Source organism: Rhodopila sp. (assembly GCF_035548235.1).
GTDB lineage: Bacteria > Pseudomonadota > Alphaproteobacteria > Acetobacterales > Acetobacteraceae > Rhodopila.
In genome coordinates this window covers 1-54,411 of sequence record NZ_DASZTJ010000075.1, presented here as the reverse complement: position 1 = coordinate 54,411, position 54,411 = coordinate 1, and the positions used below count along the sequence as shown (strand labels likewise).

Annotated in this window: 52 protein-coding genes; 32 read left to right on the top strand and 20 right to left on the bottom strand. The window is 67.7% G+C overall.

Annotation, left to right across the window (positions count from 1 at the left end):
• From VHB27_RS06295 to VHB27_RS06285, 3 genes are all read right to left on the bottom strand, one after another.
• On the bottom strand, nt 1–1,436 hold a 1,436-nt coding region (locus VHB27_RS06295), incomplete at its 3' end, for a hypothetical protein (protein WP_325598332.1).
• Nucleotides 1,420–2,424, bottom strand: a complete 1,005-nt coding sequence (galE, locus tag VHB27_RS06290; RefSeq protein WP_325598330.1) for a UDP-glucose 4-epimerase GalE — start codon at nt 2,422–2,424, stop codon at nt 1,420–1,422. The genes galE and VHB27_RS06295, both read right to left, overlap by 17 nt.
• A gap of 5 nt (nt 2,425–2,429) precedes the next feature.
• Nucleotides 2,430–4,625 carry a GumC family protein gene (locus tag VHB27_RS06285; RefSeq protein ID WP_325598328.1) on the bottom strand — a complete coding sequence of 732 codons (2,196 nt, stop codon included), beginning with the start codon at nt 4,623–4,625 and terminating at the stop codon, nt 2,430–2,432.
• A 328-nt stretch (nt 4,626–4,953) separates the two neighbouring features.
• Here VHB27_RS06285 and VHB27_RS06280 point away from each other — a divergent pair, with 328 nt between their 5' ends.
• Complete coding sequence (locus VHB27_RS06280; RefSeq protein WP_325598326.1) at nt 4,954–5,505, top strand: polysaccharide biosynthesis/export family protein; 552 nt, start codon at nt 4,954–4,956, stop codon at nt 5,503–5,505.
• 92 nt (nt 5,506–5,597) lie between these two features.
• Entirely contained in the window at nt 5,598–6,347 is a 750-nt protein-coding gene (locus VHB27_RS06275) for a penicillin-insensitive murein endopeptidase (RefSeq protein WP_325598324.1), read from the top strand.
• A gap of 176 nt (nt 6,348–6,523) precedes the next feature.
• Here VHB27_RS06275 and VHB27_RS06270 read toward each other — a convergent pair whose 3' ends face one another.
• A complete protein-coding gene (locus VHB27_RS06270) occupies nt 6,524–7,165 on the bottom strand; it encodes a glutathione S-transferase family protein (RefSeq protein ID WP_325598322.1) in 642 nt (213 codons plus the stop codon).
• A gap of 95 nt (nt 7,166–7,260) precedes the next feature.
• On the opposite strand from VHB27_RS06270, the gene VHB27_RS06265 reads away from it, so the two are divergent.
• From VHB27_RS06265 to VHB27_RS06255, 3 genes are all read left to right on the top strand, one after another.
• Nucleotides 7,261–7,770, top strand: a complete 510-nt coding sequence (locus VHB27_RS06265; RefSeq protein WP_325598320.1) for a disulfide bond formation protein B — start codon at nt 7,261–7,263, stop codon at nt 7,768–7,770.
• Nucleotides 7,767–8,312: a demethoxyubiquinone hydroxylase family protein gene (locus tag VHB27_RS06260; protein ID WP_325598318.1), complete on the top strand. Its 546-nt coding sequence runs from the start codon at nt 7,767–7,769 to the stop codon at nt 8,310–8,312. Before VHB27_RS06265 ends, VHB27_RS06260 begins: the two co-directional genes overlap by 4 nt.
• Nucleotides 8,313–8,542: 230 nt before the next feature.
• Complete coding sequence (locus VHB27_RS06255) at nt 8,543–9,043, top strand: eCIS core domain-containing protein (protein WP_325598316.1); 501 nt, start codon at nt 8,543–8,545, stop codon at nt 9,041–9,043.
• A 51-nt stretch (nt 9,044–9,094) separates the two neighbouring features.
• On the opposite strand, the gene VHB27_RS06250 is transcribed toward VHB27_RS06255, so the two are convergent.
• Complete coding sequence (locus tag VHB27_RS06250) at nt 9,095–10,471, bottom strand: FAD-binding oxidoreductase (protein WP_325598314.1); 1,377 nt, start codon at nt 10,469–10,471, stop codon at nt 9,095–9,097.
• A gap of 127 nt (nt 10,472–10,598) precedes the next feature.
• Here VHB27_RS06250 and VHB27_RS06245 point away from each other — a divergent pair, with 127 nt between their 5' ends.
• Entirely contained in the window at nt 10,599–12,257 is a 1,659-nt protein-coding gene (locus VHB27_RS06245; protein ID WP_325598312.1) for a thiamine pyrophosphate-dependent enzyme, read from the top strand.
• Nucleotides 12,258–12,373: 116 nt separating this feature from the next.
• The gene (locus tag VHB27_RS06240) at nt 12,374–14,020 is read left to right on the top strand and encodes a flavin-containing monooxygenase (protein ID WP_325598310.1); all 1,647 of its coding nucleotides are present in this window, start codon (nt 12,374–12,376) and stop codon (nt 14,018–14,020) included.
• A 26-nt stretch (nt 14,021–14,046) separates the two neighbouring features.
• Here VHB27_RS06240 and VHB27_RS06235 read toward each other — a convergent pair whose 3' ends face one another.
• Genes VHB27_RS06235 through VHB27_RS06225 form a run of 3 tightly spaced genes read right to left on the bottom strand, consistent with a single transcriptional unit; the run spans nt 14,047 to nt 16,234 of the window.
• Complete coding sequence (locus VHB27_RS06235) at nt 14,047–14,664, bottom strand: histidine phosphatase family protein (RefSeq protein WP_325598308.1); 618 nt, start codon at nt 14,662–14,664, stop codon at nt 14,047–14,049.
• Nucleotides 14,664–15,455 carry an ABC transporter permease gene (locus VHB27_RS06230; RefSeq protein ID WP_325598306.1) on the bottom strand — a complete coding sequence of 264 codons (792 nt, stop codon included), beginning with the start codon at nt 15,453–15,455 and terminating at the stop codon, nt 14,664–14,666. The genes VHB27_RS06235 and VHB27_RS06230 overlap by 1 nt, the downstream gene beginning before the upstream one ends.
• Entirely contained in the window at nt 15,452–16,234 is a 783-nt protein-coding gene (locus tag VHB27_RS06225) for an ABC transporter ATP-binding protein (protein ID WP_413788616.1), read from the bottom strand. The genes VHB27_RS06230 and VHB27_RS06225 overlap by 4 nt, the downstream gene beginning before the upstream one ends.
• A 344-nt stretch (nt 16,235–16,578) precedes the next feature.
• Between VHB27_RS06225 and VHB27_RS06220 the strand changes: the two genes are divergently transcribed.
• Together VHB27_RS06220 and VHB27_RS06215 are read left to right on the top strand one after the other, a co-directional pair.
• Nucleotides 16,579–17,295 carry a metallophosphoesterase family protein gene (locus VHB27_RS06220; protein WP_325598304.1) on the top strand — a complete coding sequence of 239 codons (717 nt, stop codon included), beginning with the start codon at nt 16,579–16,581 and terminating at the stop codon, nt 17,293–17,295.
• A 198-nt stretch (nt 17,296–17,493) separates the two neighbouring features.
• On the top strand, nt 17,494–18,981 hold the full coding sequence (locus VHB27_RS06215) for a bifunctional heptose 7-phosphate kinase/heptose 1-phosphate adenyltransferase (protein ID WP_325598302.1): 1,488 nt from the start codon (nt 17,494–17,496) through the stop codon (nt 18,979–18,981).
• Nucleotides 18,982–19,001: 20 nt separating this feature from the next.
• On the opposite strand, the gene VHB27_RS06210 is transcribed toward VHB27_RS06215, so the two are convergent.
• Nucleotides 19,002–19,535 (bottom strand): SH3 domain-containing protein, encoded by a 534-nt coding sequence (locus tag VHB27_RS06210; protein ID WP_325598300.1) that lies wholly within the window; start codon nt 19,533–19,535, stop codon nt 19,002–19,004.
• A gap of 116 nt (nt 19,536–19,651) precedes the next feature.
• Nucleotides 19,652–20,797, bottom strand: coding sequence for a D-alanyl-D-alanine carboxypeptidase family protein (locus VHB27_RS06205; protein WP_325598298.1), 1,146 nt, complete (start codon nt 20,795–20,797; stop codon nt 19,652–19,654).
• 338 nt (nt 20,798–21,135) lie between these two features.
• On the opposite strand from VHB27_RS06205, the gene VHB27_RS06200 reads away from it, so the two are divergent.
• The 7 genes from VHB27_RS06200 (at nt 21,136) to VHB27_RS06170 (ending at nt 26,402) form a co-directional block, all read left to right on the top strand.
• Entirely contained in the window at nt 21,136–22,062 is a 927-nt protein-coding gene (locus VHB27_RS06200; protein WP_325598296.1) for a 3-keto-5-aminohexanoate cleavage protein, read from the top strand.
• Nucleotides 22,063–22,434: 372 nt separating this feature from the next.
• Nucleotides 22,435–23,565: a thiolase family protein gene (locus tag VHB27_RS06195; protein WP_325598294.1), complete on the top strand. Its 1,131-nt coding sequence runs from the start codon at nt 22,435–22,437 to the stop codon at nt 23,563–23,565.
• A 15-nt stretch (nt 23,566–23,580) separates the two neighbouring features.
• On the top strand, nt 23,581–23,988 hold the full coding sequence (locus VHB27_RS06190) for a Zn-ribbon domain-containing OB-fold protein (protein WP_325598292.1): 408 nt from the start codon (nt 23,581–23,583) through the stop codon (nt 23,986–23,988).
• 3 nt (nt 23,989–23,991) lie between these two features.
• Nucleotides 23,992–24,222: a hypothetical protein gene (locus tag VHB27_RS06185; RefSeq protein WP_325598290.1), complete on the top strand. Its 231-nt coding sequence runs from the start codon at nt 23,992–23,994 to the stop codon at nt 24,220–24,222.
• Nucleotides 24,219–25,193 carry a D-2-hydroxyacid dehydrogenase family protein gene (locus VHB27_RS06180; RefSeq protein ID WP_325598288.1) on the top strand — a complete coding sequence of 325 codons (975 nt, stop codon included), beginning with the start codon at nt 24,219–24,221 and terminating at the stop codon, nt 25,191–25,193. Before VHB27_RS06185 ends, VHB27_RS06180 begins: the two co-directional genes overlap by 4 nt.
• Before the next feature lie 150 nt (nt 25,194–25,343).
• Nucleotides 25,344–25,766, top strand: a complete 423-nt coding sequence (locus VHB27_RS06175; RefSeq protein ID WP_325598286.1) for a cyclic nucleotide-binding/CBS domain-containing protein — start codon at nt 25,344–25,346, stop codon at nt 25,764–25,766.
• Between the two features lie 66 nt (nt 25,767–25,832).
• Entirely contained in the window at nt 25,833–26,402 is a 570-nt protein-coding gene (locus VHB27_RS06170; protein ID WP_325598284.1) for an HdeD family acid-resistance protein, read from the top strand.
• A 40-nt stretch (nt 26,403–26,442) separates the two neighbouring features.
• Here VHB27_RS06170 and VHB27_RS06165 read toward each other — a convergent pair whose 3' ends face one another.
• The 3 genes from VHB27_RS06165 to mutM form a co-directional block, all read right to left on the bottom strand.
• Nucleotides 26,443–27,354: an EAL domain-containing protein gene (locus VHB27_RS06165; RefSeq protein ID WP_325598281.1), complete on the bottom strand. Its 912-nt coding sequence runs from the start codon at nt 27,352–27,354 to the stop codon at nt 26,443–26,445.
• 457 nt (nt 27,355–27,811) lie between these two features.
• On the bottom strand, nt 27,812–28,588 hold the full coding sequence (locus VHB27_RS06160) for an enoyl-CoA hydratase (protein WP_325598279.1): 777 nt from the start codon (nt 28,586–28,588) through the stop codon (nt 27,812–27,814).
• Between the two features lie 129 nt (nt 28,589–28,717).
• Nucleotides 28,718–29,557, bottom strand: coding sequence for a bifunctional DNA-formamidopyrimidine glycosylase/DNA-(apurinic or apyrimidinic site) lyase (mutM, locus tag VHB27_RS06155; RefSeq protein WP_325598277.1), 840 nt, complete (start codon nt 29,555–29,557; stop codon nt 28,718–28,720).
• Nucleotides 29,558–29,586: 29 nt separating this feature from the next.
• On the opposite strand from mutM, the gene VHB27_RS06150 reads away from it, so the two are divergent.
• From VHB27_RS06150 to VHB27_RS06140, 3 genes are read left to right on the top strand one after another with little or no spacing between them, the layout of a single operon-like run.
• Nucleotides 29,587–30,336 carry a class I SAM-dependent methyltransferase gene (locus tag VHB27_RS06150; RefSeq protein ID WP_325598275.1) on the top strand — a complete coding sequence of 250 codons (750 nt, stop codon included), beginning with the start codon at nt 29,587–29,589 and terminating at the stop codon, nt 30,334–30,336.
• A gap of 8 nt (nt 30,337–30,344) precedes the next feature.
• Nucleotides 30,345–31,568, top strand: a complete 1,224-nt coding sequence (coaBC, locus tag VHB27_RS06145) for a bifunctional phosphopantothenoylcysteine decarboxylase/phosphopantothenate--cysteine ligase CoaBC (RefSeq protein WP_325598272.1) — start codon at nt 30,345–30,347, stop codon at nt 31,566–31,568.
• 38 nt (nt 31,569–31,606) lie between these two features.
• A complete protein-coding gene (locus VHB27_RS06140; protein ID WP_325598270.1) occupies nt 31,607–32,092 on the top strand; it encodes a GNAT family N-acetyltransferase in 486 nt (161 codons plus the stop codon).
• 53 nt (nt 32,093–32,145) lie between these two features.
• Here VHB27_RS06140 and VHB27_RS06135 read toward each other — a convergent pair whose 3' ends face one another.
• Together VHB27_RS06135 and VHB27_RS06130 are read right to left on the bottom strand one after the other, a co-directional pair.
• Nucleotides 32,146–33,285 carry a 2-methylaconitate cis-trans isomerase PrpF family protein gene (locus tag VHB27_RS06135; protein ID WP_325598268.1) on the bottom strand — a complete coding sequence of 380 codons (1,140 nt, stop codon included), beginning with the start codon at nt 33,283–33,285 and terminating at the stop codon, nt 32,146–32,148.
• 183 nt (nt 33,286–33,468) lie between these two features.
• A complete protein-coding gene (locus tag VHB27_RS06130) occupies nt 33,469–34,656 on the bottom strand; it encodes a TDT family transporter (RefSeq protein WP_325598266.1) in 1,188 nt (395 codons plus the stop codon).
• Between the two features lie 155 nt (nt 34,657–34,811).
• On the opposite strand from VHB27_RS06130, the gene VHB27_RS06125 reads away from it, so the two are divergent.
• The 4 genes from VHB27_RS06125 (at nt 34,812) to VHB27_RS06110 (ending at nt 39,485) form a co-directional block, all read left to right on the top strand.
• On the top strand, nt 34,812–35,702 hold the full coding sequence (locus VHB27_RS06125) for a LysR family transcriptional regulator (protein ID WP_325598264.1): 891 nt from the start codon (nt 34,812–34,814) through the stop codon (nt 35,700–35,702).
• A gap of 75 nt (nt 35,703–35,777) precedes the next feature.
• Nucleotides 35,778–37,100, top strand: coding sequence for an LLM class flavin-dependent oxidoreductase (locus tag VHB27_RS06120; RefSeq protein WP_325598262.1), 1,323 nt, complete (start codon nt 35,778–35,780; stop codon nt 37,098–37,100).
• The gene (locus VHB27_RS06115) at nt 37,097–38,677 is read left to right on the top strand and encodes an ABC transporter substrate-binding protein (protein ID WP_325598260.1); all 1,581 of its coding nucleotides are present in this window, start codon (nt 37,097–37,099) and stop codon (nt 38,675–38,677) included. The genes VHB27_RS06120 and VHB27_RS06115 overlap by 4 nt, the downstream gene beginning before the upstream one ends.
• Before the next feature lies 1 nt (nt 38,678).
• Complete coding sequence (locus tag VHB27_RS06110; protein WP_325598258.1) at nt 38,679–39,485, top strand: creatininase family protein; 807 nt, start codon at nt 38,679–38,681, stop codon at nt 39,483–39,485.
• Nucleotides 39,486–39,649: 164 nt separating this feature from the next.
• Here VHB27_RS06110 and VHB27_RS06105 read toward each other — a convergent pair whose 3' ends face one another.
• The 3 genes from VHB27_RS06105 to VHB27_RS06095 all read right to left on the bottom strand — a co-directional run bounded on the left by VHB27_RS06105 (nt 39,650) and on the right by VHB27_RS06095 (nt 41,709).
• Entirely contained in the window at nt 39,650–39,937 is a 288-nt protein-coding gene (locus VHB27_RS06105) for a HigA family addiction module antitoxin (RefSeq protein ID WP_325598256.1), read from the bottom strand.
• A gap of 120 nt (nt 39,938–40,057) precedes the next feature.
• Complete coding sequence (locus VHB27_RS06100) at nt 40,058–40,537, bottom strand: MaoC family dehydratase (protein WP_325598254.1); 480 nt, start codon at nt 40,535–40,537, stop codon at nt 40,058–40,060.
• Complete coding sequence (locus tag VHB27_RS06095) at nt 40,534–41,709, bottom strand: CaiB/BaiF CoA transferase family protein (protein ID WP_325598252.1); 1,176 nt, start codon at nt 41,707–41,709, stop codon at nt 40,534–40,536. Before VHB27_RS06095 ends, VHB27_RS06100 begins: the two co-directional genes overlap by 4 nt.
• Before the next feature lie 113 nt (nt 41,710–41,822).
• Between VHB27_RS06095 and VHB27_RS06090 the strand changes: the two genes are divergently transcribed.
• From VHB27_RS06090 to VHB27_RS06065, 6 genes are all read left to right on the top strand, one after another.
• Nucleotides 41,823–42,890, top strand: a complete 1,068-nt coding sequence (locus VHB27_RS06090; protein ID WP_325598250.1) for an NAD(P)H-dependent flavin oxidoreductase — start codon at nt 41,823–41,825, stop codon at nt 42,888–42,890.
• 179 nt (nt 42,891–43,069) lie between these two features.
• Nucleotides 43,070–44,164, top strand: coding sequence for a sensor domain-containing diguanylate cyclase (locus tag VHB27_RS06085; RefSeq protein ID WP_325598248.1), 1,095 nt, complete (start codon nt 43,070–43,072; stop codon nt 44,162–44,164).
• Between the two features lie 42 nt (nt 44,165–44,206).
• Entirely contained in the window at nt 44,207–45,220 is a 1,014-nt protein-coding gene (locus tag VHB27_RS06080; protein ID WP_325598246.1) for a DNA polymerase III subunit delta', read from the top strand.
• Nucleotides 45,221–45,353: 133 nt separating this feature from the next.
• Nucleotides 45,354–46,889, top strand: a complete 1,536-nt coding sequence (gene metG / locus VHB27_RS06075) for a methionine--tRNA ligase (protein ID WP_325598244.1) — start codon at nt 45,354–45,356, stop codon at nt 46,887–46,889.
• On the top strand, nt 46,889–47,662 hold the full coding sequence (locus VHB27_RS06070) for a TatD family hydrolase (protein WP_325598334.1): 774 nt from the start codon (nt 46,889–46,891) through the stop codon (nt 47,660–47,662). Before metG ends, VHB27_RS06070 begins: the two co-directional genes overlap by 1 nt.
• The gene (locus VHB27_RS06065; RefSeq protein ID WP_325598242.1) at nt 47,659–48,447 is read left to right on the top strand and encodes an MBL fold metallo-hydrolase; all 789 of its coding nucleotides are present in this window, start codon (nt 47,659–47,661) and stop codon (nt 48,445–48,447) included. The genes VHB27_RS06070 and VHB27_RS06065 overlap by 4 nt, the downstream gene beginning before the upstream one ends.
• 27 nt (nt 48,448–48,474) lie before the next feature.
• Here the strand turns inward: VHB27_RS06065 and VHB27_RS06060 are convergent, their stop codons facing one another.
• Nucleotides 48,475–49,311, bottom strand: a complete 837-nt coding sequence (locus VHB27_RS06060) for an arylamine N-acetyltransferase family protein (protein ID WP_325598240.1) — start codon at nt 49,309–49,311, stop codon at nt 48,475–48,477.
• Nucleotides 49,312–49,462: 151 nt separating this feature from the next.
• Here VHB27_RS06060 and eno point away from each other — a divergent pair, with 151 nt between their 5' ends.
• From eno to VHB27_RS06045, 3 genes are all read left to right on the top strand, one after another.
• Nucleotides 49,463–50,740, top strand: a complete 1,278-nt coding sequence (eno, locus tag VHB27_RS06055; RefSeq protein ID WP_325598238.1) for a phosphopyruvate hydratase — start codon at nt 49,463–49,465, stop codon at nt 50,738–50,740.
• 271 nt (nt 50,741–51,011) lie between these two features.
• A complete protein-coding gene (locus VHB27_RS06050; protein ID WP_325598236.1) occupies nt 51,012–52,472 on the top strand; it encodes a sensor domain-containing diguanylate cyclase in 1,461 nt (486 codons plus the stop codon).
• Nucleotides 52,469–53,800 (top strand): DUF2336 domain-containing protein, encoded by a 1,332-nt coding sequence (locus VHB27_RS06045; RefSeq protein ID WP_325598234.1) that lies wholly within the window; start codon nt 52,469–52,471, stop codon nt 53,798–53,800. Before VHB27_RS06050 ends, VHB27_RS06045 begins: the two co-directional genes overlap by 4 nt.
• 6 nt (nt 53,801–53,806) lie before the next feature.
• On the opposite strand, the gene argB is transcribed toward VHB27_RS06045, so the two are convergent.
• Nucleotides 53,807–54,411, bottom strand: a 605-nt coding sequence (gene argB, locus VHB27_RS06040) for an acetylglutamate kinase (protein WP_325598232.1), incomplete at its 5' end; no start/stop codon positions are given.

The following is a 54,411-nucleotide window of genomic DNA, read 5'->3' as shown; positions in this document are numbered from 1 at the left end:
GATGGCCCGGTCGGGCCGGGGCATGACGGGGAGGGCCGTGACGGGGAGGGCCGTGACGGGGAGGGCCGTGACGGGGAGGGCCGTGACGGGAAGGGCCTGGACATGCGAGGCACGGACGTACGGAGGACCGAAGGGCGAGGGGCGAACGCTGCCGCGACCAGCGGCACGACGAAGACCGGCAGCCACATCAGCCGCGCCTGGTAGCGGTCGTGCGGGCCCGAGAACACCCCCGTGATCGCCGCATTCACCGGCAGGGCCAGCAGGACCAGCATCAGCAGGCCGGCAATGGACCTGCGCCGCCGCCAGATGCCGGGAAGCAGCAGCACGCCGGCGGCTGCGCAGGCCACCGCCACGGCCTTGTGCAACTCGGCCAGGAGGGACGGCACGGACAATTTTCCACCCTGTTGGCGCGCCCCGGTGTAGCGCGTAGCTTCGGCCGGCGGGAAATCGCCTGTGATAACCGGCGTGACCTGCCGCGGCCACGGTTCCAGCCCGTCGCCGCTGGCGAACCGGGTCACCTGGTCGGCTGAGTTCCGCAGCGCCGCGCGCGCCGATCCCGCCGGCTCGGCACGCAGCCCGGACGCGATGATCGCGTTCGCCTCGCCGGAGACCTGCTTCGGACCGCCCGCCAACTGGAGCGGGCTATCGCTGTCCCACAGGAACGCGTCCGAACTCCGCGGCATCCGATCGACGAACGCGCAGAGCCGCCAGCCGGAAGTGGGGCAATCGCGCCGCAGGGCTTCCATCCCCGGCCCGTCATACAGGGAGCGGGCGAGCAGGAAGACGTTGCCGAACGGCGAGACCGAGAAACGTCCGTGCGCCGCAAGGTTGACCCCGCAGAGCGCGACGATGGCCACCACCAAGGGCAACAGCAGCGCCAATGGCCGCCGCGATACCGATCGCGCCCCTGCGACCGCCGCCCCGATCAGCACCATGCTGAGCGGCAGGCTCGATTGTTGTGCCGCGATCGCGAACGTTGCCAGGCCCGAAAGGCCCACGATCTCCCGGCCCGTCAACTGCGCCGCCTGCCACGCCAGCAGCCAAAGCGCCAGCACCAGCAGCGGCGTGAACAGGTCGGGCATGACTTCCGACACCAGCCAGGGCAGCCAGGTGCCGATGGCGAGGCCGACGATCAGGACCATGAATGCCCACGGCGCCAGCCGGGGCGCGGCCAGGCGGCAGACGCACCGCAGCACCCAGGCCGCCAGCAGCGCCTGCGCCGCGACGATCGGCCACAGCGACAGTTTCGCATGCAACGGAAAGATGAACAGGCTGTAGAACACCGGCCGGTCCCAGCCGGCATAGCGGTGGATCGCCTGGGACAGATATGTCCCGGTATCGGCGAAGACGATCGGGTACCGATTCCAGATCGCCGGCCACAGCAGCAGGATCGCGGCGGCCGGGATCGTCCACCAGTCCCTATGCCTGCTTGCCATAGCCATCCGGATGGGACTGCCGCCAGGCGAAGGCGGTGCGGACGATCTCGTCCAGGTCGGCATGGACCGGCCGCCAGCCCGCCGCCTGGGCGCGCTGCGACGACGCCACCAGCACCGCCGCGTCGCCCGGCCGGCGTGGGGCCATCCGATATGGCACCTTCAGGCCGCTCACGCGCTCGACCGAGGCGATCACCTCGCGCACCGAGTGGCCCAGGCCGTTGCCCAGGTTCCACACCAGCGGCCCGTCATCCAGGCGTTCCACCGCCAGAAGGTGTGCGCTCGCCAGGTCCGAGACATGGACGTAGTCGCGGATGCAGGTGCCGTCCTGCGTCGGATAGTCGTCGCCATAGACCTCCAGCGCGGCGCGACGGCCCAGCGCCGCGTCGATCACCAGGGGGATCAGGTGGGTCTCCGGACGGTGATCCTCCCCGAAGCGGCCGGCGGGGTCCGCCCCGGCGGCGTTGAAATAGCGCAGGCAGGCGTAGCGCAGCCCATGCACCTGGTGCGCCCAGCGCAGCGCCCGTTCGATGATGTACTTGCTTTCGCCATAGGCGGACTGCGGATCGATCGGCGCGTCCTCGGGGATCGGGTCATTGCCTGGCACGTTGAACAGGGCAGCGGTCGAGGACAGCACGAACTTCGTCACGCCGTGCCGGATGCAGGCGTCGATCAGCCGGATTCCGTTGGCGCCGTTGTCCAGCAGGTATCGCATCGGCATGCGCATGCTTTCGCCGACCTGCGACAGCGCGGCGAAATGCAGCACCGCCGTCCACGGTCCCTCGGCCAAGCCTTGCGCCAGCACGGCGTCGATCGCGGCCTCGTCGGCGAGGTCGCCTTGCACGAAGGCCGCGCCCGGCGGCACGGCCGGGCGATGGCCGGTGCGGAGGTTGTCCAGGATGGTGACCGCGTCACCGCGATCCAGCAGGGCCGCGACCACATGGCTGCCGACATAGCCGGCGCCGCCGGTGACCAGGAAACGTTGCGTCATCGTGCCTACCCTCGAAAATACGCTTTGTAGCGGCGGTGATAGACCCCCGCGTCAGCGTTGCCCGAGCGTAGATGTTCACGTGTGTCGACTCTAGTCAGAACGGCGCCCGAGACCTTGGCGTGGGCCTCCTGCAGCAGCCGCAGCGCATGCAGCACCGTCTTCGCCTGGGTGCGCCGCCAGCGGATGCACAGCAGGGTGGCGTCCGCCAGGCCGGCGGCGATGCGAGCCTCGGTCATCGCCTCCACCGGCGGGCAGTCGAGCAGGACCAGGTCGTAGCCGTCGCGCACCTCCGACAGCAGCCGGCGCATGCGGTCGGACATGAACAGGCTCAGAAGGTCGGCGCCTCGAGCGGGACGGCCGGCGGTGATGCAGGCCAGGCCGGTCAGCCGGTCCTCGCGCACCGTGTCGCGCCATTCCGCCTCGCCCCGCAGGATGTCCAGCAGCCCCGCCTGCGGACCAGGAGGCCCGTCGAGCCGCTGATGGACCGAGGGCTGACGCGCGTCGCACTCGATGAGCAGCACACGCTCCCCGCCGGTCTGTGCCGACCGGGCGAGGGACAGCGTCAGCACCGATTTGCCCTCGCCGGGCCGAGCGGCGGTGATCGCGATGATGCGGGGGCGATCGGCGTCGAGGCCGATGGCGGCGCGCAGGGCCCTGACCTGTTCGGCGAAAGCGGTCAGCGGCCGCCGCGCGGCATACTCGTGTACCCGCGTCGATCGCAGCGCTCGGCGGCCGAGTTCGGGGACCAGCGCGAGGCAGGGCAGGCCGGTCAGCCGGCGGACCGTCTCGCCGTCCCGCAGCGTCTCGTCGACCAGTTGCAGCAGGTGCACGAGCAGCAGGCCCAGGAATACCCCGGCCGCCGTGGCCGCCAGCATGGTCTGCGCCGTGCGCGGCGCGCTGGTGTGGTCGGGGGGCAGCGCGAGGGAGATTTCATGCGCCTCGGGGAATTCCACGCCTGCCTGCAAGGTGGTGCGCTGGATGCCTTCCAGCACCGTGTTGAGCTGTGCCCGTGCCGCTTCCAGGTCGCGGTTCATCGTGTTCAGCGGCAATTGTTCATGGTCCGCGCGGTCGGCATCCTGGCGGGTGGCCTGCAGCGCTTGTTCGGCGGCCTTCACGCGGCCCTGGGCGGCGATCTGTTCCGCCTCGGCGGCGGCGACGACGCGGGTGGTTTCCGCCTCCAGCGCCAGGTCGGCCTGCCTGAGCTGCGATTGCACCGCCTGGGTCTCGGGGTGCTGCGGCCCGAGGCGGGTCAGTTGCGCCTGCAACTTCTCCCGCAGCGCATCGCGGCGGACGCGGAACTGCACGACCGACGGTGCGACCGCGGCCTGGTCCGCCGCGCCGCGCCCGGCGCGGGTGGCATCGAGGCGGGCGGTGGCGGTGGCCAGGTCGGCGCGGGCCTTGGTCAGTTCCTCCGACAGCCGTGTGATCTGCTCGGTGTCGATGCCGGCGTGAATGCCCTGGTTCAGCCCATGGGCCTGCCGGTAGTCGGAGATCTGCTTCTCCAGCGCCGCCACGCCATGGCGCAGGTCGCGCGCCTGGCTTTCAAGCTGCACCTTGGCCTGGTCGATCTTCTGGTGCTTGTCGGCGTAAAGGCCCTTGATATACGCGTCCATGGCGTTGTTGACGCCGGCCGCGGCGACGTTGGGGTCGTCGGCGGTGAAGTTGACCTCGATCACATGCGAATCATGCGCCGGGTTCGCGTGCAGCGACGCGCGCACCGCCTGCAGCATGGCGGCGTAGCTGTGATTCAGCACGGGGCCGTAGACCGGCTCCTCCGGCGGTCCTTCGGTGTCCATGCCCAGCAGGCCGCGCAGCGCGGTCATCGCCGACGCCGTCAGGGGTGGCGGGCGGCGGGCGGGATTGAACCAGGGATTGTCGATCAGTTGGCCGCGCTGGGCGACGGCTTCGGCGATCTTCAGGCTCTGCAGGATTTCGGCCTGCGTCGCCATGATTTCCTCGGTGATCGGATCGGCACGCACCAGGCTCTGGAGTTCGCGCGGCTGGTATTCGGTCGCCTGGTAAACCAGCGATCCGGTCGCGGTGTAGAGCGGCGTGGCCTGTCGCAGCGCGACCCAGGCGGCGAGTGGCACCAGGACGGCGACAACCAGGAACGGCAGGCGGCGTTGGCGCAGGCCGGCGAGAAAATCGGGACGTGGCCGTGCCTCGGCCGGGATCGGACGCCTGATGGGCGCCGGCCGCATGTCCCAATCGGACGAGGGTATTCCGCCTGCAATGTCGACAGGGCTTTCGGGCATCCGCGATGATCGGCCTTTTTGGTCGTGCCGGGACTGAATCGGCCCGGTGCGGGTGGGGAGAAGCCCGTGGTAAGGCGGGATCGCTTAAGAAACGGTTAATGGCGCCGACGCGGGCCGGGGAACGGGTTGCTGCGACCATAACGGAAAGGCGGGGACGGAAAAGCGGGACGGAGAAGCGGGTTGCCGTTAACCATTCGTTAAGAACGCGCCGTTAAGACGGGTCCGGGCCGGAAAGCCGGTCGCGTGACGACAACCCTAAAACAGGGTTACAGCCTTGCGTTTCCTGTTCTGTCTCCTCCTTCTGCTGCTTTGCGTCGGGTGCGCGCCGGGTCGGGACCTGCCCGACCTGCCGCCCGTCGCGAACGGACCCTATCAACTGGGGCCGGGCGACGTGATCCGCCTGATCACCTATCAGGAGGACGCGCTGACGGCCGAGTTCCGCGTCAGCGACAGCGGCACGATCGCTCTGCCGCTGGTCGGCCCGATGAAGGCGTCCGGTCTGTCCACGGACATGCTGGCCGCTCGGGTCACCGAGGCGCTGGTCCGGAAAAACCTGCTGGTCGCCCCGTCCGTCGCCGCCGAGGTCGTGACCTACCGCCCGATCTTCGTGCTGGGTGAGGTCAGCAAGCCCGGGCAATACCCTTATCAGCCGGGCATGACGTTGGTGACGGCCGCGGCAGTGGCTGGCGGTTTCACTTATCGGGCGATCGACGACTATGCATCGGTGGTGCGCACCGGCAAGGGGTCTGCTATCGAGGGGAAGGCCTCGCGGCAGACGCTGATCGCGCCGGGAGACGTCATCACGGTGTTCGAGCGCAGGTTTTGATCCGGTCCCGCCTGTTTCAATTGTTCCTTCTGGGGGTCTTCCTGTCCGGGCCTGCGGCCGCGGGCGTAAGCAGGGCCGGGGCCGGGCTGGCGATGTCGCCCCTGCCGGGGCCGTTGCGGATCATCGGGGGGCCGTTCACCGGCGGCTGCATCGAGGGTGCGATCAGCTTGCCGGACCACGGGCCTGGGTTCCAGACCATCCATCTCGACCGCAGCGCCTTCTATGGCGCGCCGCAGACCATCGCCCGGCTGGAACTGCTGGGTCAGGAGGCCGCCGCGGTTGGCCTGCCGACGCTTCTGGTCGAAGACATCTCGCGTGCCCGCGGCGGTCCGCTGCCGGGCGGGCATGTCAGCCACCAGGTGGGGCTGGACGCCGATGTCGGGCTGGACATGCGCCCGCGCGACCCGCTGGATGCGGCGCAGCGGGAGAGTGTTGTACTGGCCAGCGTGGTCCGGCCGGACCTGCGCGGGGTCGATCCGGCGGTGTGGAGCCCCCGGGTCGTCGAACTGCTGAAATTGGCGGCGAGGTTGCCGGACGTGGACCGGATCCTGGTCAACCCCGCCATCAAGAAGCGGTTGTGCGAGGACACGACCGGTGACCGGTCATGGCTGCACCTGATCCGGCCTTGGTACGGGCACGCGGCGCACATGCATATCCGCTTTCGCTGCCCACCGGGACAGACCGAGTGCGCCCAGGCGCCGCCGCCACCGCCGGGCGATGGGTGCGACGCGACGCTGCAATGGTGGTTCGATCAGTTGAACGCGCCGCCCAAGCCCAAGAAGCCCTACCATCCGCCGCCGCTGCCGGCGGCCTGCCGGGGAATCCTGGGGCTGGCCGGGTGATACCAACCGGCGCTGATCCAGACGCCGGCTGATCCTGGCACCCCACCGACATGGACCGGCTTGGCCGGGCCATCTTTCTCCCCTGTGGCGCGAGATGGCCCGGTCGAGCCGGTCCATGACGAAGGTACGAGACCAACTGACACGACCAGTGCCGGCTGGCATGGGGTGGCCAGCCGTCAGGAAATCGGAGTCGCGGTCACTGCCCGTTGATACGCCGGACGCTGGCACAGCCGATCATACCAGGCCTTCAGCGCCGGCATATCGGGCCGAACGAGGCCCATGTAGTCGATGTTGAACCAGCGATGGGCATGCACGCCCCAGGGTATGTCGCAGATCGTGAACGAGTCCCCGGCCAGGTAGGCGTGCTTGGATACTTCCGTCTCGACATAGCGCCAGGCCTTGGCGGTCTCTTCGATGGCGGCGGCGACGGCCTTCAGGTCACGCTTGTCGGCCGGCGTGCGCACCAGCCCCCAGAACACCTGTGCCATCGGCCGGTTCATCGTGGTCTGCTGCGCGTCCATCCAATGATCGACGGTCGCCCGCCCCCGTGGGTCGGCAGGCCAGATGGAGGCGGCGTCGCGCGCCAGGTAGCGTACGATCGCATTGCTCTCCCACAGCGTGAAATCGCCTTCCTGCAATGTCGGCACCAAGCCGGTCGGGTTCATCGCCCGGTATTCCGGCGTGTCGGTCTTGCCGAACGCCCCGCCGACATCGACGCGGCGGTAGGGTAGGCCCAGCTCCTCCAGCACCCACAACGCCTTCATCACGTTGCTCGACGTCGCTCTGCCCCAAAGGATGCGTTCTGTCTTGCCGCTCATTGTGTCCGTCCAGCCTTGATGTGCGGCCAAGGTAGAGAAGCCGCCACCAACCGGCAACTTGCGTGGGGCGGGCAGTTCGGGGCACACAGCACGGGATGCCCCGCTACCCAGCCCGCACCGCACCGCGGACTCTCGCGATCGTCACCGCGCTTCTGGCCGCGGCGGCGCTGGGGTTCGCCTTCGCGCTGGAGGATTGGGGCGGCCTGGTGCCCTGCGCTCTGTGCCTTCTGGAGCGCTGGCCGTATCGCATCGTGATCGCGCTTGGCGTGCTGGCGGCGGTGACGCCGAGACGACTGTCGCGCACCCTGCTGTGGCTGGCGGTGCTCTGCCTGCTGGGCGACGTGGTGCTGGGCGTCATCCATGTCGGAGTCGAGTGGCATTGGTGGCCCAGCCCGCTGCCGGAATGCGCGGCGCCACGGATCACGGCCGGCACCATCGCCGAACGTCTGGCGCAGATGCCGGCGCGGCCCTCGAAACCCTGCGACGAGCCGAATTTCCTGATTCCCTGGCTGCCGATCTCGATCGCCGGGATGAACCTGCTCTTTGCCTTGGTCTTCGCCGGCTGCGTCGCTGTTTCCCTGAATGGCAGCCAGAGGCGGCGATGAGCGATCCCAGGCGATACCTGCCGGGCGACCGGCCGGCGAAGACAGAGGTGGCGCAGGCCATCCGGGTCGACCATGCCGGCGAGTATGGCGCGGCGCGGATCTATGCCGGGCAACTCGCGGTCCTGGGTCGTGGCGCCAACGGCGACCTGCTGCGGCACATGCAGGCGCAGGAGCAGCATCACCTGGAGACGTTCAACGGCCTGATCGCCGACCGCCGGGTGCGGCCAACCGTGATGCTGCCGTTCTGGCACGTCGCCGGCTTCGTCCTGGGCGCCGCGACGGCCGCACTGGGCGACAAGGCCGCAATGGCCTGCACCGTCGCGGTCGAAGAAACGATCGACGCCCACTACCGGTCTCAGGTCGAGACGCTGACCGACGAGCCGGCGCTGTGCGAGACGATCGAGACGTTCCGCGCCGAGGAGGTCGAGCACCGCGATATCGGCCTGGAACACGGGGCGGAGCAGGCGCCGGGCTACCGGGCGCTGTCACGGCTGATCAGGGCCGGATGCAGGGCCGCGATCAGGATCAGCGAACGGCTCTGACACAGGGCGGCGCGGTCTTGTCGTGGGCGCCTTTGCACTGGCGATCCGAGTGGTTAACCTGCTGATATTATTAGGGTCGTGGATGGCCAGAGGAAGCCCGTCCATGACTGGGAGCACGCAGTTCGTTTTGGTATGGTCGTGTTTCTCCCCGGTATCGCCACAATTCCGGCAAGGTATCGGCGCGATGCGGTGGTTAACATCTCGTCATACAACCTGTGTTTGTCATGAATATGCGTCGCTCCCTGTTATTCGCGCCTTTGGCCTGGGCCATGCCGGCCCGAGCGCAAAGTCCCATCCCACCGCAACTTTTGGACTATGCGGGCGAGGCCCTCGCCAGCCTGATCGAGACCGCTCGGCAGCGCGCCATCGCCGATGGCGTGGCGGTCATGCCCGCCGGCATCTATCGCTCGCTGCTAGGGTTCTTCCCCGCCGACCTGCTGCAGCGGGTGCGCTATGGGATCGGCGGGGCGGAGCCGCTGGGTCTGCCGTCGCTGGCATTCTCTTATGGCGACGCGGTGGCGCTGACGCTGGGCGAGGTGGTGCTGTTCAAGTCGGAGCGGGACGCCAGGACCGACGCCACGCTGTGGGCGCATGAACTGACCCATGTGATGCAGTACCAGCGCTGGGGGATCGAGAGCTTCGCCGATCGCTATGTGCGCGACAGCGACGCGGTGGAGCGCGAGGCGATCGACAACGCCAAGCGTTTCGCCAGGTGGCAGGCACGGCACTGATCGTCTTGCCTTGAACGGACAGCCTTGAACCGTACCCCGTTCGCAGGCCGGTCAGTTCAAGAAGATCTTCCCCGGGTTCAGCACGCCTCGCGGATCCAGTGCGTGCTTGACCGACCGCATGACCGCCAGCGCCTCCGGCCCGTGTTCCTCCAGCAGGAACTCCCGCTTCCCGATCCCCACCCCATGTTCCCCGCTGCACGACCCACCGAGCGACAACGCTCGGGAGACGATCTTGCGGTCAAGGGCCCAGGCACGCTCCAGCCCGTCCGGCTCCGGCGGGACCAGGATCACGGTGTGGAAGTTGCCGTCGCCGACATGCCCGACGATCGGTGCGGTCAGGCCGGACGCGGCGATGTCTTCCTTCACGCCCACCACGGCCTCGGTCAGGCGGGAGATCGGGACGATCGCGTCGGTGGCGATCCCTTTCCAGCCCGGCTTCAGTGCCAGGCAGGCCCAGTAGGCGTCATGCCGCGCCTGCCAGAGCTTGCCGCGTTCGGCCGGATCGACCGCCCAGCGGAACCCTTGGCCACCATTGTCGGCAGCGATCATCTCGGCCTGCTGCGCCTGTTCGGAGACCGACGCCTCGGTGCCGTGGAACTCGAAGAACAGCGTCGGCATCACTGCGAGCCCGTCCAGCTTCGAATAGCGGATGCAGGCCTCCATCTGGACGTCGTCCAGCAACTCCATGCGCGCCACAGGGATGCCCATCTGCAGGATGGCGATCACGGTATCGACCGCGCCGGCAAGGTCGGGGAACTGGCAGGTGGCCGACGAGATCGCCTCCGGGATGCCGTGCAGGCGGAGCTGGATCTCGGTAATGACGCCCAGCGTGCCCTCCGATCCCAGGAACAGGCGGGTCAGGTCGTAGCCGTTGGCGGATTTGCGCACGCGCCCGCCGGTCTTGATCACGCGTCCGTCGGCCAGCGCGACCGTCAGGCCCAGCACGTTCTCCCGCATCGTGCCATAGCGCACCGCGTTGGTGCCGGAGGCGCGGGTGCCGCACATCCCGCCGATGGTGCAGGCGGACGTGCCGGGGTCGACCGGGAAGAACAGCCCGCTGTCGCGCAGGTGCGTGTTGAGCTGTGCCCGCGTCACCCCGGCCTGGACCCGGCAATCCATGTCGGGCTGGCTGACATCCAGCACCTGGGTCATCCGCGACAGGTCGAGCGTGATCCCGCCGCGCACCGGCGTCACATGTCCCTCAAGTGAGGTGCCGGCGCCCCAGGGCACGATGGGAACGTGTTCCTGGTTGCACAAGTTCAGCAGGCGGGATGCTTCCGCGGTCGTCTCGATGAACGCCACCGCGTCGGGCAGGACCGGCGGCTGCGTGTCCTCGCCGTGGGCGTGCTGCTCGCGCAGCGCGGCGTTGGTGCTGAGACGTTCGCCGAGAAAGGATCGGGCGGCTTCGATGACGGTCTCGACAGGCATGATCGGGTCCTAGGCGCGAGAATGGGATGGTTTGAAACGGCTGGGCCGCTGTGTCCAGAGGAATGGCGCCTGCGCCGGTGCTTGCAATTTCCCCCGCCGCCTGACGATAACCGGGCAGGAGCGTCCCATGACCGTTATCCGTCAGAGTACCGCCGAGGCGACGATCGCCACGCTGATCGGCCACGGCATCGACACGCTGTTCGCCTTGCCGGGCGTCCATAACGATCCGCTGTTCGATGCAGCCTTCAAGGCGTCCGACCGGGTTCGCGTCATCCATTCCAGACATGAGCAGACCGCCGCCTATATGGCGCTGGGAGCCGCGCTGGCGACGGGAAAGCCGCAGGCCTTCGCGGTGGTGCCGGGGCCGGGGATGCTGAACGCCTCGGCCGCGCTGCTGATGGCGCAGGCGATGTGCGCGCCGGTGCTGGCACTGGTCGGGCAGATCCCATCCTTCGCCATCGACCAGGGCCACGGGCACCTGCACGAGATCCACGACCAGTTGGGCCTGCTGCGCCACATCACAAAGCATGCCGACCGGATCCGCTCCCCGGCCGAGGCGGGCCCGAAGGTCGCCGCGGCCCTGGCCGCCGCGCGGTCCGGGCGGCCCGGCGCGGTGGCGCTGGAATGCGCGATCGACGTCTGGGGGCAGGTGGGCGAGACGGTCGTCCCTGACCCGGCACCGGTTCCGGCGCTCGTCGCCGATCCCGCGGCGATCCAGGCCGCGGCAGCGATCCTGTGCGGGTCGAAGCGGCCGCTGATCGCGGTCGGTGCGGGTGCCTTGGGCGCCGGCCGCGAGCTTCTGGCCGTCGCCGAACGTTTGCAGGCACCGGTGATGTCGTTTCGCCGGGGGCGGGGGGCGATCCCGACCGATCATCCCCTGGCCGTGTCCTTCACCGAGGGGCACGCGCTGTGGAAGACGGCCGACGCCGTGCTGGCGGTCGGGACGCGGCTTTACTGGCAGCAAGCGAACTGGGGTGTGGACGAGGCGCTGAAGGTCATCCGCCTCGACATCGATCCCGAGGAGATCACGCGCCTGCGCCATCCCGCCTGCGCGCTGTTGGGGGACGCGGCGGCGACACTGGCGGCGTTGAACCTGGCGTTGACCGAGGCCGCGTCGGGCGAGGGACCTTGGCATCCAAACCCCGACCTGCCCGCGGCCCGCGCCGCGTTCGCCGAACGTCTGGGGCGGCACGAGCCGGTGATGGGCTTCCTGCGGGCCATCCGAGCGGCATTGCCCCCGGACGGGATTTATGTGGAGGAAGTGACGCAGGTCGGCTTCGCCAGCCGCCTCGCGTTTCCCGTGCCGGGACCGAGGCTTTTCCTGTCCCCCGGTTACCAGGACACGCTGGGCTGGGGCTATGGGACGGCGCTGGGCGCGCAGGCGGCAGCACCGGGCCGCAAGGTGGTGCTGGCGACCGGCGACGGCGGGTTCATGTTCCAGGCGGCCGAACTGGCGACGGCGATGCGCCACAAGCTGCCGGTCGTGGCGGTGGTGTTCGACGACGGCGCGTTCGGCAATGTCCGTCGCATCCAGGCGGAGCGTTACGGCAACCGCCTGATCGCTTCGGACCTGACGAACCCTGATTTCGTGGCCTTCGCGAAAAGCTTCGGCATGGCGGCGTTCCGCGCGACGACGCCTGCGGCGCTGGAGACGGCGCTGCACCAGGCGTTCGGCCTGGATGCGCCGGCACTGATCCATGTACCGGTGGGGGAGATGCCGAGTCCGTGGGATATGATCCTGCTGCCGAAGGTCAGGGGCGGGGAAGGGCGGCCGGCTTTGCCGTGATGCCGAACGACCGGGTCTGTGCGGGGGGCGGCAACCGACCCCATTGCACCGACGCGTCGGTTGGAGAATATACGCATCAGTAACCCCACCCGGTCAGCCGGGAAGGAGATGAACGCATGCCCGACACGCTGGTTGCCGCTTCCGCGCCGATATCCGCCGAAACCCGTGCGTTCGATGCCATCATCATCGGCGCGGGCATCGCCGGCCTGTATCAGCTCTATCGCCTGCGGGAGATGGGGCTGTCGGTCCGCGTCTTCGAAACCGGGACCGGCGTCGGAGGCACCTGGTATTGGAACCGCTATCCCGGTGCCCGCTTCGATTCCGAGAGCTACACGTACGGCTATGCGTTCTCGGACGAACTGCTCCAGGAATGGAACTGGACCGAACATTTCTCGCCGCAGCCAGAAACGCTGCGCTACCTGAACCATGTCGCCGACCGGTTCGACCTGCGGCGCGACATCCGCTTCAACAGCCGCGTCGTCGCCGCCGACTGGATCGAGGACGCCAGGCGGTGGCACGTCACGCTGGAGGACGGCGAGAGCTTCGACGCCCGCTTCCTGATCACCTGCATCGGCCCGCTCTCGGCCTATACCATGCCGCGCATCCCAGGCGTCGAGGACTTCAGGGGCCGGTCCTTCCACACCTATAAGTGGCCGCACGAGCCGGTCGATTTCTCCGGCAAGCGCGTCGCCGTCATCGGCACCGGCGCGACGGGCGTGCAGGTGATCCAGACCATCGCGCCGCAGTGCGGCTCCCTGCACGTGTTCCAGCGCACGCCCAACTGGTGCACGCCGCTGCACAACCGACCGATCACCGATGAGGAACAGGGGGCGATCAAGGCCAACTACCCGGCTATGTTCGAACTGCTGCGCCGCACGCCCGGCTGCTACATCCACGATACCGACCCCCGCGGCACGTTCGAGGTCTCGGCGGAGGAACGCGAGGCATTCTGGGAGAAGCTCTACAGCGAACCCGGCTTCGGCATCTGGATGGCGAATTTCCGCGACGTGCTGACCGAACCGAAGGCCAATGCGCTGTTCAGCGACTTCGTGGCGCGCAAGATCCGCCAGCGCGTCAAGGACCCGGCGACGGCCGAGACGCTGATCCCGAAATGCCACGGCTTCGGCACCCGGCGGGTGCCGCAGGAGACCCGCTATTACGAGGCCTATAACCTGCCGCATGTCCACTTGGTCGATACGCGCGTGACGCCGATCGAACGGATCACCGAGACCGGCATCAAGACATCGGACGCCGCGTACGACTTCGACATGATCATCTACGCCACCGGCTTCGACGCCATCACCGGCGCCTTCGACCGGATCGAGTTCCGCGGCGTCGGCGGGGAACGCCTGCAAGACCACTGGGTCGACGGGCCGAAGACCTATCTCGGCCTGATGTCGGCGGGCTTCCCGAACATGCTGACGATCGTCGGCCCGCATAACGCGTCCACCCGCTGCAACATCCCGCGCTGTATCGAGCAGAACGTCGAATGGGTCTCCGACCTGATGCGGTACGTCCAGGCGCGCGGCATCACGCGGTTCGAGACGACCGCCGAGGCCGAGGCGGACTGGTCGCGGCATATCGAGGAACTGGCCGAAGGGATGCTGTACACCCAGGTCGATTCCTGGGCGACCGGCATCAACCGCAATGTCGAGGGCAAGACGGTCCGGCGCATCCTGCAATACCAGGGCGGCGCGCCGCAGTACCGGGCGAAATGCGCCGAGGTGGCGGAAGCAGGGTACGCAGGCATGGTGTTGGACTGACGGCGGTTCGGCGAACGGCCGGGGCGTCAATGCCCCGGCATTTCGTTCACGCATGCCACCCGCCAGCCGCGCGGCGTGCGGTCCAGGCGGGTCAGCGACAGGTTCATGATCGACAGGTGCAGCGCGTTGTCCGGGCCGATGTCCAGCGCATGCGCCACCGCGCCGCGGATCGCGCCGCCGTGGCTGACGATCACCACGTCGCGTCCGGCATGGGTCTCGGCCAGGCGTTCCAGTGCGTCCCCCACGCGGGCGATGACATCGACCATGCTTTCGCCGCCGGGCGGCTTCTCATGCCCGGCCAGCGGCCAGAAGGCATGGGCCGGCAGCGCCAGGCGTGCGGGCAGTTCGGCGTGCGGCAGCCCCTGCCATTCGCCCAGCGACTGCTCGATCAGTCCAGGCTCCACACCCAGGGGAACGGACGGATAGCCGTGGCGGATGATCGTCTCGGCGGTGCGGCGCGTGCGCGACAGCGGCGTCACCAACCACGTCGCCGGCCGCGGCAGCCGCCGCGCCAGCGCCTGGTACATCGGCTCCTGCGCCACCAGCGTCGTCTCGCATAGCGGCACATCCATCACCCCGTACAGCATCGCCCTCGCGTTCTCGTCCACCAGCGCGTGGCGGATGAGCCAGAACGACGTCTCCATCACTCACCGATGCTGAGCAGCGCGCCGCTGACGCGGGCCTGGTGGAACTGACGCGCGAACAGCAGGGCGGCACCGGCCATCCAGACGATGTTCAGCGCGAAGGCTGCCGCCAGGTGGTCCCACCGGACGATGCCGTGGATCAAGGCCGAGCGCATGCCTTCGAAGACATGGGCGGAGGGCAGGGCGAGGGACAGGGGCTGAAGGATCTTGGGCAGCACGGAGACCGGATAGAACACCGCCGAGAACGGTGCCAGCCCGAACAGCACGGCCCAGGCCAGCGGTTCGGCGCCGGCACCATGCCGGAGGATCAGCGACACCACGCCCAGCGCCACGGCCCAGCCCATGATCATCAGGTTGATGAAGAACAGCACCAGCACCGGGCCCAGGGTGAACAGGTTGAACGCATAGAACGCCCAGGCCAGCAGGATCGCCGGCAACACGCCCATGATCATGCGGATGATCGACATGCCGATCAGCGCGGCGATCATCTCGAACGGCCGCAACGGGCTGACGAAGACATGGCCCAGGTTGCGCGACCACATCTCCTCCATGAAGGAGATCGACAGGCCCATCTGGCTGCGCAGCGTCACTTCCCACAGCAGCACGCCACCCAACAGCGTCGCGCCGGCCAGCAGCAGCGTGTTGCCGGTGCGCGCGGCGAGGAAGCTGGCGGTGAAGCCCCAGATGCACATCTGCAGCACCGGCCAGTAGCAAAGCTCCAGCAGCCGCGGCCAGGACCGGCGGTAGAGCGCCAGGTGGCGGTACATCAGTCCCCAGATACGGCGGATCATGCCGCCACCTCCGTCGCCTGGCGGCGGTTGCGGGCGATGTCGAGGAAGACGTCCTCCAGGTCCTCCCGCCCGTAGCGGACCAGCAGGTCGTCAGGGCTGCCTCGATCGACGATGCGGCCCTTCTTCATCATCAGCACATGCGAGCAGAGGCGTTCGACTTCCGCCATGTTGTGGCTGGCCAGCAGGATCGTGCAGCCGCTCTCGGCGCGGTAGCGTTCCAGCCAGGAACGGACCATGTCCCCGGTATCGGGATCGAGGCTGGCGGTCGGTTCGTCCAGCAGCAGGACCTCGGGCCGGTTGATCAGCGCCTTCGCCAGCGCCACGCGGGTCTTCTGCCCGGCCGACAACTGCCCCGCCGGCCGGTTGATGATCGGGCCGAGATCGAGTTCGACGGTCAGTTCGTCGATCCGCCGGTCCATGCGCGCGACGTTGTAGAGATGGCCGTAGACCCGCAGGTTCTCCCTTACCGTCAGCCGGTGCGGCAGGGCGACGTAGGGCGAGGAGAAATTCATCCGCGCCAGCGCGGCGAACCGGTCGGTCGCCATGTCATGGCCGAGGATGGCGATACTGCCTTGGGTCGGTAGCAACAGACCCAGCAGCATGGCGATGGTCGTCGTCTTGCCGGCCCCGTTGCCGCCCAGGAGACCGACGGTCGCGCCCATCCCCGCGTCGAAGCTGATGTCGTCGACCGCGAGGACGTCGCCGTAGCGTTTCGTGAGTGTTTCGACATGTATGGCGTTCATCGCCACGGGGATAAGGGGCGCGGCGCGTCCTGCCAAGGATTGCGTCACCTGATCTGATCGCCGCGCATGCCTGCCGTCCGCCCGGCGGACCGTCCCGTTCACCGCCGTTTGATCGGCATGCCGCCGATGGTCCGGCGGAAGGGCCTGGAATCCTTGGTTCAGGGCGAACCGAGCGTCGGCCAAATGCGCAGACGGGCGCACGGGCGATGGTGGCGGCTCCACGAAATTGTTACGTGTGGTTTCGCAACGATAGCGCTCATGGTGGACCGGATGGGGCGTCAAGGGCGTAGAGAATAGAGGATGCCGGGACCACCGCGTCCGCGCCGTTTCGCTAAAACGCATCGTTGGCCAAACCCCCGCCAGAGCTTAGGATTATGGCGATGATGGAACTCCTTCCCGCCCCCGCCACCCTGGCGCCTGGCCAGCGGGTTTACGCTATCGGCGACATCCATGGTTGCCTGGACCGGCTCGTGTCGCTGCACGAACAGATCGCCGAGGACATTGTCGAACGTCCGGCCGAACACGTGACGCTGGTGCACCTCGGCGACTATGTCGACCGGGGAACGGACAGCGCGCAGGTGGTCGACTGGCTGATCAGCGGCCCCCCGGTCCCGGCCGACGCGGTCATCAACCTGATGGGCAACCACGAGCATATGATGCTCGCGGCCGTGGCGCTGGCGGACGCCGAGGCGCCGATCCACTGGCTGTCCAACGGCGGTGGGGATTCGCTGGTGAGCTGGGGGATCGACAGGACCTCGCCGCCGGCCGAGTGGGCGGCCAGGTTTCCCCAGGCGCATCTGTTGTTCCTGCGCGACCTTGCCATCAGCCACCGTGTCGGGCCCTATCTGTTCGTGCACGCGGGTGTCCGGCCCGGCGTGCCGCTGGACCGGCAGTCGCGCCACGACATGATGTGGATCCGCGACCCGTTCCTGACCTCGGCGGCGGATTTCGGCGCCGTGGTGGTGCATGGCCACACCCCGAAGCGGGAGCCGGCGGTCACGCCGAACCGCATCGCCATCGACACCGGCGCCGTGCTGGGCGGGGCGCTGACGGCTGTGATGCTGGAGGGCGATCGCCTGGCGTTCCTGCAGGCGTGAGGCCGAGGCCCGTGACCCGCTCGTGACTGGCTTGCCCGTGACTGGCCTCTTCGTGACTGGCTGGGGGCCGGACGGGCGGACCGAATCGCCCGATTGAGAGGTCAACGCGGCAGGTGCGAACGATCGTGCTTGCTTCTTTCTTACGCCGCACGCGAAGATGCTTTGCATCATGGCGACAGCCACGTTACGGCAGGTGCGATGAATAAGATTACACCCGGCGCCGCGCCGCGCCCGGATGAGCCGCAGCCGGACCTCGCGGCGGCGGTCAGACGGCTTTCGCATGCCAATGTGCTGGTCGTCGGCGACGTAATGCTCGACCGCTACACCTATGGCGACGTGCACCGCATCAGCACCGAGGCGCCGGTCCCGATCCTGACGATCGAGCGGGAGGTCGCGCTGCCCGGCGGGGCGGGCAATGTCGTGCGCAACTTGACCGCGCTGGGCGCGGCGACCGCGTTCATCTCCGTCGTCGGCGACGATCCGGCCGGACAGGACCTGACCGGGCTGATCGGCGGGCATTCCAACGTCGAGCCCTGGCTGCTGGTCCAAGGCGGCCGGACGACGACGCTGAAGACAAGGCTGCTGGCCAAGGGCCAGCAATTGCTGCGCGCGGACCGGGAACAGACCGATCCGATCCATCCCAAGCTGGCCGAACGCCTGGTGCGCATCGCACTGGACGCGATGGCCGCGACGTCGGTCACCGTGCTGTCGGATTACGGCAAGGGGCTGCTCTGCGGCGACGTCCCGGCCAAGATCATCGAGGCCGGGCGCAAGATGGGGCGGGTGGTCGTCGTCGACCCGCGCGGCGCCGATTTCAGCCGCTATGCCGGCGCCGACGTGGTCATGCCGAACCGCCAGGAGCTTGCCGCGGCATCCGAGATGCCGGTGGACTGCGAGGCCGCGATCATTGCCGCCGCCCAGTCGCTGCGCGCCACCCATGGCTTCGGCGCCGTGGTCGTCACGCTTGGCAATGACGGCATGACCCTGGTCGACGCCAGCGGCTGGCAGCATTTCCCGGCCGAGGCGGCCGAAGTCTATGACACGTCGGGTGCCGGGGACACCGCGCTGGCGATGCTGAGCGCGGCGCTGGCGGTCAAGCACGACCTGTCGGTCGCGGTGCGCCTGGCCAACCTCGCCGCCGGCGTGTCGGTCGGCAAGGTTGGCGTGTCGGTGGTGCGGGAGGCTGACCTGCTGCATGCGCTGACGCCGCAACGCAGCGCCCTGCGCAAGATCGTCAGTTGCGAGGAAGCGGCGGAGCAGGCCGAACGCTGGCGGCATCGCGGCTGGCGGGTGGGCTTTACCAACGGCTATTTCGACCTGCTGAACCCTGGCCATATCCACCTGCTGGAACAGGCGCGCGCCGCCTGCGACCGGCTGATCGTCGGCGTCAACAGCGACAGCGGCACGCAGCGGCTGAAGGGCGCGCCGCACCCGATCCAGCCGGAGGCCGCGCGCGCCGCGGTGCTCGCCGGCTTCGCCTTCGTCGATCAGGTCTGCGTCTTCGACACCGACACGCCCGAGGCGCTGATCGAGAACATCCGCCCCGATGTACTGATCAAGGGCGCGAACCACGTCGCCGAGGAGGTGGTCGGCGCCGAACGCATCCGCGACTGGGGTGGGCGGTTGCTGCTGGTCGAACTGACGGATGAGACATCCCCGCCCGCCGCGTACAGCCCGGTGCCGTAGAGGGGAAGTCCTCGCCAGCCCTAATGGCCGACGGCTTCGCCAGGCAGGGTACCCCAGAACGATTGGCGCCTGAGCCAGCCGTCATAACCGTCGACCGCCACGCGGCACCAGGCCGCTCCCTTCGAGCAATGCCGGATGTCGCCGATGACGCCGACGTCGAGGCGGGCGACCACCGCCGCGCCCAAGGTGGGCTCGCGGCGCAGCGCGCGCTGCTTGCCCGTCACGACGAAGCAGCGCCGCCCGGTCAGCGTCGCCTCGTGCATCCACCCTTCGACCCCGTCGGAATCCCGCACGAAGCGCCAGGCATAGAACTCCCGTCGGACCTCGACCGGCAGGTTGCGCCGCAGATAGACCCATTTGATCGGATAGCGCAGGCCCGGGCCGACGCGCATGTTGACCTTGTCCGCCCGCAAGGCGACGAACCGGGGCACCGGCAGGCCGGTGGTGGCGCCTTTGTCCCGGATGCGGGCGGGGACCGTGCGAAGAGGCGCTTTGCGGGGCGTGCCCTCCGCCTCGGGTGTCTCCATGGCGGTGCGATGCCACCCCAGCGCCATCGGGCCTCCGGCTCGTTCCGCTGTCCATCCGGTCGTCGGGCCGGCGAGGGAAGTGGCGAGCAGGAGAAGAATCGCGGCGAGGCAGCAGACCATCGGTCGAGTGTCCGAACTGTCCATCAGGAACGCCAGCGGCGCCCATCCGGTCCGGTGATGAAACAGAGCCCGGCCCTTCGCCGGGACAGCGGGCAGGCGCGCAAGGCATCGCCACGCCTGAGGCTGACGACCGTGCCTTGCCAGATCGGCCGCCTGTGGACGGCGAAGCGCTTGACGTGCGCCACGCCGCCAACTGTCGCGACCGTCCTGCGGACAGCGCTGAGCGCGGATTTATAGGAGGGAAACGAACCGACTTGGACGCTGTAGCCGCGCGGCGGAACGGATCCCCTCGCCGCTGGCGCGCGCGGTGGCGGTGCTGCCGGACGGACCGGCACCTCCGCTGCGTCCGCGACCGCGATCAGGCGCGGCGTCCGCTCGGGCGACCCGGCGCGCGCCATCTGGACCGCCGGCTGGTATTGCGCGAAACCATCGTCCAGCAGGCTGATCATCGTCGCACTGCGCTGCGGAACACTGGGGGAGCCGAGGACGATGCCGATGATCCGCACGCCGTCGCGCATCGCCGACGTCGCCATGTTGAAGCCCGCGGCACTGGTATAGCCGGTCTTCAACCCGTCAGCGCCTGCGTAGACGTCCAGCATCGGGTCGTGGCCATAGATGGTCCGGCCGCGGAAGACGAAGCTGCGGACACTGAAATACGGGTAGTATTGCGGAAAGTTCCGGATCAGCGCGCGAGCGAGGATCGCCATGTCGCGCGCCGTGGTGACCTGGGCAGGGTTTGGAAGACCCGAGGCATTGCGGAACACGGTATGGGTCATGCCCAAGGCGCGCGCTCGCCGGGTCATGATCTGCGCGAACCGCGTCTCCGACCCGCGGCCCAGGAATTCCCCCATGGCGGAGGCGGCGTCGTTGGCGGAGACCGTCACCATCCCCAGGATGCATTGCTTGACCGTCACCCGCATGCCGGGTTTCAGCCACAGCTTCGTCGGCTCCATCGAGGCCGCGTGGGGCGAGACCGGCACGGCGCTATTGAGCGAGATCCGATGGGCGCGCAGGGCCTCGAACGTCAGGTAGAGCGTCATCATCTTCGTCAGGCTGGCGGGGAATCGCCGTTCGTCTGGATTGAAACCTTCCAGCACCTTGCCCGTCGCGGCCTCGATGACAATGCCGCTGGGCTTGGCCCCAAGCTGCGCCGACGCGATTCGGGGCACCAGGCAGACGGCCATCACCAGCAGCGTTTGGACCGCGACCCGCTTGACCCGGCCTCGGATACGTCTGGGCCAGGGGCGGCGAAGGCGTGCAGGGGACCGCGGGGCGTCAGCGAGTGGGGGTCGTGGGCCGGCTGTCATGCGCACGACTTAACGTGGAATCTTAGAAAAGTCTCACAGTTCGCTGATCCGTGGCCAAAAGATTGGCTTCACAGCTTAGTGAGGTTCGCCGGCGCGTTGCCAAAAGGCCCGTGGCCGGCGGACGCTCGGATCGATCTGGCCCCTCGCGGCGGGCTGGGGCATGATCGCCCATCGATTTGCCGAAGGGAAGGGAACAGGCCGTGGCCAAGGTCATTATCAGTTGCGCCGTGACGGGAGCGATCCATACGCCCAGCATGTCGCCCTATCTGCCGATCACGCCGGCGGAGATCGCCCAGTCCTCGATCGAGGCCGCGGAAGCCGGCGCCGCGATCATCCACCTGCATGCGCGCAACCCCGTCGACGGGTCGCCGACGCCCGACCCGGCGGTCTTCATGGGCTTCCTGCCGCAGATCAAGCAGAGCACGGACGCGGTGATCAACATCACCACCGGCGGCGGCCTGACGATGACGCTGGATGAGCGCCTGGCCGCGCCGTTGGTCGCGAAACCCGAGATGTGCAGCCTGAACATGGGCAGCATGAACTTCAACATCTCCCGCGCCGGCGATCGCATCAAGGACTGGAAGTTCCCCTGGGAAAAGCCGTACCTGGACAACACGGACAACTTCATTTTCCGCAATACGTTCAAGGACGTCGAGAACATCGTCGAGCGGCTGGGCAAGGGCCATGGCGTGAAGTTCGAATACGAATGTTATGACATCGGCCATCTGTACAACCTGGCCTACATGCTGGACCGGAAGGTCGTGGAGCCGCCGCTGTTCGTACAGTCGATCTTCGGCATCCTGGGCGGCATCGGCGCGGAGCCGCGCAATCTTCTGTTCGCGAAGGAAACGGCCGATCGTTTGTTCGGCGATCAGTACGTGTGGTCGGTGCTGGCGGCCGGGCGGCATCAGATGGCGTTCACCACCATGGCCGGCATCAACGGCGGCAACGTGCGCGTGGGGCTGGAGGACAGCCTGTATATCGGCAAGGGACAGCTAGCGAAGTCGAATGCGGAACAGGTGTCGAAGATCCGCCGTATCCTGGAGGATCTGAGCCTGGAGATCGCCACGCCGGCCGAGGCTCGGGAAATCCTGAAGCTGAAGGGGGGCGACCGGGTCGGGTTCTGACCCAGCCGCTTCGTGGGGCAGTTGCAGGGCGGAAGGGAGCGGAACTCCGAGAAACAGCAGGTACGACACCATCCCCGGCGTCGTACCTGCTGTTTAATGAACCCGCGCCGATAGCAGCGCAGCGGCTGCATTCGCCGCGTCGCGCTGGCCGCGAATGGATGCAATTCTCATGAGACTGGCCAAAACCAGCAGGAACAAGCCATAGGATACGAACCCGAGCATGACGCCCTCCTATCTTGCTACGGGACATGGGTGTTCACATCTCGGCTTTCAACGCTACCCGGCGTTCGGCCAATCGCCTCCCGCGTCACCGTGCCGGAATTTGCCCCGCAGGCAATCCCCTGTATCCTCCCGTCCGACCGGAGGAACCGCATGTTTGACACCAAGGACCTGAAGAACAAGATCGCCGTGATCGGCGTCGGCAACACGAAATACGGGAATTTCCCCCATATCGACGATTACGGCCTGGGCGCTCAGGCGTTCCGCAGCGCCGTGCAGGATTGCGGCATCGACAAGAACCAGATCGACGGGCTGTGCGTCAGCCGCATCCCCTACTACGCGCGGATGGGCGAGATCCTCGGCATCAATCCAAAATGGACCATACCGCTGCCGGCGCATGGCCGCATGTCCGGCATGGGCATCATAGAGGCCTGCGCGGCCATTTCTGCCGGCCTCTGCCAGACGGTCGCGCTGATCTACGCCAATATCGGCCGCTCCCGCCGCGTCAATTACGGCGGCGACGAAAGCCCGGGCACCTGGGACCCGTGGGGCTTCACCTCGCCGGGCGGCGCCCACGCCATGGCGTTCCGCCGGCACATGGAGATGTACGGCACCACCACGCGCCAACTGGCCGAGGTCTCGGTCTCGATCCGCTATCACGCCTGCCTCAACCCCGATGCGGTGATGCGCAACCCGATCACCATCGAGGATCACGAGTCGGCCCGCTTCATCACCGCGCCGCTGCGGTTGCTGGATTACTGCCTGATCAACGACGGCGCGGTCTGCCTGATTTTGACCTCGGCCGAACGGGCGAAGGATTTCGCGAAGAAGCCGGTGCTGATCTCGGGTTTCGGCGCGCAGGAGACCTTTAGCCCGTCGGCCTTCGCCAATTTCGACATGGATTTCTGGTATCCCGCGATCAGCGCCGCCGGCAAGCAAGCCTATGAGATGGCCGGCGTCAGTCACGGTGATGTCGATGCGCTGATGTGCTACGACAATTTCTCGCCGACCGTGCTCTTCAGCCTGGAAGGGCTGGGGTTCTGCAAACGGGGGGAGTCGGGGTCCTTCGTCGAGAACGGCGGGTTGTCGCTGGGCGGGCGGCTGCCGACCAACACCGATGGCGGGCACCTGTCGAACTCCTATATGCAAGGCTGGGCCTTGAACGTCGAGGCGGTGCGACAACTGCGCGGCGAATGCGGCGATCGGCAGGTACCGGACTGCGAGGTCGTGCAATACGTCCAGTCCACGCCCTGCACCCGCTCCATCATCTACACCCGCGGCTGAGAAGGACCTGATCCCATGAGCTACAACAAGCCGCTGCCGCGCATCGATACGCTGAACAAACCGTTCTGGGACGGCGCGAAGCAGAACAAGTTCCTTCTGCAACATTGTCCCGCCTGCGGCGACACGCGCTTCCCGCCGGGGCCGATCTGCCCGAAATGCCTGTCCGACGGCCAGACCTGGATCGAGGCCGCCGGCACCGGCGTCCTGGAATCCTGGGTCGACATGCACCGCGCCTATTGGGACGGCTTCAAGGACGACCTGCCGTACCGCGTGTGCCTGGTGCGTCTGACCGAAGGTCCGGTGGTCGCCAGCAACCTCGTGAACAGCCCCGACAATCTGAAGATGGGCATGAAGGTTAAGGTCGTCTTCGATCCGGTCACGGATGAAATCACCCTGCCGAAATTCACCATCGCGGAGACATGACCGATGTCCGCCACGCTTCTGCCGCTCACCCTCGACTTCCTGCGCTGGCTGGATGCCGAACCGCGTGAGTACGCCGAGGTGATGGATGCGTGGCGAACGTCCTGTCCGCGGTTGACGGTGTGGGAGGACGCGTTGGACGCCGGCTTGATCACCCGCACCCATGTCGGGGGCGGTCCGCTGCGCGTCGCGCTCACGCCGGCGGGACGCGCGTTGCTGGCCAGCGTCGGGCGATGAACGTTACTATCCTCGACGATTATTTCGATACCGTCCGCACCTTGCCATGCTTCGCGAAACTGGCGGGACACATCGTCACGGTCTGGAACGATCATGTCGAGGATGTCGACACGCTCGCGGACCGGCTGGCCGGGACCGATGCGTTGGTGCTGATCCGCGAACGCACCCGGATCCAGGCCCCGTTGCTTCAGCGTCTGCCGCGGCTGAAGCTGATCAGCCAGCGCAGCGTCTATCCGCATATCGATATCGAGGCCTGCACGCGGCACGGCGTGGTCGTGTCCTCCGGCCAACATCCCGGGACGCCGTCTTACGCAGCGGCGGAGCTGACGTTCGCGCTGATCCTGGCCGCCGCCCGCCGTCTGCCGCAGCAGGTGGCTGCCTTGAAGACGGGTGTCTGGCAGATCGGCGTCGGGCATTCGCTGCGTGGCAAGACGCTGGGCATCTATGGGTACGGCCGGATCGGCGCCGCCGTCGCCGGCTATGGCCGAGCCTTCGGGATGAACGTCATGGCGTGGTCCAGCACTGGCTCGTTGGAGCGCGCGAAAGCGGATGGCGTCGCACCGGCACCGGATCGCGGCAGCTTCTTCCGGGACGCCGACGTGGTCTCCTTGCATGTCCGGCTGTTGCCGGCGACCCGCAACAGCGTCACGGCCGCCGACCTTGCGCTGATGAAACCATCCGCCATCCTGGTGAACACCAGCAGGGCCGGGCTGATCGAGCCGGAGGCGCTGGTGAACGCCCTGCGCGCCGGCCGTCCCGGCTTCGCCGCCGTCGACGTGTTCGAGCACGAGCCCGTCACCGATCACCCGCTGCTGCATATGCCGAACGCGGTCTGCACACCGCATATCGGCTACGTGACGCACGAGGAATACGAGACGCAGTTCACCGATATCTTCGACCAGATCCTCGCCTTCGACGCCGGGGCACCGATCAACGTGGTCAATCCGGCTGTTCTTGCCAGCAAAAGCTGAATTCTTCCGCTCGACTTGATCTGGCTCAACGCGCCCCCCGCCTGAACACGCACCGTAGCGTATCCGCCCGACTGGCGCCGAGACGTCGTAGCGCGCGGTTGGTCAGCAGCGACAGGGCAAAGCAATGCCTGATCGAAATAAGGGGCTAACATGCCGCAGCGAAACATGTCGGAGATCGTCAATCGGCGGAATCCGGTGACCTTGCCGCCCGATGCATCGGTCAAGGACGCGTGCCGGCTGATGCGCCATCGCCGGATCGGTGCCATCCCGGTCACGGACGGGGATGGGAAGCTCGTTGGGCTGTTCAGCGGCCGCGATGCGGTCACGCGCGTGCTCGCCGAGGCGCTGGACCCGGAGCGGACCTGCATTGGCGATGTCATGACCAAGCGTCCCGACACCCTGGGCCCCCAGGCCCGAGCGATTGACGCGCTGCGTCTGATGCAGGACGGCGGCTTCCGCCATGTGCCCATCGCCGATGGCGAAAAGCTGGTCGGCATCGTTTCCTTCGCCGATTTCAACGGCTTGGAACGTGCCAGGCTGGACGAGGAGACGGGGTTCTGGGAAATCATGTAACGTGTCCAGGCCGACCCGGGCTCGCCGGCGGTCGGCATCAGGCCCCTGCGATGAAGGACCCGACCTATGCGGACAGGATTTGTCTTTATCGGCGCCGCCAGTGCCCATGATCTCGTTCGCCACTGGTGGCTGTTCGCCCTGCGCGGCGTGTTCGCGCTGCTGTTCGGAATCCTGGCGATCCTGGCACCGGACCTGACTCTGACCTCGCTGCTCGTGGTCTTCGCCGCCTATATGCTGTTGGATGGCGTGCTGTCGGCGGCTTCCGCGTTCACCGCCGCGTTCAGCGGCCATCCATGGGGCGCTCTGGCGATCGAGGCGGTCCTGTGCCTGGTCACCGCCGCCCTGGTGGTGATGTGGCCTGGACTGTCGCTGCTGGTGGCGGTGATCGTGATCGGCGTCTGGGCCATTTTCACCGGTGCGGCGCTGCTGGCCACCAGCCTGCGTTTCGGCCTCGGGGCCTGGCCGATGGGATTGGCCGCAGTGGTTTCGATCGTGATCGGCGTGCTGGTCCTCATCGAGCCAATCACCGGCGCCCTGGTCCTGGCCACCTGGCTTGGAATCTATGCCTTGCTATTCGGCCTCATGCTGCTCGGCATGGCGTGGCGGCTGCGACGGATCGCGCATCATCCGCGCTGACGCGCGGATCAGGCGGCCAAAGGGTCAGGCGGCCAAAGGGTCAGGCAGCCAGCGCGTCCTGTTGCCAGGATTCCCACCAGATGGGGATCGCCGCGACAGGCAGCGGACGAGCGACCAGGAAACCTTGCACCGCATCGGCTCCGATCCCGGCGGCCTTGTCCCAGAGTTCCTCGGTCTCGATGCCTTCGGCGACGACATAGAGGCCACGCTGCTTCGCTGCCGCGGTCTTGCGGGCGACGAACGTGTACATCTCCGGCGAGCGGAGGGTTTCCTGCATGATGTCCTTGTCGAACTTCAGGCAGGTGAACGGCAGGTCGATCAGCGCGTCGACGCCCGGCATGCCGGGGGTGACATCGTCGATGGCGACGCCGTATCCCAGCCCACGCAGCCGCTCCAGCGCCCGGCACAGGGCGGGAATGTCGGTCACGGGACGGCTTTCCGTCAGTTCGACGATGATCCGCTCCGCCGGGATGCCGAAGGCGTGCCGCTGCTCTTCAAGCAGCAGCGGGGCGGCCGGCGTCTCCAGCAGGTCCAGCGGGAAATTCACAGCCACACTCAGGTCCCGGCCGCGCAGCAGCGGGCCGCTCAGGTCCGCGAACGCGCGGTGGGAGACGATCCGCGTCAGTTCCTCGGACAGGCCGGCGTTCTCGATCTGCGGAACGAACTGGTCAGGCGGGATGGTGCCACGCACGGGATGATTGAGACGAGCCAGCGCCTCCAGCCCCACGGGCTCCCGGTCGCTGATGCGGATGATCGGCTGGTACCGCGTCTCGATCATCGCCCCGTCAAGCGCGGCCTTGAGTTCCGTCATGCTGATCGCCGCGGCGACGTGGGCCGGGCAGCGATCGGCTGATGGGTGGATGACCAGCGCGTCCCGCACCGATTCGCTGGTGGGCGTGCCGATGACCCGGATGTTGGGTCGGTGAACCAGAGCCTGGCCCAATGACAGCATGTCCGTCTCCGGTTCTACAATCTCTCTGGTGATAGCAGCGAGTTCCGCAAACAAGCCTTCGGCGTCCGCTTCGTTGACCAAAACATGTGAATAGCGCTGCGGCATCCGCGATAGACGAAAGATCGCGTCACGGGCATCGCAGGTAGCCACCGTCCCGCAGCCAAGCTGACGTGCCGCGCATTCGACGGCCTTCAACCAGGCGTCGCTACGAGTGACCAGCAGGACATTCACTTCACAGCATTCAGGTCCACAGTCCTTGATTGGTGTGATCAAGGGAGCCTGTTGGATGGTTCCGGCATATGCGGCTTTGTCACGCTGCATAATGTCTGATTAAAAGAGACACGCTATCAGTACAACAGAATATCGGGATAAAACTGTTAATTCACCGTGAATCAGCGGCAATCCCAGCTTTTGAGACTGCTCCCATGTCGGCTTTATGACAAAATCGTGCGGTTTCTTACAAATTAAAATTTGGTTTCCGTTTCTCCACGAAGGCCGCCATCCCTTCCTGCTGGTCCGGCGTGCCGAACAGCGAGAGGAACAGCATGCGCTCATGACGGACGCCTTCCACGAGCGTCGATTCGAATGCGCGATTGACCGCCTGCTTGGCGAACTGCACAGCCACGGGCGACAGGTCGGCGATCCTGGCCGCGATCTTCAGCACCTCGGGCAGCAGGTCGGCCGCGGGGAACACTTTCGACACCAGGTTGGCATGTTCGGCTTCGGCCGCGTCCATCATCCGCGCGGTCAGGACCATGTCCATCGCCTTGGACTTGCCGACGGCACGGGTCAGGCGCTGGGTGCCGCCCGCGCCCGGGATCACTCCCAGGTTGATCTCGGGCTGACCGAACTTGGCCGTGTCGGCGGCGAAGATCATGTCGCACATCATCGCCAACTCGCATCCGCCGCCCAGCGCGAAGCCGGCGACGGCGGCGATGACCGGCTTCTTGATCTGCAGCACCGCTTCCCAGTTGGCGCCGATGAAGTCCTCCATCATCGCCGACGGATTGGTCCGCACCCGCATTTCCTTGATGTCGGCCCCGGCGGCGAAGGCACGGTCGCTGCCGGTCAGCACGATGCAGCCGATCCCCGCGTCGGCATCGAAGGCGCGAAGCTGCGTCCCGAGTTCCTTGACCAGCGCGTCGCACAGCGCGTTCAGCGCGGCCGGGCGGTTCAGGCGGATCAGACCGACGCGGCCATGGGTCTCGACCAGGATGTTCTCATAGGCGGTCATGGGCGCTCTCCCGTCAGACGTTTGTGCGGCGCTGTGCGCGCGCATGGTTTTTGCCGCCGCTTGAGGAAATGCGCAACGGGCCGGCATGGAGGCCGATGGACACGCGCCGCTCGCGGCCTCGAAGCCTTCCTACCGCTGCGTGCGCGGGCAATAGAATGTGCTGCGTCCCGACTGGACGATGCGCCTGACCCCGCCGCAGGCGGGCGGCCCGGGGCAGGCGGGGCAGGGCTCGCCCTCGTGTCCATACACGCGCCATGCGTGCTGGAAATACCCCAGCTCTCCATCGGGCTGCACATAGTCGCGCAGCGACGAACCCCCGGCGGCGATGGCGTCTCGCAGCGTCTCCTTGATCGCCGGCACCAGACGTGCGGCGCGCGCGCCGGGGACCGAGGACGCCAGGCGCTGGGGGGAGATCCCGGCACGGAACAGCGCCTCGCAGACATAGATGTTGCCAAGGCCGGCGACGATCTTCTGGTCCAGCAGGGCCGCCTTGATCGGTGTCCGCTTGCCTGCCAGCGCCGCGTTCAGGCCGGCGACGTTGAACGCGGCGTCCAGCGGTTCCGGCCCCAGCCCGGCCAGCAGCCGGTGGGTGTCCTCGGCCTCGGTCGCGATCAGGTCGACCGACCCGAACCGGCGCGGATCGACGAACCCGACCCGCCAGCCGTCATCCGTCTCCATCTCCAGGTGCTCGTGCGGGGCGAGTTCGTTGCGTCCGGCCGGACCCAGCAGCATCCGGCCGGACATGCCCAGGTGCAGCAGCACGGACCAGCCGTTGTCCAGCCGCATCAGGATGTATTTCGCCCGCCGCCGGAAGCCGGTGACCCGTGCCCCGGTCATCCGTTCGGCCAGGTCCCGCGGCAGCGGCCAGCGCAGGTCGGGCCGATGCGCCATCACCCGCCGCAGCACGCGGCCTTCCAGCCGCGCCCGCAGGCCGCGCATCACAGTCTCGACTTCGGGGAGTTCCGGCATGGCAGGGTTTGAGCTACTACGTTCCGCTTATGAACGACAATCCGGGACAGACGGCCGATTTCGGCTACCGCACCGTCGACAGGGCGGAGAAGGCCGGGCTGGTTCGAGCGGTGTTCGACAGCGTGGCGCCGCGGTACGATGTGATGAACGACTTGATGTCGTTGGGCATCCATCGGCTCTGGAAGGATATTTTCGTCACCGCCCTGCGTCCCAGGGCCGGCGATACGCTGCTGGACCTTGCCGGCGGCACCGGCGACATCAGCTTCGGCTGGCTGCGCCGCGGGGGCGGGCCGGTGCTGCTGACCGATATCAACGCCAGCATGCTGTCGGTCGGCAGCGACCGGGCCACCGAACGCGGCTGGCTGGACCAGATCCGCTTCGCCGTGATGGACGCCGAGAAGCTGCCGCTGCCGAATAGCTGCGTCGACCGTGTCTCGATCGCCTTCGGCCTGCGCAACTGCACCAACAAGGACGCGGTGCTGCGGGAGGCATTCCGCGTGTTGAAACCCGGCGGTCGGTTCCTGTGCCTGGAATTCTCCTCGGTCACGGTCTGGCCGCTGAAGCGCGTCTATGACGCCTGGTCGTTCCAGGTCCTGCCGCGCCTGGGCCAGGTGGTCGCGGGCGACCGCGACAGCTACCAATACTTGGCCGAGAGCATCCGCATGTTCCCCGACCAGGAGACGCTGGCCACGATGATGCGCAAGGCCGGGTTCGCGCGCGTATCGGTACGCAACCTCTCGGGCGGCATCGCCGCGATCCATGCGGGGTGGCGGCTATGAACGACCCCATGGGGAACGACTTGTTGGGAAAGCGCGTCCTGCTGATCCTGTCGGGCGGGATCGCCGCCTATAAGGGGCTGGAGCTGATCCGCCTGCTGCGCAAGGCCGGATGCGGCGTCACCTGCGTGATGACCGAAAGCGCGCATCACTTCGTCACCCCGTTGTCCGTGCAGGCGCTGAGCGAGTCGAAAGTCTACACCGACCTGTTCTCCCTGACCGACGATTCGGAGATGGGGCATATCGAGCTGTCGCGCGCCGCCGACCTGCTGGTGGTGGCGCCGGCGACGGCGAACATCCTGGCGAAGATGACCGCCGGCCTGTGCGACGACCTGGCGTCCACCGTGCTGCTGGCGACCGACAAGCCGGTGCTGGTGGCCCCGGCGATGAACGTGCGGATGTGGCTGCACGCCGCGACCCAGGCCAACGTCGCTACGCTGCGCGCCCGCGGCGTCCATGTCGTGGCCCCCACCGAGGGCGTCATGGCCTGCAACGAATACGGACCCGGCCGTCTCGCCGAACCGCCGGATATCCTGGCGGCGATCCAGGCCCTGCTGTCGCCCGCAGCCAAACCCTTGGCCGGAAAGCACGCGATCGTCACCAGCGGCCCGACGCACGAGCCGATCGATCCCGTGCGCTACATCGCCAACCGCTCCTCCGGCCGGCAGGGGCACGCGATCGCCACCGCGCTGGCGGCGCTGGGCGCGCGGGTGACCCTGGTCAGCGGTCCGGTCAGCGTGCCCGATCCGGTCGGCGTGCCAGGGAAGATCACTGTGCGTCATGTGGAAAGCGCGCGTGAGATGCTGAACGCCTGCGAGGAAGCGCTGCCCGCCGACATCGCCGTCTTCGCCGCGGCGGTGGCGGACTGGCGCGTGGACAATGCCGCCGCGGGCAAGATCAAGAAGCAGCCGAACGCCGCGCCGCCGGCGCTGACGCTGGTGCCCAACCCCGACATCCTGGCCACCATCGCCGCCGCCGGGCCACGCCGCCCGAAGCTGGTGATCGGCTTCGCCGCCGAGACCGACGACCTGATGAACAACGCGCGCGGCAAGCTGCAGCGCAAGAACGCCGATTGGATCGTTGCCAACGATGTTTCCCCCGCCACCGGCATCATGGGTGGCGCGGAGAACGCGGTGCACATCGTCTCGGCCAACGGGATCGAGTCCTGGGACCGCATGGCCAAGGACGAGGTCGCGGCGCGCCTCGCCCGACGGATCGCGGAGACCTTCTCCTGACCCTCCTCCGTCCGCTCGTTGACGATGATGCGGACGCATTGCTGGCATTGCGGCTGGAGGCGCTGGGCAACCACCCCGAAGCGTTCGGGGCGGACGTCACGGAGGAAGGGCCGACGGTGATCGGCCGCCTGATCGGACGGTCGCCATCGGTGACGCTGGGGGGATTCGCCGGCGGCCGGCTGGTGGGGATGGCGGGCCTGGCGGTGTCGGACAGGCTCAAGACCCGGCACAAAGGCCATGTCTGGGGTTTTTACGTGACGCCCGCGTTCCGGGGGTCAGGCCTGTCGCGGGCGCTGATGGACGGCGTGGTCGCGCACGCGCGGACGCTGGGGCTGCTGGGCCTGACCCTCACGGTCACGGTCGGCAACCAGGGGGCGCGGCGGTTGTATGCCGGATACGGGTTCCGAAGCTACGGCGTCGAACCGGCAGGCCTGCGCGTGGGCACGCGGCTACACGATGTCGAAGAGATGGCACTGAGCTTGGCAGACGGACAGGCGCGCGAAACCGCCATACCCGACCCCTAGGTGGGGCATCGGGACCTGAAGGCGGCACTGCCTCGGAAGAAGGGGCGGTCCCCCTATACGGGCGCGTAGATCCGTCCGTCGAACAGCCGTCGGCAGGTGCGGTAGAAGGCGCCGCTATGCGCCACCCAGGCGCCCGCGTCGTCGCGCCCGACATCGGCCCCCACCGTCAGGATGCCCGACGGCATCCCCAGCCGGATCGACCCTTCGGGCGCGCGGCTCAGCGCCTGATTCACCACCGTCCCGGTGATGCAGGCCGCCACCGACGTGCAGAGCGACGACGTCACCGGCAGCGCCCGGTGCGGCTGGCCGTTGGAGATGAAACGCGCCGTCAGGTCGACATCCGCCGCACGGATCGGCTCCCCCGACAGGGTCGGCGCATCCATCGCCGGCGCGACGAACCCGACGGCCGGGGAGCCGCGCATGCCTGCGGCCTCCTGCTCGTTTGCCGCCAGGCCCATGGCAATGGCGCCGGCGCGGCGGATCGCCTCCAGCTTGGCCAGCACGGCGTGGTTCGTATCCAGCGCCTCGGGCAGTTCCGTGCCGGTCAGGCCGATATCCGACGCCCGCACGATGATGCAGGGCTTGGCGGCGTCGACCATCGAGACCTCGATCGACCCCACGCCCGGCACGTCGAGGCGGTCGGTGACGTTGCCGGTCGGCAGCAGCTTGCCGGTGCCCGCGCCGCCGGGATTGAGGAAGTCCAGCCGCACCGGCGCCCCGGTCCCCGCGACGCCGGGGATCGCCAGGTCGCCGTCGACCTTCGCCTTGCCGTCCTCCAGCGCGAAGGTGGAGCGGATGATCTTCTTCGTGTTGGTGTTGAAGATGCGCACCACGGCGGTATCGCCGTTCGGCCGCACCAGCCCTTCGTCAACCGAGAACGGACCGACCGCCGAGGACATGTTGCCGCAGTTGCCGCGGTAGTCGACGGCCGCCTCGCGGATCTGGATCTGCGCGAAGGTGTAGTCGATATCGGCATCCTCCCGCTCCGACCGCGACAGCACGCAGATCTTCGACAGGGAGGAGATGCCGCCGCCCATGCCGTTCAACTGCCGCCCGTTCGGGTCGGGACTGCCCATCGCCGCGAGGAAGATCGGGTCCCACGCCTTCTGATCCGGCAAGTCCCCCCGATGAAACATCACCGCTCGGCTGGTGCCGCCGCGCATGAAGACGGCTGGAAGAGCGAGCATCGGCATGGCGGGTCCCTCCACGATACCGGCGCAGGATAGAACGCGGCGGGATTTGCGCCAGTGGGTGATTCCGGCGACGGTCAACCCTCTTGTCGTGACCGATCTTTGTGCCGGTTGTACATGACTTCCGCCCACCGGATTGACGTCGTGGATGGCCGGCATGAAGGCCGGCCATGACAGTGAGGTCGATCACACCGCGTCCGCCTCGAACCGAACCACCGGCCGGCCCATCTTCAGGCAAGGTGCCACGAACAGCGTGCGGTGCCAGGCGCCACGCAGGGTGAAGGTTGCCACGATCGACCAGAACACGGCCAGGCAGACCGCCAGGCACAAGCCGGCGACAGTGAATACCGCGAACCCCGTGACCCGAGCGAGGGCCAGCGTCGCGAGGGTGTAGACCGCCAGCGGGAAGGTGAAGCCCCACCAGCCGAGATTGAACGGCAGCCCCTCCCGCAGGTAGCGGACTGTCTTCAGCACCGCGAGCGCCATCCACCACAGGCCGTAGCCCCACAGCGCTGTCCCGCCGACGACCCCCAGTCCGAACGCGACGTCCCCCACCGTGGCCAGGCTGCCGCTCCGCGCGGCGAAGACGGATGGCGCGTCGCCGCCCAGCAGGACCAGCCCCAGCGCGCCGGTGCCGATCGGACCCAACGCCAGCCAGGCCGAGGCGCCCAGGTCGCGCTCCGGCAGCTTGTGCAGCGCCAGGCGCAGGACCAGCAGCACCAGGATGCTCATCGCCAGGGGCACGGAATAGGCCCACAGCGCATAGCCCAACAGCAGGACGGTGAAGGCCGCATCCGGGGCGAGGTGAGGGGCCAGCAGCCCACCGCTGGCTGCGGCGACCTCGGCGGCGACGATCGGCAGCAGCCAGACCGCGGTCAGCTTCTCGATGCTGTGCTCCTGCCGCGTGAACATGAAATACGGCACCGCGAGCCCGCACACCACCGACATGGCCGCGTCGACCCACCACAGGGCGGCGGCGATCGGGACCGCCGCCGAACCGATCAGCGGAGGGTCGAAGGCGAGGAACCCGTTGACGATGGTGGCGAGCCCCATCGGGATCGCCCCGAAGAACATCGACATCACCGGGTGGTGGAAGATCCGCCGCGCGCCGTCGAGGAAGAAGACCCAGCGGGCCGCGTAGAGCAGGCTGAAAGTTACGAACAGAACGATGTTCGCCATCCACAGGCCGGAGGCAAGCCGGTGCATGCCCGGGAAGGGCAGCGGAAACTGATTGAGCGTCAGCGCCAGTGCGCCGGTGCCCATTGTCACGGTGAACCAGTTCGGCGTGAAGTTGCGGACGATCTCGGCGAACGGCTTGGCCTCATGGGCCGCGGTCAGCGTGACGGAAGCCAGTGCGGCGGAACGGTGTGTCATGACGAATGTCCTCTCGGACCGGCGTGACGATCGGAATGAATGCTCACACCGACGGCCCAGCGGGTCGGACAGGACGGTAGCTGCCGCATATCAATCTATCTAATAGATGTTTTCTATCTATCCAATCTATTGTAAAGATTAGATGGGCAGGATAAATGACCTATGCCATGACCCTCGAACAGCTTCGCATCTTCGTCGCCGTCGCCGAACGGGAGCACGTCACCCAGGCCGCTCGGGACCTCAACCTAGCGCAATCCGCGGCGAGCCACGCCATCGCCGCGTTGGAGGCGCGCCACGATACAAGGCTGTTCGACCGCGTCGGCCGTCGGATCGAGCTGACCGAGGCCGGCCGCGCCTTCCTGGTGGAAGCGCGGACCGTCCTGGCGCAGGCCGAGCGGGCGGAGCAGACCTTGGTGGAGTTCGGGCGGCTGGAGCGGGGGACGCTGACCGTGCAGGCCAGCCAGACCATCGCCGGCTACTGGCTGCCCCGCCACATCGTCGCTTTCCGCGGTGCCTGGCCGCATATCGAGCTTCGCCTGGCGATCGGCAACACCGCAGAGGCGGTTGCGGCGATCGAGGCCGGAACAGCCGAGCTCGGCTTCGTCGAAGGCGAGGTGGAAAGCGACCTGCTCGACACCCTCCAGGTGGCGCGGGACCAACTCATCGTGGTCGTCGGCCTCAGCCATCCCTGGGTGGACCATCCGCCCGCGACGGCGGAGGAGCTGACCGAGACCGATTGGGTGCTGCGGGAGCCCGGCTCCGGCACGCGATCCGCCTTCCAGCAGGCGCTCGCGGCGCAGGGGGTGGCGCCGGAGCGGCTGCGCGTGGGGCTGGAGCTGCCGTCCAACGAAGCCGTGCGCGCGGCGGTGGAGGCCGGGTTCGGTGCGACCGCCATCTCGGCCTCGGTCGCCGCGCCGGCGCTGGAGAACGGCTTGCTGCACCACGTGCCGTTCCGCCTGCCCGACCGGGCGTTCCATCTGCTGCGGCACCGGCAGCGGCACCGCAGCAAGATCGCGCAGGCATTCGTCGCACTGTTGGTTGCCTGACCCGACGCCCCGCGCGATGATCGCCGGGCCAGGCGATTCCGAAGCGGGCGGGCCGGGCAGTGAAGGGGCGGGGCAGTGAAGAAGATCAAGCTTGGTCTTTCGATGCGTCAGCTTGGCTATCACGCCGGTGGGTGGCGGCATCCCGATGTCCCTTCGGGCGGCGCGATGGACATCGACTTTTATGTCCGGTTGGCCCGTACCGCCGAACGCGGCCTGTTCGACCTGGTATTCCTTGCCGACGGCGTTGCGTTGCGCCAGCGTGACGAGCCCGCGGGCTCGCTGTGCCGCGCCAACCAGAACGTCGAGCTGGAACCTCTGACGATGCTGTCCGCGGTGGCCATGATGACGAAGCATGTCGGCCTGATCGCCACCGCCTCCACCACGTACAACGAACCGTATCATATCGCCCGAAAGTTCGGCTCGCTGGACCATATCAGCCGGGGCCGGGCCGGGTGGAACGTCGTCACCTCCTGGTCCGAGGCGGAGGCGCGGAACTTCAACCGCGAGCACCACCTGGACTACGATACCCGTTACGACCGCGCGGCGGAGTTCGTGGAGGTCGTCAAGGGGCTGTGGGATTCCTGGGACGCGGACGCCTTCGTGCACGACAAGGAAAGCGGCCTGTTCTTCGATCCCGCGAAGATGCATGTGCTGGACCACAAGGGAAAGCATTTCCAGGTCCGCGGCCCGCTGACCGTCGCGCGGACGCCGCAGGGACGGCCGATCCTGGTCCAGGCCGGCGCCTCCGACCAGGGGCAGGAGATCGCCGCCGCCAGCGCCGACATCGTCTTCACCGCGCAGACCGACATCGCCGCCGCGCGGGACTATTACGCCTCGGTGAAGGACCGTCTGCAACGATACGGCCGGGAGCCGGACGACGTCCTGATGCTGCCCGGCCTGCTGCCGATCGTCGGCCGCACCCAGGCCGAGGCGGAGGCGAAGTTCCAGCAGTTGCAGGATCTGATCCATCCGCTGGTGGGCCTGTCGCAGGTCTATGGCCCGATGGGCGACCTGTCGTCCTATCCGCTCGATGGTCCGGTCCCCGATCCGGTCGATCCGGAGATGCGCAGCCGCGCGGCGGTGCTGCTGGAACATGCGCGGCGGAACAACATGACGATCCGTCAGCTCTACCTGGCGGCCTCCTCCGGCAGGGGCCATCGCACCGTCATCGGGACGCCGGCCATGATCGCCGACACGATGCAGGAATGGGTCGAGGCGAAGGCCGCCGACGGTTTCAACATCGTCCCGTCGCACATGCCCGTCGCGGTCGACGATTTCGTCGACCTCGTGGTACCGGAATTGCAACGTCGGGGTCTGTTCCGCACCGAATATGAGGGCCGCACCTTGCGTGAAAATCTCGGTCTCCGCATCCCCGCCAGCCGGTACGCCAGCCGATGAGGCGCCTGTGCGCCGCGATGCTGGCGGCAGTCCTGTCCCTGGGCTGCCTGCCGGCGCCCTCGGCCAGAGGCGAGACGGTGCTGCGCATCGCGCCCGGCGCCGACCTGACATCGTTCGACCCGATGGGGCCGGCCGCCACGCAAACGTATATCCATGGCCTGATCATCTACGACATGCTGTTCGCACTGGACGAGAACCTGCATGTCCATCCGCAGATGGTTGATACGGATACCATCTCCCCGGACCGGCTGACCTATACGATGAAGCTGCGGCCTGGGCTGCTGTTCCACGACAACACCCCGGTCAGGGCGCAGGACGTGATTGCGTCGCTGAAGCGCTGGATGGGCCTGGACATCGTCGGCCGCACGATGGCGCAGGACGTCGCCTCGATGAACGTCATCGACGACAACACCTTCAGCATCGTGATGAAGCGTCCGTTCCCGGTGGAGCAGGCTCTGGCCAACAGCGGCAGCGGCCTGCCGGTCATCATGCGTGAAAAGGAGGCGACCGCCGGCCGCTTCACCCGCGACACCAAGCTGATCGGCTCCGGCCCGTTCGAGTTCGTGCCGGAGGCGTTCAATCCGGGCGACCGCATCGTCTATCGGCGTTTCCCCGGTTACGTACCGCGCAAGGACCCGCCGAACGGGCTGGCCGGCGCCAAGATCGCCAAGGTGGATGAGCTGGAGTTCCACGTCATCCCCGACGCCGCGACGAAGACCGCGGCGCTGCAGACCGGCGAGGTCGATTTCATCGACCAGTTGCCCTTCGACCAGGCGGATATCCTGGTCGGCAGCAAGGACATCACCGTTTCGACGCTGTCGAAGATCTACAACCCCTTCTTCATGCGTCCCAACACGCTGTATCCGCCGTTCAACGATCCGCGTGCGCGGCAGGCACTGGCGCTGGCGATCAACCAGGCGGACTACATGGCCGTGTCCTTCGTCCGCCCGGAATGGGGCAAGCCCTGCCTGTCTTTCTTCGTCTGCGGCAGTCCGAACGGCGTTACCGACGGATCGCAGCCCTATGCCAAGCAAAACCTGGCCCGCGCCCGCCAGTTGCTGCAGGAGAGCGGCTACAAGGGCGAGCCGGTGATCCTGACGACCTCCCACGAAACGTTGTTCGTCGGCATGGCCGCGGATTACGCGATGCAGAACCTCAAGCAGATCGGCTTGAACGTGCAGGAGGCGGACAGCGACTACGGCACCTTCATGACTCGGCGGAACAGCAAGAATCCGCCGGGCGAAGGCGGATGGAACCTGTTCATCACCAGCGTTTCGGGCGCCGGTCTGTACACGCCGCTATCGAACTCGATCGCCGACACCACGTGCGGCGGGAAGAACTTCGCCGGCTGGGCCTGCGACAAGGAAGCGGCGTCCTTGCGCGACGCCTATATCCACGAGCCGGACCCGAAGAAGCAGGTCGAGATCCTGCACCAGCTCAGCCGGCGCCTCTGGCAGGTGATGCCGACCGTCATCCTGGGGCAGCGGGCCAACCTGTATGGCTGGCGCAACAACATCACCGGCTTCGTCCACTCGCCATCGCTGGTGACCGCGTTCTGGAACATCGAGAAGCACTGACATGAAGCACCTCCTCGCCACCATGACCTATCCCGAGTTCAAGGCGCGGGTGGCCGAAGACCCGGTGATCCTGCTGCCGTTGGGCAGCGTGGAAGTGCAGGGGCCGTGCAACCCGATGGGCGATTACATGCTGGCGTCCGTGCTGGTCGAGCGCGTGGCGAAGCGGACAGGGGCAATCGCGGCCCCAACCTTTCCGTTTGGTTGCGCAGATTACTTTCGCGACGTGCCGGGCGGGATGCAGGTCTCGGCGCCCACCTTCCGGGCGGTGCTGCGGGACATGGTGATGTCGTTCCTGCACCACGGGCTGACTCGGCTTCTGGTGTTCAACGGCCACACCGGCAACAACGCGCTGATCGACGAAACGCTGCGGGAGATCCGGCGGGAGCAGGGGATCGTGGTGCCGTGGATCAACATCTGGCCGATGGTACCCGATTCGCTGCGCAAGCAGGCGCACGGCGACAATGCTCCGCGCGCGTCAGGCCATGGCTCCGACCCCATCGGGTCGGTCTATGAATACATTTTCCCGGAGATGACCCGGCGTGACCTGGCGGGGCATGTCGAACCGTCGAAGACGCTGTTGGGCTTGCCGACCGGCGGACTGACCAGCGTGAAGCTGGGGGACGTCGCGGTGAACGTGCCGATCAACATGCTGGACCATTGCGACATGGTCGTCGGCGGCGACCCGGCGCTGGCGAATGCCGAGGCGGGGAAGTTGTTTGCCGATTTCATCGTGGATACGGCGTCGATGCTGGTGCAGCATCTGAAGACGGCGCCAACCCGGCAGCCGCCGGTGAAGCCGGAAATCTAAGGGAGGGCCCTCCATCGAGAGAAAGGGCCTCCGTCAGCGAGACATTCGTCATGGCCCGGCTCGACAGGGCCACCTTCGTCCTCTGAAGCACGGGATGGCCCGATCGAGCCGGGCCATGACCATCGAGGCGGTGGCGTTGCCGCCTTCCTGACCCGAACGCCCCGTTACGCCGCGACCGGTTGGACGTTCGCTTCGATCTCGGCCCCGAACTGCGCCTGGGCCAGCGACAGATCGTACGCCGTCTGCAGACCAAGCCAGAATTGTGGGCTGGTTCTAAAGCATTTTGCCAGCCGAAGCGCCATGTCCGACGTGACCGGCTCCTGATCGGCGATGATCGGCGCGAGCTTGCCGGGCGAGACGCCCAACGCCGCGGCGAGGCCGTTGGCGTCGAGCCGCATCGGCTCCATGTACTCCTCGCGCAACACCCGACCGGGATGCATCCTGCGACCCATGCGTGCCATCTGACACCTGTTGGAATTTGGATTTGCAGCAAATTGCCGGGCACAAGTGGCAGCAATAGGGCAAACCCGGTCCAAATCCGGGGCCGGTGAAAATTTTTTAACGCCGGCGGGTCAGTTGGGCCGTCGCCGGACCAGGTAGCGCTGCCGGCCTTCTAAAACCAATTCTTTCCGCTGGTTATGGACCGTACTTCGAAAACCGATGACACCCGTGGAACGGTTCGGCGTCAATTCGTCGATCTCCAGCGCCGGATAGACCGTGTCGCCGGCGAACACCGGCTTCAGGAATTTGCTCGACTGCTCGATGAACCCGATCAGCGAGTCCTCGACGCAGTACGGAAACAGGCCTGCGCCGGGCGCCGTCTGCGCCAGGGTCTGCAGCCCGTGCGCCAGCAGGTCGGGCATGCCCCGCACCCGACAGTATTCCCGGTCGTAATGGATGGGATGGGCGTCCCCGCTTGCACCCTGGAACGCCAGGAACACCGCCTCGGTCATCGTCCGGCTCGGCAGCACGAACCGCTCGCCGAGGCGGAAATCCTCGAACCAGCGCTGCTCCGGCACCATGCGATGGCGCGACGGCTCGAAGCCGGTCATATCGCCCCGGCCGCCCGCATGGCATCGATCCGTCCGGCGTTGAAGCCGATTTCCCGCAGGATCTGGTCGGTGTGCTGACCCAGCGCCGGGACGTCGCCCATCACCGCCTCCTGGTCCGTGAAGGTGAAGGGCGGCAGCATCGCCCGCACCGGGCCGGTCGGGGTCTGCACCGTCCGCCATTTGTCGCGCGCCGCGAGTTGCTCATGGTTCCAGGCGTCGATCGGCTGGTTCAGCCGGCCGTTGGCGATCCCCGCCTGATCCAGCAGCGCCGCGACCTCGACCGAGGTCATGTCCTTGAACCGGTCCTCGATCATCGCCGTCAGCGCCGGGCGGTTGGCCGCCCGCTTCACCAGCGAATCGAAGCGCGGGTCGGTGCGGATCGCCGGGTCGCCCAGCACCTTGTCGCAGAACACCGCCCATTCCCGTTCGTTCTGCAAGCCCAGGATCACTTGCCCGTCCCTGGTCTTATGCGCGCCGTAGGGGGCCAGCGCCGGATGGCTGGTCGGCACCCGGGGCGGCGCCGACCCCTCATAGGCATGGCGCAGCATCGCATAGGTCATCCACTCCGACACGGCGTCCAGCATGGCGACCTTGACGTTCGCGCCTTCTCCGGTGCGGCCGCGGCGCAGCAGGGCACCCAGCACGCCGGTCAGCGCATACATGCCGGTGGCGATGTCGGCGGCCGAGATGCCGACGCGCGACGGCGTGTCCTCGGTGCCGGTAACGCTGATCAGCCCGGCCTCGGCCTGGATCAGCAGGTCATAGGCCTTCTTGTGCATGAACGGCCCGCTCTCGCCATAGCCCGAGATGTCGGCGACCACGAGTCCGGGGTTGGCGACCTTCAGCGCCTCATGGGTCAGGCCAAGCCGCGCGGCGGCGCCCGGGGCGAGGTTCTGGACCAGGACGTCGGCGGTTTTCAGGAGGGTGGTCAGCGCCTCCATGGCGTCCGGGTTCTTGACGTCCAGCGTCAGGCTGCGCTTGCCGCGGTTGAGCCAGACGAAATGGCTGCTCATGCCGTTCACGTACGTGTCGTAGTGGCGCGCGAAATCGCCATCGCGCGGCCGTTCGATCTTGATCACGTCCGCGCCCAGGTCCGCCATGTGCCGCGTGCAGATCGGCGCGGCGACCGCGTGTTCGAGCGCGATCACGCGCATGCCTTCCATTGGGCGCATCGGAGCGTTTCCCTTATTGCCAGGACCGGAAGAAAGCGCCACGAGCCTGGCCTGTCAAAGTCCGGGAACCGGCCCCAGGTTCCGCAACAGGGTTCCGTCAAAGGGAGACGACCATGCCTCTGGCTCGCGCCGAGTCCTTCTGTCGCCGCTTCGGCCTGCGTGCGCCGATCCTGCTCGCGCCCATGGCCGGCGCCTGTCCGCCGGCGCTGTCGATCGCCGTCGCGCGCGGGGGCGGGCTGGGTGCGTGCGGCGCATTGCAGATGCAGCCGGTGGAGATCGCGCAATGGGCGGCGTCCGTCCGCGCGGCGACCAACGGGGCGTTCCAGATGAACCTGTGGATCCCCGACGCACCCCCGAAACGGGACGCGGCGCATGAGGCGCGGGTGCGGGACTTCCTCGGCGCATGGGGCCCGGCGGTCCCGGCCGAGGCGGCGGAGGCGGTCCCGCTCGACTTCGCGGCCCAGTGCGAGGCGATCCTGGCCGCCGGTCCGGCCATCGTCTCTTCGATCATGGGCGTCTACCCGCCCGCCTTCGTCGCGCGGCTGAAAGACCGCGGCATCGCCTGGTTTGCCACCGTCACCACGGTCGCCGAGGCTCGAGCGGCCGAGGCGGCGGGCGCCGACGTGATCGTGGCGCAGGGGTCGGAAGCGGGCGGTCACCGCGGCGCGTTCGACCCCGCGCAGGCGGAGCGCCGGCAAGTCGGCCTGTTCGCGCTGCTGCCCGCGGTCACCAACGCCGTGCGCGTCCCGGTGGTCGCCACCGGCGGCATCGGCGACGCGCGCGGCGTTGCCGCCGCCTTGGTGCTGGGCGCGAGCGCGGCGCAGATCGGGTCGGCGTTCCTCCGCTGCCCCGAGGCCGGGATCCATCCTGTCTGGGCTGAAGCGCTGGGGCGCATCGCCCCCGAGGACACGATGGTCACCCGTGCCTTCAGCGGCCGAGCGGGGCGCGGCATCGCTACTGCCTATGTCCAGGCGGCGGCATCGCCGGATGCACCTGATCCCGCGCCTTATCCGGTCCAGCGTGGCCTGACCGGCCCGATGCGCGCTGCCGGACAGAAGGACGGCGACCTGGATCGGATGCAGGCCTGGGCGGGGCAGGGGACGGCCCTGGGCCGAAGCGAACCGGCGGCCGAGGCGGTGCACCGCCTGTGGGAAGAGGCGAAGACGATGCTGTCGCGTTGAACGGCCGGCGCCGCCGAAGCGGAATTAACCAATCCCTAACCATCCCCCTCTACCGTCTAGGCTAGGCGCTTGGCGCCGTTGATGGCTCGGGAACGAATATGATTGAAGCGTGCCGCATGACACGTCCGGCAGATAATGCGTCCAGCGAGCAAGGCCGCGGGAGCGGCGGGCCGCCGGGCGTGAGCCGCGAGACGCCGGATCGCACCCCGGTCGCTCCTGCCTGCCTGGTCGCCGGACTCGACGACATTGACGTGGGAATCCTGTGCCTCGACGCGGAACTGAACGTCGTGTTCATGAACCGCCCGTTCCGGGACCTCTGGGCTATCCCCGAAAGCCTGGCGCAGCAGCGGCTCGTTTATCGCGACCTTGTCAACCATGTCGAGACCAGGGTTTTTCGCAACAGGGACCCCAATCCGACGCGGGCCAATCTAGGCCGTCGGGAGCGCGCGATCCGCGCCGGCTCGTTGCCGCCGACGCTGATCGAACTGCCGGACGGCCGGATGCTGCGGTTCTGCTGTTCCGCCCGGAAGGACGGCAGCCGTATCCTGACATACCTGGACGTGACCGCGGAATTGCGCCGGGGCGGCGAGACGGTCGCGAAACAGATCGGAGCGGAGCTGCGGTTCGCCACCGAGACGCTGGAAACCCAGGCCGCCTACCTGGTTGCCCTGGCGGAAGAGACCGAGGAGACCCGCAAGCGCGCGGACCTCGCCCGGACCATGCTGGAGCGCGAGATCGAGGAACGGCGCACGATCGAGGCCCAGCTTCGCCACGTCGCGACCACGGACAGCCTGACCGGCGTCCTCAACCGCGCCGCGTTCCTGAGCGTCGCGGACCGGGAGCTGTCGCGGACACGGCGGGCCAATGAGGACCTGGCGATCCTGATGCTGGACGCCGATCACTTCAAACTGGTCAACGACCGCTACGGCCATGCCGGCGGCGACGCCGTGCTGGAATATCTCGCCAACGCCTGCCGGTCGGCGATCCGCATCGGCGACAGCATCGGCCGCCTGGGCGGCGAGGAATTCGCCATTGTCCTGCCATGCGCCACGCTGGAGATCGGCGAGACGATGGCGGAGCGGCTGCGCGGACGCATCGCGGAGCAAGAGGTGTGGCACGGCGGCGAGACCATATTCGTGACCGTCAGCGTGGGAATCGGCCTCGCGCGGCCCACTGATCGTTCGATCGAGCAGGTGATCGCCCGGGCGGACGCGGCGCTGTATGCGGCGAAGAAAGCCGGCCGCAACCGCGTGGTGTTGGAGGCCGCCGCCTGACGCGGCGGTGACGATCCGGCCGCCGGTGGTATACACGGCGCCATGCCTGCCCCCGATCCGCGCGCCAACCCCCTGCTGCTCGGTCACGCCGAGGCCGAAGCGATGGTGCTCGATGCCATCCGCTCGACGCGCATGCACCACGCCTGGCTGATCACCGGTCCCGATGGCGTCGGTAAGGCCACCCTGGCATTCCGCTTCGCCCGCCGCCTGCTGGCAGGCCAGCCGGAGGCGCAGACGCTGGCGCTCGATCCCGGCCACCCGGTGTTCCGCCGCGTCGCCGCCGGCACCCATGCCGACCTGCTGACGATCGAGCGCGAGATCAACGAGAAGACCGGCCGGCGGCGCTTGCAGATCGCGGTCGACGACGTGCGCGACATCACCGGCTTCATGTCCCTGACGCCGGCCGAGGGCGGCTGGCGGGTCGTCATCGTCGACGGCGCGGAGGACATGAACGCCTCGTCCGCCAACGCGCTGCTGAAGGTGCTGGAGGAGCCGCCGCCCCGCGCCATCCTGCTGCTGGTCTGCGCCGCCCCCGGCCGGCTGCTGCCGACGATCCGCAGCCGCTGCCGTCGCCTGCGGTTGTCGCCGCTGGACGACGCCTCGATGGCGACGCTGCTGGCGCAATACCTGCCGAAACTGGCCGCCGATGAGCGGGATCGGCTGGTGACGCTGGCCGAAGGCTCCCCGGGTCGAGCGCTGATGCTGGCGGAGGATGAGGGGCTGGCGATCGCCGCGATGGTGGACAAGCTGCTGCAGGATTTGCCCGACGTGCCGGTCTCGCGCGGCTATGAGATCGCGGACGCGCTGGGCCGCAGCGAGACGGGGTTTTCGGTGTTCATGGACATGCTGCGGGCGGAGATCGCGGCGGCGGTGCGCGACAGCGTGCGGGGACGGGCGGACCCGGACCAGGAACGGGTGGTGGCGCTGCGCCCGTTGGATGCCTGGGGGGCGCTGTGGCAGGACCTGACGCGGCTGCAGAATGAGACCGAGCGGTTCTCGCTGGACAAGCGGCAGGCGATCGTCGCGGGAGTGGGGATGCTGGGCGGAACGGGCTAGGGTGCTGGAAGGCGTCCAGGGCCTGGAAGGTTTGCGGCGGGAATTCAGCCGCCACGCTTGATGACGGCGTCAAGCTGTGGCACGGCCTGCCTCCGGCCCGCGCGCGAACGCGGCCCCCTAGCGAAGTCAGGTCATGAAACAGACGTTCTTCCTCACCACGCCGATCTACTACGTCAACGGCGCGCCCCATATCGGCCACGCCTATACATCGGTCTGCGCCGACGTATTGGCCCGGTTCAAGCGCCTCGACGGCTATGACGTCTTCTACCTGAGCGGCACGGACGAGCACGGGCAGAAGGTCGAGAAAGCCGCCAGGGACGCCGGCGTCGATCCGCAGACCTTCACCGACCGCGTCTCGGCCGATTTCCGTGGCATGTCGGACGCGATGGGCGTGTCCTATGACGACTGGATCCGCACCACCGAGGAACGTCACAAGGTCTCCACCTGCGAACTCTGGCGCCGCATCGCCGCGTCCGGAAACATCTACCTGGGCCACTACGAAGGCTGGTATGCCGTCCGCGACGAAGCGTTCTATGACGACGGGGAGGTGACGCTGCAGCCCGACGGCAGCCGGATCGGCCCCAGCGGAGCGCCGGTAGAGTGGGTCCGGGAACCGTCGTACTTCTTCAAGCTCTCAGCCTTCCAGGACAAGCTTCTGGAATTATACGAAACCCAGCCGGATTTCGTTGCCCCCACCTCCCGCCGGAACGAGGTCATCAGCTTCGTCAAGTCCGGCCTGCGCGACCTGTCGATCAGCCGCACCACCTTCAACTGGGGCATCCCGGTGCCGGACGCGCCCGGCCATGTGATGTATGTCTGGCTCGACGCCCTGAACAACTACGTCACCGCCTGCGGCTTCCCCGACCCCGACGCCCCGCGCTGGAAATACTGGCCCGCCGACGTCCACGTCGTCGGCAAGGACATCATCCGCTTCCACGCCGTCTACTGGCCGGCCTTCCTGATGGCCGCCGGCCTGCCGCTGCCCAGGCGCGTGTCCTCGCACGGCTGGTGGATCGTGGACGGCGAGAAGATGTCGAAATCCCTCGGCAACGTGGTGGAGCCGCGCAAGCTGGTCGAAACCTACGGTCTCGACCAGATCCGCTACTTCCTGATGCGGGAGAAGCCATTCGGCGCCGACGGCTCCATGAGCCACGCCGCCATCGTCAGCCGCATCAATGTCGAACTGGCGAACGACTTGGGCAATCTCGCCCAGCGCACGCTGTCGCTGATCGCCCGCAATTGCGGCGGCCAGCTTCCGGCCCATGGCGAGCCGACCGAGGACGACCTGGTGCTGCTCGCCGCCGCGGACGCGCTGCTGCCCATCGTGCGCGACCACATGGATCGGCAGACCTTCAACGAGGCGCTGGAAGAGATCTGGAAAGTCGTCCGCGCCGCCAATGCCTATATCGACCATCAGGCGCCTTGGGCACTCAACAAGACCGACAAGGCGCGGATGGGGTCGGTGCTGCGGGTGCTGACCGACACGATCCGCACCATCGCCACCCTGTTGCAGCCGTTCATGCCGGCCTCTACCGGCCGGATGCTCGACCAGCTCGGCGTGCCGGCCGATGCGCGCGACTTTGCCGGCCTGGCGACCCGCCTGCCGGCAGGCGAGGCGCTGCCGCCGCCACAGGGCGTGTTCCCGCGCTATGTGGAGCCCACGGCATGATGCTGGTCGATAGCCACTGCCATCTGGACTACTACACACCCGCCGAACTGCCCGATGTGCTGGCGCGCGCTGCGGCGGCCGGGGTCGGCCGGATGGTGACCATCGGCACCTCCATGGCGCAATCCGAACGGTTGCCGGACTTGGTGGCGCCGTTCGAGGCGCTGTGGTGCACGGTGGGCGTCCATCCGCACAATGCCGCTGCCGCGCCGATCCCGACGCTCGAAGCGCTGGTGGCGTTGACCCAAGCCCCGCGCGTGATCGGCATCGGCGAAAGCGGGTTGGACTATTTCTACGATAAGGCCCCCCGCGATATCCAAGCCGAGAACTTCCGCGTCCATATCCGCGCCGCTCGGTCGGCCGGGGTGCCACTCTGCATCCACGCGCGCGACGCCGATGACGATATCGCCTTGATTTTACGGCAAGAGCGGGACATGGGTGGGGACTTCGACTTCCTTCTGCACTGCTTCAGCTCCGGCCGCGGACTGGCCGAGGCGGCGCTGGACATGGGCGGGTATCTCAGCTTTTCCGGCATCCTGACCTTCCCGAAATCGACCGAGCTGCGGGAGATCGCCCGCGATGTGCCGGCCGAACGGCTGCTGGTGGAAACGGACTCGCCCTACCTGGCGCCGGTGCCGTTCCGGGGGAAGCGCAATGAGCCCGCCTATGTCGCGCACACCGCCAAGGTACTGGCCGAGGTGAAGGGCATCACGCCCGAGGCGGTGGCCGACCTGACCACCGCGAATTTCCACCGCTTGTTCCGCAAGACGGCATGAAGGTCACGATCCTCGGTTCGGGCGGATCGGCCGGGGTGCCGCTGATCGGCGGTCCGGACGGTGCGGGCGACTGGGGGATTTGCGATCCGGCCGAACCGCGGAACCGCCGTTCACGGCCATCGATCATCATTGAAGGGACTAATAATCAACGACTTCTGGTTGATACTTCGCCTGATATGAGAGCGCAGTTACTGGCTTGCCGCATCCGGGGCGTCGACGCCATCCTCTATACTCATACCCATGCCGACCACGTCGCGGGGCTGGACGATATCCGGATCCTCAACCGGATCGCCGACCGCCCGCTGCCGGCCTACGCCACCCCTGCCACGCTGACGGAGTTGAAGACCCGCTTCGGCTACGCGTTCCGGCCCTGGACGCCGCCGAACTTCTATCGCCCCGTGCTGGAGGAACATCCGATCGAGCCAGGTGCGACGCTCGACCTGCTCGGACTCTCGGTGCGGGTGTTTGCGCAGAACCACGGCCGGATCGAGACCCTGGGCCTGCGCGTCGGCCGCTTCGCCTATTCGACCGACGTCATTGCTTTGGATGACGCGGCGCTGGACGTCCTGGCGGGCGTCGAGACCTGGGTGGTCGACTGTTTCCTGCGTCACGGCTCGCATTGGACCCACGCCAACCTGGCGACGGTAGAGGGCTGGGTAGACCGCCTGAAGCCCGCGCGGACCATCCTGACGCATATGGGCACGGACATGGATTGGGCGTGGCTGAAGGCCAACCTGCCGCCCGGGATCGAGCCCGGTTACGACGGCATGGTCATCGAGACTTAGCCGGTCCGCGCACCCGCGCCGAACCCGTCAACTGAACGGATCGAACGTGACCGGCCCCTGTCGTTCGCGCAGCGCCAGGATCGTGGCGACGTCCTCCTCGGTCACGGCCAGGCCGAAAGCGTCCACCAGCACCCGCCGGTAATCCGCCGCGCTGGTCACCGCCTGTTTGTCCGCCACCCCGGCCGTCGTCCGGCGTGTGAAGATGCCGTTGAACAGCACCAGCCGCCCGCCGGGGACCGGCCTTGTGGCGACGACGTTGTTGCGGAAGACCGAAGCGGGGTGGGTGGCGGTGAACCAGTTCGCGGCCTCGAAATCGACCGGCGACTGCGGCTCGTGCCCGATCTGGTAAAGGTCCTCCCACGTGCCATTCAACTGGACCTGAAGCATCAGGTCCGATCCGAACGGGGTGACTCGCATCGTCTCGTGCGGCGTCGCCTGCGCCTGGTCCGGAACCATGGCCAGGGGCGCGGACGGCGTCAGGCCCCCGAAGCCGACATCCGCGAGCCATGCGCCATTCTCCATCTCGACCCGCAGCAGCATGTGCGTCCGGGGCCGCTCGGCATCCCGCGACGACCCCCGGCGGACGCGCGCGAGCAAGGCGTCGGTGCGGAAGCCGATCGCATCGAGCACGGCGCGGAGCAGCATGTTCTGTTCGAAGCAATAGCCGCCCCGGCGGCGGCGGATCAGCTTGTCGGCCACCGCGTCGATATCCAGCGACACGGGCCGCTCCGCGATCACGTCGATCGCTTCGAACGCGATCGCCTCGCCATGGCATGCCACAAGGGCGCGCAACACCGCCGGCGTCGGCTCCACCGGCCCGTCATAGCCGATGCGGGCGAAATAGGCGTCAAGGTCGATGGGCATGGCGCGTCCCTCCCGGATCGGCAGGACCGCGAACAAGCGGGGCGCCGGACCTGGCGTCAAGCCTCGGGTCAGCGCCCCTTCGACACACCCAGCTTGGCACGTCCCCGCCCACAATGTTAGGCACGCCCCAATCCCAGGATCGGAGACGCTCATGCCCGCGATCGTAGATATCACCGCCCGCGAAATCCTCGACAGCCGCGGCAATCCGACGGTCGAGGTCGATGTATACCTCGACAGCGGCGCCGTGGGCCGCGCGGCGGTGCCGTCGGGGGCCTCCACCGGCGCGCATGAGGCGGTGGAACTGCGTGACGGCGACAAGACCCGCTACGGGGGCAAGGGGGTGCTCAAGGCCATCGAGCACATCGAGACCGAGATCCTGGAGGCCGTCGCCGGCATGGAGGCGACCGAACAGCTCGAGATCGACAGCACGATGCTTGACCTCGACGGTACGCCGAACAAGGGCCGGTTGGGCGCAAACGCCATCCTCGCGGTCTCGTTGGCCGTGGCGAAGGCGGCGGCCAGCGAGGTCGGCCTGCCCTTGTACCGCTACGTCGGCGGCGTGTTCGCCCGCACCTTGCCGGTGCCGATGATGAACATCCTCAACGGCGGCAAGCATGCCGACAACCCGATCGACATGCAGGAGTTCATGATCCAGCCGATCGGCGCGCCGACCCTGGCGGATGCCGTGCGCATGGGATCGGAGGTGTTCCAGACCTTGAAGAAGGAGCTGCACGACGCCGGCCACAACACCAATGTCGGCGACGAGGGCGGCTTCGCGCCCAACCTGAAATCTGCCGACGAAGCCCTGGCTTTTATTGCAAAAGCGGTCGAGAAGGCGGGTTACCGCCTGGGTGACGACATCACCATCGCCCTCGACCCGGCGTCCACCGAGTTCTTCAAGGACGGCAAATACCATTTGGAAGGCGAGGGCAAGGTGCTGGATGGCGAGGCGATGGTGAAATACTATGCCGAGCTGTGCAGCCAGTATCCGATCGTTTCGATCGAGGATGGTTGCGCCGAGGATGACTGGGACACCTGGAAGCTGCTGACCGACACGATCGGCAAAAAGGTGCAACTGGTCGGCGACGACCTATTCGTGACCAATCCCGAACGCCTGCGCCTGGGCATCGAACGCGGGTCGGCCAACGCGATCCTGATCAAGGTGAACCAGATCGGCACCCTGTCCGAGACCTTGGAAGCCGTCGAAACCGCCCACCGCGCCGGCTGGAACGCCGTGATGTCGCACCGGTCCGGTGAGACCGAGGACAACACCATCGCCGACCTCGCGGTGGCTACCAATTGCGGACAGATCAAGACCGGCAGCCTGGCGCGCAGCGACCGGACGGCGAAATACAACCAATTGATCCGGATCGAGGGGGAACTGGGCGCGTCGGCCCGCTACGCCGGCAGGACGATCCTGCGGCGATAACGCCGTTTCGGCGCGGCGGCGGACGTCTCCCCGAAGAACCCGCCGTCGTCTTGTAGTCATGGCCCGGCTCGACCGGGCCATCTTTCTTCCCTGGGGCAAGGGATGGTCCGATCGAGCCGGGCCATGACGGGGTTGATGACCACGGGATCGGCGCCGGTGCCCCTCATCCGATGAAAAACCTGGCGTTTCCCCCAAACCGGTAACCCTTCGTTAACCAATTCGTGGCTCCATGGCGCGAACCGCGGGGACCGCCCATGGGAAGCGAGACAGCATGCCGGACCTGATGTTCGACCCGCCATCTGTTCAGTCGAACGACGCCTCCGGCGACGCGGCTTCATCCAGCCTGGTGCATAAGGCGCTGCTGGACAGCCGCCGCCGCTGGCGACACCTGGTTGCACTGGCAGCCGACCTGGCCATCGAGACCGATGCCCAGGGTCGGATCGTCTTCATCCTGCCGGACATCGTGCTGGGATGGCCTGCTGCCGCGCTGATCGGCCAGCCCGCGGAACTTCTGTTGGCCGAGGAAGGTGCCAATGCGGGTTTCAACCCTTTCCGCGCGATCGAGGAGGTACGCCACCGCCGCTGCTGGATGCGTCGTGCCGACGGAACCCTGGCGATGATGGCCGTCTCCGCCAGTCCCATCGCCACCCCACCCGACCAAGTCCCATTCGGCCCAACCTCTTCCGGTCAAACGGCAGGCGTGCGCGTCACCGCGATCGACGTCAACGACCTCGAACGCCCGCCCAGCGCGATCAGCAGCCGGCTGCGCCATGGCGACGTGCTGGACCAGGTCCTCAGCCGCGTGGGGCAGGAGACGGAGGCCGATAAGATGATGGATGTCGCGCTCTGGTCGATGATGCAGGCATTGGACGCCGAAGGCGCCGCTGTCCTCGCGGCACTGTCCGACGATACGGGCATCGAACTGATCCACGAATGCGGCCCCGGCGGCCTGGCGATCGCCGATCTCGCCGCCGGTATGCTGGCGGAGGACCGCGCGGAGCCGGAATGCGCGACCAATCCCGATGGCCGCAAGGTGCTCGCCGTCCCCTGCCCAAGCCGCTTCAGCGCGACGTCGCGGCTGGCGGTGTGGCGGTCCGCAGATGGGCCCGCCTGGCGGCAAGAAGAAACGCATCTCGCCGCCTCGGCCACTGGCGTCGTCCGCATGATCCTCGACTACGAGGCCATGCTCCAGCGCATGGTCGAGCAAGCTCGGACCGACCCGCTGACCGGCCTGCTGAACCGCAGGGCATTCCTGGAGGAAGTCGGTCGGCATCTGGTCCGACTGGACCGGGAGGCTGCGCCGGCCAGCCTGATGTTCCTGGACGTCGATTCGTTCAAGAGCGTGAACGACCGCTTCGGCCATGCCGCCGGCGATTCGGTCCTGTGCATCCTGGCCGATATCCTGCGCCGGATGGTGCGGCCCTCCGATCTCGTCGCCCGGCTGGGCGGCGACGAGTTCGCCGTCTGGCTCAGCGGCACGGACCACATGACGGCGGCCGAACGGGCGGATTATCTGTGCAAGACGGCGCCGTTGGCATTCCGGCACGGCATGCCGCGGCTTGGTCCCGACGAGCACTGTGGCGCCGGTCTGTCGATCGGCATCGCGACCCGCGCAGCCGACAGCCAGGAGACGGTGCATGACCTGATGCGCCGCGCGGACCTGGCGATGTATGAGGTGAAGCGTGGGGGCCGAGGCCATTGGCGCGTCGCCCTGCTGGCGTCGACCGCATGATCGCCGCCGAACCGACCCCCATCCGCGGCAACGCAGACCAGGCTTCCCCCATCCCTGGCAACGCGGACGAAGCGTCCCGTGTCCGTGAAAGCGCGGATCCCGCGACGGCGCCGGATCGGCTGCTGGCGCTCGCGCGCGATCCCTCGGTGACGGTGCGCGCCAGTCTGGCGCTCAACCCGGCCTTGCCCGAGGCCGTGTCGGACGTGCTGCACGGCGATGCCGATGCGCGCGTGCGTCAGATCATCGCACGCAAGCTCGCGGCGCTCACCCAAAGCCTGTCGGAAGAAGACAGAGCGACAGTGCAGGCCCAGACGATCGACCGGCTGACGAGCATGATCGCCGAAGCCGGGCTGCAGGTGCGCGTCAAGCTGGCCGAGACGCTGCGTGACGTGCCCGACGGCCCCCGGCAGATCATCCTGAGGCTCGCCCATGATCCCGAGATCATGGTGGCGGAGCCGATCATCCTGTGCTCGCCGATGCTGAACGACGCGGACCTGGTGACGCTGATCGCCTCGGGCGTTCCCGCCGCCTCTATCGGCGCCGTGGCGCGGCGGCCGGACCTGCCGGCGACGGTCGCCGACGCGGTGGTGGGCAGCGCCGACGCCGCCGCCATCGACGCGCTGCTGCGAAACCCCAGCGCGCAGATCCGGGAAGCGACGCTGGACGTGCTGGCGATCCAGTCGGAGGAGCATCCGGAATGGCAGGAACCGCTGGTCAAGCGCGCCTTCCTGCCGCCGCGCACGGCGCGCATCCTGTCGGAAATCGTCTCGAGCCATCTGCTGGAGACGTTGGGCGCGCGCGACGACATCACCGCCGATGTGCGCGGCAAGGTGCTGGCGGCGCTGTCGAAGGCGAAAGCGATGCCGAGCGGCGTCCATCCTGCCGCCGCGCGGGAGACCTATGGCGACCTGACGCCGTCGGCCGCTCTGGCCCGTGCCGCGGCGATGCAGGCCTCGGGCCGGCTGGACGAAGGTGCGATCCTGGACGCGCTGCGCCGTGGCGCCCTGACGCTGGCGAGTGCGATCCTGTCGGTCAAGGCCGACGTCTCGATCCATGTCATCGAACGGGCGCGCACGCTGCGCAGCGCCAAGGGCCTGGTCAGCCTGACCTGGCGGGCCGGTTGGTCGATGCAGACGGCGGTCGCGCTGCAGGCGGTGCTGGCGCGGCTGCGCCCGGCGGCGATCATCAAGCCTGGCCTGACCGGCGATTTCCCGCTGACGGCGATGGAGATGCGGTCGGAGCTGGACATGCTGGGGGTCGCCGAGGCCGGGTTGCGCGCCTGGATTCCCCGCCGGCTGCACCGCGGCGAGGCGGCGGTCGAACCCTGAGCCCCTTCAGCGGCGGATCAGCGTGCCCGGACCGGCTTCGGTGAACAACTCCAGCAGGCACGCATGGGGGACGCGGCCGTCCAGGATCACCGCGCCCTTCACGCCCAGCCGCACCGCTTCGACGCAGTTCTCGACCTTGGGGATCATGCCGCCGGTGATGGTGCCGTCCTCGATCCGCTCCTGCACTTCGGTCAGCGTCAGGTTCGGGATCAGGTTCTTGTCCTTGTCCAGCACGCCGGGCACGTCGGTCAGCATCAGCAGCCGCGTCGCGTTCAGCGCGCCGGCGACGGCGGCGGCGACGGTGTCGGCGTTGATGTTGTAGGTCTGTCCGTCCTCCCCGATGCCGACGGGGGCGATCACCGGCACCAGGCCGCCGCCGGTCAGCGCGTGGATGACGCGGGCGTCCACCGCCGCCGGCTCGCCGACGAAGCCCAGGTCCAGCACCTGCTCGATGTGGCTGTCCGGATCGATCCTGGTCCGCCGCAGCTTGCGTGCGCGGATCATCCCGCCATCCTTGCCGCAGATGCCGACTGCCAGCGCCCCCGCGCTGGTGATCAGGCCGGAGACGTATTTGTTGACGGTGCCGGCCAGCACCATCTCCACCACCTCGA

Bases quoted from the DNA above. Each gene is read 5' to 3' on its own strand.
- galE (WP_325598330.1), bottom strand. From the start codon at position 2,424: ATGACGCAACGTTTCCTGGTCACCGGCGGCGCCGGCTATGTCGGCAGC.
- VHB27_RS06285 (WP_325598328.1), bottom strand. From the start codon at position 4,625: ATGCGGCCGGCGCCCATCAGGCGTCCGATCCCGGCCGAGGCACGGCCA.
- VHB27_RS06275 (WP_325598324.1), top strand. From the start codon at position 5,598: ATGTCGCCCCTGCCGGGGCCGTTGCGGATCATCGGGGGGCCGTTCACC.
- VHB27_RS06270 (WP_325598322.1), bottom strand. From the start codon at position 7,165: ATGAGCGGCAAGACAGAACGCATCCTTTGGGGCAGAGCGACGTCGAGC.
- VHB27_RS06265 (WP_325598320.1), top strand. From the start codon at position 7,261: ATGCCCCGCTACCCAGCCCGCACCGCACCGCGGACTCTCGCGATCGTC.
- VHB27_RS06260 (WP_325598318.1), top strand. From the start codon at position 7,767: ATGAGCGATCCCAGGCGATACCTGCCGGGCGACCGGCCGGCGAAGACA.
- VHB27_RS06255 (WP_325598316.1), top strand. From the start codon at position 8,543: ATGCGTCGCTCCCTGTTATTCGCGCCTTTGGCCTGGGCCATGCCGGCC.
- VHB27_RS06250 (WP_325598314.1), bottom strand. From the start codon at position 10,471: ATGCCTGTCGAGACCGTCATCGAAGCCGCCCGATCCTTTCTCGGCGAA.
- VHB27_RS06245 (WP_325598312.1), top strand. From the start codon at position 10,599: ATGACCGTTATCCGTCAGAGTACCGCCGAGGCGACGATCGCCACGCTG.
- VHB27_RS06240 (WP_325598310.1), top strand. From the start codon at position 12,374: ATGCCCGACACGCTGGTTGCCGCTTCCGCGCCGATATCCGCCGAAACC.
- VHB27_RS06235 (WP_325598308.1), bottom strand. From the start codon at position 14,664: ATGGAGACGTCGTTCTGGCTCATCCGCCACGCGCTGGTGGACGAGAAC.
- VHB27_RS06230 (WP_325598306.1), bottom strand. From the start codon at position 15,455: ATGATCCGCCGTATCTGGGGACTGATGTACCGCCACCTGGCGCTCTAC.
- VHB27_RS06220 (WP_325598304.1), top strand. From the start codon at position 16,579: ATGATGGAACTCCTTCCCGCCCCCGCCACCCTGGCGCCTGGCCAGCGG.
- VHB27_RS06215 (WP_325598302.1), top strand. From the start codon at position 17,494: ATGAATAAGATTACACCCGGCGCCGCGCCGCGCCCGGATGAGCCGCAG.
- VHB27_RS06210 (WP_325598300.1), bottom strand. From the start codon at position 19,535: ATGGCGCTGGGGTGGCATCGCACCGCCATGGAGACACCCGAGGCGGAG.
- VHB27_RS06195 (WP_325598294.1), top strand. From the start codon at position 22,435: ATGTTTGACACCAAGGACCTGAAGAACAAGATCGCCGTGATCGGCGTC.
- VHB27_RS06190 (WP_325598292.1), top strand. From the start codon at position 23,581: ATGAGCTACAACAAGCCGCTGCCGCGCATCGATACGCTGAACAAACCG.
- VHB27_RS06185 (WP_325598290.1), top strand. From the start codon at position 23,992: ATGTCCGCCACGCTTCTGCCGCTCACCCTCGACTTCCTGCGCTGGCTG.
- VHB27_RS06180 (WP_325598288.1), top strand. From the start codon at position 24,219: ATGAACGTTACTATCCTCGACGATTATTTCGATACCGTCCGCACCTTG.
- VHB27_RS06175 (WP_325598286.1), top strand. From the start codon at position 25,344: ATGCCGCAGCGAAACATGTCGGAGATCGTCAATCGGCGGAATCCGGTG.
- VHB27_RS06170 (WP_325598284.1), top strand. From the start codon at position 25,833: ATGCGGACAGGATTTGTCTTTATCGGCGCCGCCAGTGCCCATGATCTC.
- VHB27_RS06165 (WP_325598281.1), bottom strand. From the start codon at position 27,354: ATGCTGTCATTGGGCCAGGCTCTGGTTCACCGACCCAACATCCGGGTC.
- VHB27_RS06160 (WP_325598279.1), bottom strand. From the start codon at position 28,588: ATGACCGCCTATGAGAACATCCTGGTCGAGACCCATGGCCGCGTCGGT.
- mutM (WP_325598277.1), bottom strand. From the start codon at position 29,557: ATGCCGGAACTCCCCGAAGTCGAGACTGTGATGCGCGGCCTGCGGGCG.
- VHB27_RS06150 (WP_325598275.1), top strand. From the start codon at position 29,587: ATGAACGACAATCCGGGACAGACGGCCGATTTCGGCTACCGCACCGTC.
- coaBC (WP_325598272.1), top strand. From the start codon at position 30,345: ATGGGGAACGACTTGTTGGGAAAGCGCGTCCTGCTGATCCTGTCGGGC.
- VHB27_RS06135 (WP_325598268.1), bottom strand. From the start codon at position 33,285: ATGCCGATGCTCGCTCTTCCAGCCGTCTTCATGCGCGGCGGCACCAGC.
- VHB27_RS06130 (WP_325598266.1), bottom strand. From the start codon at position 34,656: ATGACACACCGTTCCGCCGCACTGGCTTCCGTCACGCTGACCGCGGCC.
- VHB27_RS06125 (WP_325598264.1), top strand. From the start codon at position 34,812: ATGACCTATGCCATGACCCTCGAACAGCTTCGCATCTTCGTCGCCGTC.
- VHB27_RS06115 (WP_325598260.1), top strand. From the start codon at position 37,097: ATGAGGCGCCTGTGCGCCGCGATGCTGGCGGCAGTCCTGTCCCTGGGC.
- VHB27_RS06110 (WP_325598258.1), top strand. From the start codon at position 38,679: ATGAAGCACCTCCTCGCCACCATGACCTATCCCGAGTTCAAGGCGCGG.
- VHB27_RS06105 (WP_325598256.1), bottom strand. From the start codon at position 39,937: ATGGGTCGCAGGATGCATCCCGGTCGGGTGTTGCGCGAGGAGTACATG.
- VHB27_RS06100 (WP_325598254.1), bottom strand. From the start codon at position 40,537: ATGACCGGCTTCGAGCCGTCGCGCCATCGCATGGTGCCGGAGCAGCGC.
- VHB27_RS06095 (WP_325598252.1), bottom strand. From the start codon at position 41,709: ATGCGCCCAATGGAAGGCATGCGCGTGATCGCGCTCGAACACGCGGTC.
- VHB27_RS06090 (WP_325598250.1), top strand. From the start codon at position 41,823: ATGCCTCTGGCTCGCGCCGAGTCCTTCTGTCGCCGCTTCGGCCTGCGT.
- VHB27_RS06080 (WP_325598246.1), top strand. From the start codon at position 44,207: ATGCCTGCCCCCGATCCGCGCGCCAACCCCCTGCTGCTCGGTCACGCC.
- metG (WP_325598244.1), top strand. From the start codon at position 45,354: ATGAAACAGACGTTCTTCCTCACCACGCCGATCTACTACGTCAACGGC.
- VHB27_RS06070 (WP_325598334.1), top strand. From the start codon at position 46,889: ATGCTGGTCGATAGCCACTGCCATCTGGACTACTACACACCCGCCGAA.
- VHB27_RS06065 (WP_325598242.1), top strand. From the start codon at position 47,659: ATGAAGGTCACGATCCTCGGTTCGGGCGGATCGGCCGGGGTGCCGCTG.
- VHB27_RS06060 (WP_325598240.1), bottom strand. From the start codon at position 49,311: ATGCCCATCGACCTTGACGCCTATTTCGCCCGCATCGGCTATGACGGG.
- eno (WP_325598238.1), top strand. From the start codon at position 49,463: ATGCCCGCGATCGTAGATATCACCGCCCGCGAAATCCTCGACAGCCGC.
- VHB27_RS06050 (WP_325598236.1), top strand. From the start codon at position 51,012: ATGCCGGACCTGATGTTCGACCCGCCATCTGTTCAGTCGAACGACGCC.
- VHB27_RS06045 (WP_325598234.1), top strand. From the start codon at position 52,469: ATGATCGCCGCCGAACCGACCCCCATCCGCGGCAACGCAGACCAGGCT.